Origin of the sequence: Coprobacillus sp. AF33-1AC, assembly GCF_003475785.1 — a bacterium.
In the GTDB taxonomy this organism is placed as follows: Bacteria; Bacillota_I; Bacilli_A; order Erysipelotrichales; family Coprobacillaceae; genus Faecalibacillus.
Window position 1 is genome coordinate 173,014 of the sequence record NZ_QRQB01000001.1, and the last position, 57,671, is coordinate 230,684.

Sequence of the window (57,671 nt, forward strand, 5' to 3'; positions counted from 1 at the left end):
TACATTTCATGATAATCTTTTTCAGGATACCATCTTTGATCAATTGAATCATCAATAAAATGTTCCGGTTTAAGATAATCACTATACATTTTTTTACATATAAAAACCATTTTACCTTGTTTGAATGTAGGTTGTCCTTCAATTTCTTCTATATCAAAATGTACATCTGAAATTTTATCTCCATCACGTCCAGAACGTGACCCTAAAATACCTAATTCTTTTTTATAACCATCAAATAACGTAACAGTAAAGTAGTCTTGAGCATCTACAAATTTTTTTGTATATCTTTGAGGTCTAATGAATACTGTAGCTACATTTTTACCCCATAAATGTCCAAGTTGACCCCAACTTGCAGTCATTGTATTGACTTGATCATTATTTTTAGCACTAATAAGAACCCAATGATTAGAAATTTCATCAAAGGGGTTAAAAGATAATTCATTTATATCAATTTTTTTATACATACACTCTCTCCTTTTAATAACCTAAATCTTCATTAACAACAATAACTTGTATTCTATTTTTTACAGATTGATAAGATAGTTTAACAAAAGAACTACAAATACGATCAGCAGAATGACAATTTAAACATTTACCAGCCTTGGTACAAGGCGTATTTTTATTTAAACGTAAAGCGTTAGTGGGCGCCGCTACATTTCTAATATGATTAATTGCCGCTTCTTCATTTGTAAAAATTTTATTTCTGCCAACAATAACAAGCACCTTCTTAGGTCCATAAATCATCGCAGCAACTCTATTTCCATTACCATCAATATTATAAAGACAACCATTCATATCAATAGCATTACTACTTGTAATATATAAATCAGCCAATAACGACTGTCTAAAAATATCTTGAATTTGTTCACCGGTTAATCCTTCTTGATAACGATCATAAAATTTAACAGGACTTTTTCTAATTTTATCAATAACACCTGTTTCAAATAATGTCATTGATCCTCCCACACCAACACTCACGTTATCTTTAAGATATTGATTCAAATAATCTAATAGTTCTCCCTTATCATTTAACTGTACCAATTCCATATTATTATCGCGAAAAGCTTTTTCCATTTTTTCACGCTTTAAATTAATTAATGTTTCTAAATTTTTATCCATCTTTACACATCATCACTAAGTGACTTTCCTCCTACCACCATAGTATAACACTCAATCTATCATTTATTAAGCATCAATTTATGAAATAGTAATGACATCTAAATCATTAGGAACATAAACATTTCCCTTAAAATATTGTTTAGCTTCTTGCGTATATAATTCTTTTCTATTTTTTAAGTTTTTCTCTTCAGTATGATATAAGACAAGATTTTTTACATTTTGTTGGTTAGCTAAAATACTTGCATCTTTAGCCGTTGAATGATGCTTTTCATATGGTTTAAATATATCTCTTTGATCATATAAACAAAAAGCTTCACATAAAAGCCAAGTTGAATCTTTTACATAATCTAAACAAGATTCATCACATGGCTCATCGCCTAAACATGTTAATTTTTGATTTCCCTCTAAAATATAAAAACCGAACTGTTTCATTTTAGTTGAATGAATATCAAAAAAAGTAAATGGTAAGTGATTGATTATACATGTTTGTAAGTGTGTGACTTCTTTAATAAAAATACGATTATCTAATAGACCAACCATCTTATTGACTAAAGTCAACTCTAAAATTGTTTTTAACGTAGTCGCTGCTTCATCATGACAGTATATGTAAAAATCACCAGAATATGTCCCTTGTAAAATTTGTGTTGCTATCATACGATAAACCCAAATTGCTCCTAAGATGTGATCCGTATGACAATGTGTAATAATCATATGATGAATTTGATTTAATGATATATTAGCTAAATCTAATTGTTTTAAAATGCCGTTACCCCCTCCGGCATCAACTAAAACATATTCATTTAAGTTTTTTATTGCAAAACAAGTGTTATAACAGTCTTTTACAGTTGCATTTCCAGTACCCAAAAAAATAATTTCTTCCATTGTTTCATCTCCTTATGTAATCTTGATTTATCATATCATAAATCAATTGAATGGCAAGATTATATCTTATAAAATAAACTAGGAGGTTTAATTATGAAAAGATTACTTATTGTTGTTGATTATCAAAATGATTTTGTTAACGGTAGCCTAGGATTTGAAAATGCTAAAAAAATTGATTCCTATATTGCTTCTCTTATAAAACAATTTCATCAAAATCAAGATGATGTTATTTTCACTTATGATAGTCATGAAACAAATTACTTAAACACACAAGAAGGAAAAAATCTACCCATTGCTCACTGTATTAGAAAAACGGATGGTTGGAATCTATATGGAAAAGTTGCTCAAGAAAAAAATAAAAATGACCTATGTATTTATAAAAATACCTTTGGCTCATTAGAATTAGGAAACATCTTAAAAGATACTCGTTATCTTGATATTACAATTGTTGGTATTGTTTCTAATATATGTGTTCTTTCTAATGCTATTATTGTTAAAAGTGCTCTTCCCGAAGTGCCTATTTATATAGATAAAAAAGGGATAGCCAGCAATGATTTAGATTTACAAGAAAAAACAATAGAAATTTTAGAAAATTTACAATTTAAAGTAAAAAATAAATAAAAGTTCATGTTGTTTTCTGTTGACACTCTTCTTAATGAAGCGTAAAATTTGCTTTAAGATAAAACAAGAAAGGAAGTACTTAAAATGTCAAAGAAAGATATTGATTGGTCTAATATCGGTTTTGGATATATACCAACAGAAGCAAGATTTGTTGCAAATTATAAAGATGGAGCATGGGATGAGGGCGTGATTACTGCTGATGACAAAGTTGTAATTAGTGAATGTGCTGGTGTTTTACAATATGCACAAACTTGTTTTGAAGGATTAAAAGCATATACTACAAAAGATGGTAAAGTTGTTTGCTTCCGTCCTGACTTAAATGCAGAACGTATGGCAAATACATGTAAAAGATTGGAAATGCCAGTTTATCCTGAAGATAAATGGGTTGAAGCAATTGAAAAAGTTGTTAAAGCAAATATTGATTATGTACCACCTTATGGTTCAGGAGCAACTTTATATATTCGTCCATATATGTTTGGTAGTGACCCAGTTATTGGAGTTAAACCTGCAAATGAATATCAATTTAGAGTGTTTGTTACTCCAGTAGGACCATATTTTAAAGGAGGAGTTAAACCTATTACAATTAGAGTTTCTGATTTTGACAGAGCAGCTCCACACGGAACAGGACATATTAAAGCTGGTTTAAACTATGCTATGAGTTTACATGCTATCGTTGATGCTCATAATCAAGGATTTGATGAAAATATGTATTTAGATGCAGCTACTAGAACTAAAGTTGAAGAAACTGGTGGAGCAAACTTCATTTTCGTTACTAAAGATAATAAAGTTGTTACTCCTAAATCAAATAGTATTCTTCCTTCAATTACTAGACGTTCATTAATGTACGTAGCTAAAGAATATTTAGGATTAGAAGTTGAAGAAAGAGAAGTTTACTTTGATGAAGTAAAAGATTTCGCTGAATGTGGTCTTTGTGGTACTGCAGCAGTTATTTCTCCAGTCGGAAAAATTAATGATCATGGAAAAGAAATCTGCTTCCCAAGTGGAATGGAAGAAATGGGACCAATCACTAAAAAACTTTATGAAACATTAACAGGTATTCAAATGGGAACAATTGAAGCTCCTAAAGGTTGGATTAAAGTTATTAAAGAATAAATTATTAACGTTACAGAAATAATCTGTAACGTTCTTTTTTTAGATAAAAACAAAGCGTTTAGATAGATAATTCTAAACGCTTTATTACTTATTTACGATCTTCCATTTTTATATAATCTCTTGTTTCACCAACATATTTAGCAGCCGGTCTTACAATACGACCAGAATAAAGTTTATTTTCTATGTTGTGGGCTAACCATCCAACCGAACGCCCAATGACAAACATGAGTGTATAGAGTTCACGAGGAATATTTAACATATCATAGATAAGTCCACTATAAAAATCTATGTTAGCACAAACGTGTATTCCTTTACGTGATTCAATTTCTTGAATAGCTTTTTTTTCAAATCGGTTAAAGAATTCATATTCTTTATACCTGTTTTTTTCTATAGCAAGTTCTTTACATTTAGCACGAAGAATCTCACAACGAGGATCACTAATTGTGTAAACTGCATGCCCTATTCCATAAATCAAACCAGAATTATCATTAAAATCTTTATCTAATATACGTTTAACTAAAGATTCAATTTCCTGATCACTTGCATCTAAGCCAATTTCTTTGATTACTAAATCCATTTGTTTTTTTACTGCAAGATTAGCACCACCATGTCTAGGTCCTTTTAACGATCCAATCGCCCCGGCAAAACTAGAGTAAATGTCAGTCCCTGTTGAACTAATAACGACGTTTGTAAAAGTCGAGTTATTACCTCCACCATGATCAGCATGTAAAACTAAGCACATATCCAAAACTTCAACTTCTTTTTTAGTAAACTTTTGATCATCCCTTAAAAGACATAGTATATTTTCAGCTATTGAATAGTCAGAACGAATTTGGTGAATAAACAAACTCTTTTTATCAAAATAATGAACCTTACTACGATATGCATAACAAACAATAGAAGGTATTTTAGCAATGAGATCTAAACCTTTATCTAAAGTTGCTTCTACTGAAATGTTATCTGGATCATCATCATATGAATAAAGCATTAAAACTTCCTGTTGTAATTTATTCATCATATTTTTGGTTGGAAAACCTAAAATTTTACTTTCTAAAAAGTATTCAGGTAAAGCGTAACGTTTAGATAATTCTTTTTTAAAAGCATCTAATTCATCTTTATTTGGTAGATATCCAAATAAAATTAAAAAACTAACTTCTTCAAAAAGATAACGATCATCAGGATTATGTCCATTAATTAATTCAGAAACACGAATCCCCCTATAATATAATCGTCCTTCTGTATCAACCTTTTTTCCATCAACTCTTTTATAACCTACTACATCGGCAATTTTAGTTAATCCAACTAAAACACCTGTTCCATCTTCATTTCTTAAACCATTTTTAACATTGTATAAGGAATAAAGACTGTTTTCTATATTATTTATTTGTTTCCCCTTTTCAAAAAAACAATCTATAGTATCACTCATCATGTCACCCCCAAAATTATTTACGTATGATTATTATAACACATTATTTAAAGATTGTATACAATCTTTAAATTCAAAATAAAAACAAATGTTTCCATTTGTTTTTATTAGAACTTAAGTTTTTTTACATACGATTGAACATCTTTGATAGTATATTGATCATGATTATAAATTACATGAATCCATTGTGATAATCGATTCATCATATTTTTAGATCCTACTGTTTCCCCTTTATTCATTTGAAATAACTGTGTAAGAAAAAAACAAATATCGTCACAGTCTAAATCCGGAATATCTTTTACAGTAACAATTCCTTTTAAATCAAAGATTTCTTTTGCTTTTACTTTCGTTCTTTTAGATACTTCTAAAATCATAATATAATTTTATAAATATGTAGCGACTTACATATTATACTCTTTTTAAATATAAAAAGAAATATGTATCTGATTAATTGTCAAATATATGCAAATTGATTAAAATATATTTATAGGAGAAGCTTTTATGAAAATAAATAATTTTAATTATCACGGTTTGTCATCTCAAGAAGTTAAACAACGTATTGATTTAAAGCAGACTAATAAAATAAATCAATCAATTACAAAAACATACAAAGAAATTTTTTGTCAAAATATTCTTACTTTCTTTAATCTCATTAATATCATTTTATTTTTATGTGTTTTACTCGTTGGATCTTATAAAAATATTTTATTTATTTTTATTATTATCATCAACACAGCCGCAGGAATTTATCAAGAAATTAAAGCTAAGCGTATACTTGATCAACTATCACTTTTAGAAAAACAGACAATCGAAGTCATTCGAGATAATAAGATTGAACTTATTGATATAGAGAATATTGTTTTAGACGATGATATCATACTTACAACAGGCAAACAGATTCCTGTCGATTGTACAATGATAGACGGACATATTGAAGTCAATGAATCTTTACTAACAGGAGAAGCAGATGCTATTTTTAAGCAAAACGGAGACACTCTTTTATCCGGTAGTTATGTTACTTCAGGTAAGGCAATTTGTCATGTAATTCGTGTAGGAGATGAAAGTTATATTAATAAAATCATTGATGAAGCAAAACAGTACCAACAAAAATCATCTCAACTTTATCAATCATTAGATCATATTTTAAAAATTATTAGTATTATCATCATTCCTATTGGAATCTTATTATTCTTAAAACAATTTTTATTAAGTCGTATTTCTTTGCAAAATGCAATTCTTTCAACCGTAGCTGCTTTACTTGGTATGATTCCCGAAGGTCTTGTCTTACTAACAAGTGTTGCCTTAACCCTTAGCATTCTCCGTCTTGCAAAAAAACAAACTCTTGTTCGTGATTTATATAGTATTGAAACACTTGCGAGAGTAGATACTGTTTGTTTGGATAAAACTGGTACTTTAACAAAAGGACAATTAACTGTAGAAAATATTGAATCTTTTAATAATCAACCTATAAGGGAAATTATTGCTAATATGAATTATTGTTTTGAAGATAAAAACAGTACAGCTGTTGCTTTACAAGAATATTTCAAACAAGAACATAACTACCATCCCGTACACATTGTCCCTTTTTCATCTAAAAGAAAATATAGTGCTGTTTCATTTGAAAACAAAGGAACTTATTATATCGGTGCCTATCAATTTTTATTTCCTAATGGACATGAATATATAGAAAAAAAATACAATGAGTATAGCCATCATGGATTACGAATTATTATTCTTGCCCATCACAACAAAATCATCCAAGATGATCAACTGTTAGAACAACTTGAACCTATTGGAATGATTACACTAACTGATATTGTTCGTCAAAGTGCCCCTACTACATTGCAATATTTCAAAAACCAAGGCACAAATATTAAAATTATTTCTGGCGATGATCCAGTAACAGTGTCAAACATTGCTAGAAAAGCAGGATTAGATGGTTATCAACATTACATTGATGCCTCATCCATAGAAAATGACTGTGATATAATAAATCTAGTAGAAAAATATAATATTTTTGGTCGCGTTAGTCCAGAACAAAAAAAGCAGATTGTTTTAGCTTTACAACATCATGGTCATACTGTAGCAATGACAGGTGATGGCGTTAATGATATTTTAGCTTTTAAAGTTGCTGATTGTGCAATTGCTATGGCTTCAGGAAGTGAAGCAGCAAAAAATTGTGCTAATATTGTTTTATTAGATAATCAATTTGAAGCAATTCCTGATATTGTCAATGAAGGTCGCCGTGTTATTAATAATATTACTGCCTCGTCATCTATGTTTTTAATCAAGACAACCTTTTCAGTTATTTTAGCAATTGGTACCATTTTATTTGGTAGCATCTACCCTTTTTTACCTATTCAGTTATCAGTATTAGGTGCTTGCTGTGTAGGTATACCAACATTCTTTTTAACTTATGAAGCTAATTTTAATCGGGTGCAAAGTAGATTTATGTACCACGTTTTTAAAAATGCTTTCCCTTATGGTATTTTAATTGCTATAAGCTCAATTATCATTATGAATATTGGACAAATAATTGGTTTTAATAGTCAAACACTATCAACTATATGTGTTTTAATTACTGGATGGTGTTACTATTGTGGCCTAAAAGATATCTATTCACCTATGACACTTTATCGTAAAGTTGTAATTTATGTACTTCAAATATGTTATTTTATTATTCTTATTATTGGTCAAAAATTTCTTTCTTTAGGGAACATTGATTTTTTTAATGCAATTGTACTTATTTTCATTATTACAACATCACATATGTTTTTTGATTTTAACCGATACATATACGATTTATTATTTATACATTTTAAAAAGAAATATCAAAAAAAGGAGCATAGAGTATGGACAAAAAAATAGAGGAACTTGCAAATATATTAGAGGACGAAACAATAGCTATACGAAGAAGTCTTCACCGTTATGCTGAAAGAGGATGGTTAGAATACCGTACAGCATCATTAATTGCAAGAAGATTAGATAATTTAGGTTATCAAGTTCTTGTTGGAAAAGAGGTTATGAAAGCTGATGCCCGTATGAATTTACCACCAAAATCAATATTAGATTTAAGTTACAAAAGAGCCTTATTACAAGGAGCTGATAAATACTATTTAGAAAAAGTCAAAGATGGTTACACAGCTGTTGTTGGTATTTTAAAAAATGGCAAGGGACCAACTGTAGGAATTCGCTTTGATATGGATGCACTCGGCATTTTAGAATCGAAAAATGAAGAGCACATTCCTACTCAGTTAGGATTTGGATCATGTAATCTTGGCGCAATGCATGCTTGTGGCCATGATGGACATGTTTCAATTGGCTTAACCGTAGCAAAAATTTTAATGCAAATTAAAGAATCAATGCATGGAACAATCAAATTGATATTCCAACCCGCTGAAGAATCAGTAAGGGGTGCTAAATCAGTAGCCTTAAGTGGTATTTTAGATGATATAGACTATTTATATGCTGGTCATATTTGGCCACAAAATCCTGGGGACGATAGTGATTTATACCTTGGTATGGATGAAACATTCGCAACAACAAAACTGGATGTATTTTATCATGGTGTTTCTGCTCATGCATCGGGTATGCCACAGTTTGGTAAAAATGCCCTTTTATCGGCTGCTTCATGTATTTTAAATTTACACGCAATTCCTAGAAACAGTGATGGTTGTACTCGAATAAATGTAGGAACTGTCCAAGCTGGTACAAGTAGAAATGTCGTTCCTGAAATAGCAAAATTAGAAATAGAAGTTCGTGGTGCTACTTCACAACTCAATCAATACATGGAAGTTTATGCTCGTGATGTTATTCAAGGCGCTGCTTTAATGCATGATACTTATGTTGAAATCAAAGAAGTTGGAAAAGCTTTTACCATCGATTGTGATCAACCATTTATGAATAAAATTCGCCAAATTATTTCTACATATCAACCACAAATTAAGATTGCTAAAAAGGATTGTGGTGCGCTTGATGGAAGTGATGATTTTTCATATATGACTAGCAGAGTACAAAGCCATGGCGGTCAAGCAACATACATGCAATTTGCTTGTAAGGTAACAGAGACTCCTCACAATGATGCCTACGATTTTGATGAATCCATCTTAAAAAAAGCAGTTATTATCTTTTCTACTATCACCTATCACTTATTAAAAAATGATTAAGCAAAAAGCTTAATCATTTATTTTTTGAAAAATTGTGAAAATTGATCAATGAATGAATCCATACCTGTTTCAAATTTATCTTTTAAATCTACTAAATCATCTTTACCTTTTTCAATTATATTATCGCGATCATTATCATTAGCTAAGTAGACATTTTTAGCATAATCTTTAGCTTTAATTGCATACTGTGTTACTTCATTATCAATTTTTTGATTACTTTTTTTTGAAACAGCTTCAATATAATATGCTTTTTCATATATCTTTTTAGCAACCTCTTCATCTTTAATATCATCCAAATGATGATGAATATAATTTAATGCATCTTTTAATTCATCACGTGAATAAGTAAAATGATCACCTAATTGATCATCAACATTATTTTGTAAATCTGTTAAATCATCTTCACTTCGGTTATTATTTTGACAACCTGTTAATAATAAAACAAAAGAAAACATACATAAACCATATATTAATAATTTTTTCATTATTTCATCTCCTACTTATATTGTGGATAAAATAACAAAATTTATACTCTAAAGATGATTTAAAACATACTGATTACATTCATTTTTTACAAATTCCATTTGTTTTTTCAACAAAGGATTATAAACAAAACGATCTATATTTTTTCTTATATATTGCGTTTCTTTTAAATACTGAAAACTAGCGTTAAAATTCAAATCAAAAACAAAAGCAAAATAAGAAACCCACATATCAACTTCATTTTTTCTATTGCTTGATAATATTAAGTGATGTTTTTTAATATCGTCAATAATATTATCACTAACCAATTGATTAACAAAGTTTTCTTCAGATATATCAAACAAAGTTTCAATAGATTCAATGTTTTTGACTCTAAAATTATCTAACTTATCGCTATCCCTTATTAGCTTCGCATGCAATAAAATTTTTTGATCTTTAATGACAGGTAATTGATATAAAGAATGATACTGAATAGCCGATTTTATAATTTGATCATATTGGTCAGTGTCAATAAATTCTCTAATCAAATTATCCTCAAATAATATTTTTACACCTAATAAAGCATGATCTACGTTTTGATCACTAAAACTATTAAATTGTTTCAATTGTTCAAAGCGACCGATGTCATGTAACAACGCAATTAATAAAGATAACTGGTAATCTTCGTAAGATAACTGTTCGTGTATTGCAATGTATTTAGAAGTTTCAACTACACAATATGTGTGAATCATTTTTAATCTGATTTTATCATTATTTAAATCATATTGACTCACATACTTTTCAAATCTTTTTTTCGCTTTATCGATATCAATCATACAAACACTCCTTTTTTTATGCTATAGTCATACTGAGGTGATATCATGAATACATTATTATTGAAACAATATCAAGCATTAATTGAAAATATAAATTATGATCTTTCTCTGCTTGCAAACACATCAGCATTTATTAAAGAAAACATTAAAGATGTTTCTTGGGCGGGATTTTACTTATATTATGATGATAAATTAATTTTAGGTCCATTTCAAGGATTGGTTGCCTGTAATGAAATACAATTAAATCGTGGTGTTTGTGGAAAATGTGCAATTACTAAAGAAACCCAAAGAATTGCAAATGTCCATGAATTTGCCGGACATATTGCCTGTGATAGTTTGAGTCAAAGTGAGCTAGTCATTCCTATTATTTTTCAAAATCAACTTTATGGCGTATTAGATTTAGATTCATACAAAGTTAACCGTTTTTCAAAGGAAGATCAACTATTTTTTGAAAATATTGTTTCCATATTAGAAACACAATTAAAAGGAAATAAGTAATTATTTCCTTTTAATTTAAAATAAATGTTTTCCTTCTAAAAGTAGCATGTATTTAAGCAAAGTTAATGATATAGTTCTATTTACACTAGACATATTTTTAAATCCCTTCATCCCCGTTATTAACTTATTCAGTTTATTTTCAGTAATATCACAAACCATTTTAATATTAGATTGGTTAAGCAATTCAAAGAATTCATTAACAAAGGATTCTTTTTGAACATTATCCATACTTTCTAATATTTTATTAATCTCATCATTAATCTTGATACAGCGTTCATCCAATTGATCACATACCTTAAATTTATCAGCCTTTATTTTCCATGTAAACCCACTATGTTGCATCATCGTATGTGAAAAAGAACTCACAATTATCTGTCTACAATCATGATATAAAAGACCACCTATAACACTTCCTTGCGGTCTAAAAGTAATAATCTTATCTTTCATTTCTTGATATTCAGTTGTTTTTAAAAATGACTGATTAAAGCCTGGTCCATCAAAATTATAGATTTTTTTAACATACTTTTTTATTTTTCTATCTAATTTGACTCCTGCATAAATAGCTAAATTGCCACCTTTAGAATGACCAGCTAAATATACATGAGGATATTTAAAAAAGTGCCCTTTTTTATTTAATATTATTTTGTAATCTTTTATGACTTGTTCAGTATACTTAACTGCCTCTTCTTGAGATGGAACTTTTTCTCTATATATCATATTAAAATCTTCTTTCCAGCCCAAGATAGTATCATCCGTTCCTCTAAAAGCAATATATAAACAACATTGTGGTAAAACAAATGTCATAGCTGAAAACTGTTTTTCTTTACAATAATCAATATCATTACAATATCGAATAATAGAAATATCTTTGAAGCGAGAATAATTATTTAATATTTGAACTAAATTTGTTGATTCATATATTAAAGAAAATTCTGATTTTGCATCTTTTAAAGCATTTTGACAGTATAGTGATAACTCACCAATTGTCATATTTTCTTTTATATAATCATCACATGAAATGTATGATAATTCACTCAATATCAAACTATCTACATCATTAAATGGAACTTGTTCAAATGATAAATTTCCCCACCAATTTAAATAATCATATATACATCCCCATTCAATTATTTCTGACATGATATTCAACTCCCTTTTTAGTTAATTTATATAAAAATCAAGAAAGAAAGTCAACTAGGTGACATAAAATGTTAAAACAATTTCATTTAAAATATCTTTTTCTTTCCTTTGTCATTATATTGAGTATTATCTTTTGTTATCAAAAATATCAAAAAGAACTTATTTTTTTTGAGAATCACCCACGTATTGAAATACACCAACAGTACAACTTTTTAGCAAATATTAAATCAGTAAAAAACGGTAAAATTAAAGACGTTTCTTATAATATCAATAATCTTAATATTCATAAGCTAGGAACATATACCATAAACTATCACTATCATCATCGTCAATATCCCCTAAAAGTGGATGTTATTGATTCAAAAAAGCCATCATTTCAGATTCATCCTTATGAAATAGATTTAGGCATGCAAGCATATCCTAAAAATTTTATTAGCCATATTCAAGATCAAACCCAAACAAAAATATATTTTGACAAAAAATATCGATTCAATAAGCCTGGTAAACAAAAAATATCGATTACAGTTGAAGACCAAGCGCATAATAAGACAACCAAAAGCACTTATCTTAAAATATGCAAAGCCGATAAACAAAAACCAATTATCAAAAATCTTCAACCTCTTACATTAAAAATCAACACTCCTTATGATTTAAAAGAAGGCCTTGTTTATCACGATAATCAAGACCCTCACCCACAACTTATTATTAATTCAAACCAATTTGATATATCTAAAGAAGGAACATATTATGTATCATATATTGTAAAAGATCGTTCAGGAAATCAAACAAAAAGAATAAGAAAAATAACGGTTGTCAAAAATATCAAAATAGGAGTTGAACAGGAAAGTCATGAAAAAATAGTATATTTAACTTTTGATGATGGTCCATCATCAAATACAATTAAAATATTAAGAATATTAGATCAGTATAAAATCAAAGCTACTTTTTTTGTAACAGGTAATGGTCAAAATTATAATAAATATATAAAATTAGCCCAAGAAAAAGGACATACTATAGGAATGCACTCATACAGCCATGATTATGATAAAATATACAAATCAGTCAATGACTACATGGCTGACTTAGAACGTTTAAGCCAGATGTTAAATAATCTCATTGGCTATACACCCCATTATATACGCTTTCCAGGAGGAAGTAGTAATCAAATATCTAAACAATATAATATAGGAATTATGTCGGCGCTGACTAAACGCGTTATCGATGAAGGATACCAGTATTATGATTGGAACTGTGGTACAGGTGATGCCACTGCTCACCTTGTTTCTGTAAACAAGATCATTCAATCAGCCACGCATTCATCACATAACAATATCATTATATTAGCTCATGATACAAACACTAAAACAACAACAGTAGAAGCTTTACCAACAATTATTCAATACTATTTGAATAAAGGTTACAAATTTAAAGCTATTGATGATCATTCTTTTACTTGTCATCATCATGTTAAGAATTAAAGGAGACTACTTGTCTCCTTTAAAATCATCTAATAAATAGTTCTTCATAACCTTATTTTTACGTTTAAATTCATCGTAATTCTCTTTATGTGTATGACTTACAATCATCTCAAATTCTCGAGAAGACATTCTCGTTGCACCTCTACCACTGACAATGAGTTGTTCTAAAGCATCTGATGTCACAACGACAACTCTAAAATTTTTAGCTAAATCATGAGTTACCCTTTCAATATACATATCTGCCGTTTGAGCTTCTTTTGTATAAACCAGAAAAATATTATCGTATTTTTCAATAAGTCCATCATTCTTTTTTACTTTATAAGCATCAAAAACAAGTATTAAAACATTATTTTTGTATCCTTGGTAATTACACATCATATCAATAAGTTTCATTCTTGCAGCATCTAAATTATCTTTAGCTAAATCTTTCAACTCATCCCATGAAAATATAACATTATAACCATCAACTAATAAACACTCTGGCAAAATTGTTACTTTTTCATTATTTATTATTTCGATTTTTCTATTCATATCTTTAGATAGGCGATGTTTAATTGGACCATAAGTACGAATAAATATCTCTTCCAATTCTTTTTCATCTATAACTTGTTGACGGTGATTATTTTTTGGGGGCTGATATGTTTTTTTTAAAGGTAAATGCATATATTGTTCTACTTGATTCCATGGTACATAAAACCCACTACCATTCTTACAAAAAATAGAACCTGTAGGATAATATGGATCCTCTTCACTATTGTAATGTATTTGATTTATGACTTCTTCTTGATTATTGACTTCATAATATCCATCAAGCTGATATGATAAATGACCACTTCCTTTGGTAGAATCTTTAAATCTTAAAGGATAATCAAGCATTTTAGAAACAGGACCTGTTCCTTTGATTACAATCATTTCATCTTGTGTAATTTCAAATTTACAGTCCATTAATTCCAAATCAAATATAACTTTACTCATATATTCTTGATTTAAAGTCATTTTAAAAGCATAATATGGCTCTAAAATAATTGATTTTGCCTTCTTAAGACCTTGTCTTAGCGCCCGTAATGTTGCTTCTTTAAAGTCACCACCTTCGGTGTGCTTTTGATGTGCCTTTCCATTAATGACTGTAATCTTCATATCAGTAACAGCTCCACCGATTAAAACTCCTTTTAAATATGACTCTTTTAAATAATGAAGACAAGCATTTTGATAAGATAATGATAATTGACTAGGACTACAATCTAAACAAAACTGTAAACCGCTTCCCCTTGGTAAAGGTTCTAACAAAAGATGGACTTCACTATAATGTTTAAGTGGTTCAAAATGACCAACCCCTTCGACACTTTGACTTATTGTTTCATAGTATGAAATTTGTCCCATATCAAATGTTACTGGTAACTGATACCGATCAAAAATAATTTGTTTAAGAATTTCTAATTGAATTTCTCCCATCACTTGAATTCTTAGTTCATTTATTTCAGATTCATAATGGAAATGTAAATTAGGATCTTCATAAGACAAGTTTCTTAATTTTCTAATAGCATCACTTTGATTACAATCATCTGGCAAAACAATCCGATAAGAAAGAAACGGTACAATCTGTGGCTTTTCCAAAATATATTGACCATTTAAATCCATGCCTATCTCCAATGAATGTAAACCAGTAACAGCAATAATATCACCCTCATGTGCTGTTTGAACTAGATCAAATTTACTTCCATGATAAATACGAATTTGATGAATTTTTTCTTTTTGATACACTTCATCTTTAACATTCAAAGAACCGCCTCTTAATAAAATATGAGTAAGGCGTGTATTTTTATCATAAGTAATCTTATAGACAATTCCTTCCAATTTCTCTTTTTGATGATATGCTACACAGTATTGATCCATAAAATCTAATAAAAATGAAATATGATCATTTTTTAATGCCGATCCAAAAACACATGGAAAAAACAATCTATTCTTGAATGCATTTTCCATATTATATTGTCCGATGTCCCCATTTTCTAAAAAAGCATCTAAATAAGAATCATCTAATAAAGAAATATTTTCTTGAAAATCAGCCTCACTAGCATCAAAACAAAAAGAAGATAATTCATTTTGAATTTGTTTAAGAAGTTCTTTAGAACTTTGATAAGCCATATCCATTTTATTAACAAATATAATAGTAGGTACATTAAAATGCTCTAATAACTTAAAAATAGTTCGTGTATGTGACTGTATTCCCTCTCTTGCATTAATAACTAAAATAGCATAATCAAGTATTTGTAGCGATCTTTCCATCTCGCTTGTAAAATCAACATGACCGGGAGTATCGATAAGATTAAATGAAGTATTTTTCCATTTAAATACACCTTCTTTAGAAAATACAGTTATACCTCTTTCTCGTTCCATCTGTTCATAATCTAATAAACTATCTTTTTTATCAACACGACCCATTTTTTTAATAAGCCCACTTTGATAAAAAAAGCTTTCACTTAATGTCGTTTTCCCTGCATCTACATGCGCTAAAATTCCAATCGTTATTTTTTTCATAATTCTCCTTTATAAAAAATAAATCACTTTAGTGATTTATTTTTCTTAATATACGATCAACATAAGGAATATTTGATAAATATTCTGGATGATCTTTGTATAAATATAAAACAACAATAAAATAAACAACAATTCCAATAATAATTGATATAAATAATGGGATAAAAACCATTCTCGTTAAATTAAATAAACCATGATAAACTAAATAGACCACGACTCCCATAAAAATCGAAGCTAATAAAGGTAATAAAACAGTTCTTCGTAAATGTATCTTAAAATTTAAAATACGAGATAATGCCCGTTGATTTAAAAAACAAACAATGGCTGCATAACCAATATTGCAAGCAGCAAGAATGTATAATGCCCATTCTTTTGGTAATAAAAATAAACATATTGATAGCATCATTGCATAAATAATCAATGCTTTGCTTGCATTTTTTAACGGTTCTTTAACATGGCCTATCGCTTGTAAAATTCCATTTGTAAAAGTCGATAATCCATAAAAACCAATTGCTGGTGAACCAACAGTAAGTACTGTGGCTGCAATTTGTAAAGTTTGTTTTTGTGGAAAAAGTGTGCCCATAATAGGATAAGAAAGAACCGCCATTCCGATAAATGATGGAATAAGCACTAACATTGTTGCATTGATACCATTATTAATTAATTTTCTTGTTTCTTTAAAATTTTGTGTGATATAGCTTCCGGATACAGCTGGAATTGAAGCTGTAGACATGGCACTTGCTAGAGCAATAGGTACGTTAATTAAAACCATGAATTTTCCAGAATAAACGCCATATAACTGACTCATTAATACAGAATCCATTCCTTTGTAATTCATAAAGAAATAATAAATATACATATCTACAGTAGTAACGATATTAAAAATACATGTTGATATAATAATTGGTGTTACAATTGACAGAATTGATTTAAATATAGCTTTAGAAGTATCTATATACTCTATACCATCACTTTCATCAATCATTTTATTCTTTTTTCTTAAGAACATAAAAGTCATATAGACTAATGCAATTAAAACACCGGCACCTGTTCCTAAGGCACTTCCTCCTGCCCCATAACTGGCCATCAATGAATGATTACCATTAATAAAAGGTTGAATAAAGAGCCACGCTGCACCTATTGAAACAACAGCATTAAAAATTTGTTCAATAATTTGTGAAACAGATGTATAAAGCGTTGTTGAATGTGCTTGAAAGTAACCCCTTAAAACCCCAACTAAACCAGAAAGAAAAATAGTTGGACATAAAATACGTAATGCAAAAACTGCATATTTAGGTACTATATACGGAGCAATAAAAAATGCTATTAATGCCGCTGATCCACCAATTACACAAATATAAATAAAAGAACATTGTAATATTTTTTTAGCATTTTTATATTGTTTAATTGCTATTTGTTCACTTATTAATTTAGATATAGCTGTAGGAATACTATACGAAGATATCAATAAGATCATAGCATATATATTATAAGCAGTTGAATAATATCCAATTCCTTCATCACCAATTAAAGCTGTTAAAGGACTTCGATATAAAACACCAATAATTCTTACAAATATTCCAGCCACAGCAAGAATTGATGCCTGTTTTACTATTGATTTTGAATTATCCATAAATAACTCCTTCCCAAAAAACAAATATAAAACAACAAGTTAATTTTACCTTTTCATTTAAGTTTCGTCAATGAAACCTGGATAATTTATAGTCAAATTAAGCAAATCATGATATGATAATGCCAACAGGAGGATATATGTTAGCAAGATTACACGTTATTATTTCAAGTGAAAAAGACAATGATATAAATAAAGTAAAAGAAGCATTAATAAAAATAAATCCTTTATTTTCAATTTCACCAGCTCGTCCTTATGCCATGATAAAAGATCATAGTGAATTGTTTATTACATTCAATATCGAACAAAATCAAATCCAACCATTATTAGATCAATTAAACAATGATTGGACCGGTGAAATTGATAGTTGCCAATGTTATGGATTCAATACAAAAATGTTTGATTCACTTGTATATTGTTTAGAATTCGATATTTTTAATTAAAACGATAGTTAACTATCGTTTTAAAAATGCCTTTAACTCATTTAACTTTTTATACGCATCATTTCTTCCAAGATAATATGCCTCATTTAATTTAATAGGATCATTTTCTAATCGCTTAATAGATAAAGAATGCGATGGTCGAATAACAAATGTCTCTCCTTTTTTCTTAGAATCCTCTATATATTCTAATGTTTTATTATATACTTGATGTCTTTCTTTCATTGCATTATAAATTGCAGGATATTTCTTTAATCCTTTTTTCATTATAGAAGAGAATTTCATTGGTTTTTTTCGATATGATTGAGTTTGTGTCAAAACAACAATATTTTTTTCATAACCAATACTTTGAAAATATTTTAATGGAATCGGATCACTAATACCTCCATCTAAATAAAGATGCTGGTCAATGCTTACAGGATTGGACACAAGTGGCATGGAAGCTGAGGCTTGCATCCAAAGTAAATCTTCACCTGTTCCTGTTTTGCATAAATGATATGCTGGTTTCCCTGTTTCTACCTCAGTTATTCCAACATAAAAATCAACAGGATCGGAAATAAAAGTCTCATTATCAAATGGATCTAGTTCTTCTGGTATTTTATGATAACAAAAATCAACACCATACAAATCCCCAGTTTTTAATAAAGATTTCAAGCCAAAATAACGTGGGTCTTGTCCGTATTTCAAATTATAATGTAATACCCTTTCGATTTGTTTCGATTTATAATTACATCCAAATACAGCGCCTGCAGATACGCCAATATAACCATCTACTTCAATGTTATTTTCTAATAAAACATCTAAAACTCCAGCAGTATACAATCCCCTCATAGCACCGCCTTCTAAAATCATTCCTGTTTTCATATAATCACCCCTTATAAATAAACATATTATAAAAAAAGAAATCTCGTTTATCAAGATTTCTTTTTCATTATTTCCTGTTTGAAACTTCGTTTACTTAAAAAATAACCAATAATTAAAATTAAGAATATAGCATCAAATGGGCTCTTTAATGTAATCAAAACAATAACAAAAGAAATTATAATTGTTATAATTTGAATCAATAACGCTTTATTAGAAAGTTGGTATTTTTTTAATAACTTATAATCATTTTTTAATTGAAATAATGCAATATAAAATGCAAACACCGCAACTAATAAATCAATTGAAAAATTAATTAAATAATGTTTTGTCAAAAATTCTTTAACAAATAACAACACTAAATAACTTGACATAGTAACCCATAAACTAGACATTGTATAGTTTTCAATATCAGTTGTCATTTCTTCTTTTTTCATTATTTAGATACCTTTAAAACATCATGTGAAATTTCACTAATATGAGAATTATAGAATTCTTCAACAGCCTTAATCATATAGTAAGTATCTTTGACACCAGCAGTTTCGTATGTCGAATGCATTCCAAGTTGAGGTAAACCAATATCTACACTATTCATTGATACTTGTGCCATAGCTATATTTCCTAAAGTACTTCCTCCTGCTTCATCAGAACGATTAGCAAAGAATTGTACTGGAACACCAGCGCGTTTACAAATATCTTTAAAAATAGCAATACTGATAGCGTCACTTGTATATTTTTGACCTGCATGTGATTTTACAACGATACCTTCATTCATATACACACAGTTAGCTACATCTGTTTTACCTGGATGATTTGGATGAACTGCATGAGCATTATCAGCGCTAAGCATGAAACTTGAAGCCAATGCACAGTAATAATCTTCCTCAGTTTTTCCTAAAGCATTATTTACTCGACGTAACACATCATATAAGAATGTTGATCCAGCGCCTTGTTTTGTACCTGAACCAACTTCTTCGTTATCAAAACATGCTAGTACATTAATTGATTCGTCGTTATATCCTTTTAAGAATCCTTTTAATGATGTAAATCCACATTGTAAATCATCTAAATGTTGACTAGAAATAAATTCTTCATTTGCACCCCAAATTGAAGGAGCAGTACGATTATATAGATATAAATCACTTCCATAAATATCATCAACAGAAACATTCATTTCTTTAGCAATTAATTTATTAAAATCACCTGGTTTACAATCTTGACCACCAAATAAAGGTAACATATCAATTTGTTTATTATATGCATAACCTTCATTAACAGCACGATTCATATGAATCGCCATATTTGGAATTAAAACTAAATCACGATCAATATTAATTAATTTTGTTACAAATTGATTTCCTTCTTTTACAATAACTCTACCAGCAATTGATAAAGGTCTATCAAACCAAGTTGCACACAACATACCACCATAACCTTCTGTGTTAAGTTGAGTATATTTTCCTTTTACTTCAATTTCTGCATTTTCTTTAATTTTAAATGTAGGGTAATCAGTATGGGATGCCACAACATTAAATCCATAATGATCAAGTTTTTTACCTAAATTTAAAGCAATAATACTAGAATTATTACGAGTAACAAAATATTTACCACCTGGTTTAATATTCCAATTTTGACCTTCTAATAATTCTTCGTAGTTTTCTTTTTTTAATTCATTTTTAATGTTATCCACTGCATGAAAAGCACTAGGACTTTTTTGTAAAAAAGATAACATTTCATTTGAAATTTCTTTATACATATTTACGCCTCCATATGTAAGCAATTATAACATATCCTTTTGGCTTACCAAAAGGATATGTTTAAGTTATTTTATTGTTTTGCTTTTTCTCTTTTAGCAATATTTGGTAAAACAATTCCTAAAGCTGTTAAAACAATAGGAGCAATGATATTTAATAACATTGTAAAGATGTCAGTTGAATAAACACCTAAGATACAACAAACAGCTGTAACTAAGAAACACCAAACACCAAAGAATAAAGCAACCTTATTATTTTTAACAAATTTATATTCTGGGTTAAAACGATCATGTGCTTTACGTAAAGCAATATAAGCAACAAATACCCATAAGTAACGCATTGGCATACATACAGAATTTAACTTATTCAATTGAGCAAGTACACCTGCAGCTCCAGCTCCACCAATAATTTGAATTAAAATAATACTTCCTGATAAAACAACAACCATTTTGATACCGTTGATATAAGCACCATATTTGTTTTGTTTTAATAATTTACTAGGAATAAATTGACGTGAATCTTCGTTTTCTAATAACATTCTAAGTGGCGCATCAATACTGATAACTAATGTTGAGAATTGACCAATCATATTACATAATGCATAGATAACTAATAAAGTATCTCCCAATCCATAATATTCACCAAGTTTTTCAAATGACCAATAAGCACCATTAGATACATATGAGTTAAATGACTCAGCACTACCATTAATTACAGATGGATCAAACATCATACCCATTGCAACTGTTCCTAAAATAGCACAAACCATAACCATAATAGCTAATGCAATCATTCCTTTAGGGAAACCTTTACTTGGGTTTTCAACTTTATTTACATATGGTGAAATTTTTTCACATCCACCTACAGCAAACACAAGAATTGAAAGTGAAGTAAAGTAATTAACATTAAATTGTGGAACAATCTTATCTAAGCTAAAATCAAGTGATAAATAACCACCATTAGGATTGATTGCTGGTGCAGCAAACATCATAATGATATATAAAATTGACATAACAAACATACTTGTTCCTGCCAAAGTAGCTAATTTCTTTAAAGGATTTAATCCTCTACTTGCAACCCAACAGAAAAATAAAAATACGACTAAAGTTACTAACTGTACTGCAATTGTAGGAAAAGAATCATAAGTTTCAGCATTTCTAAATACTGCCCAACTTAATGCTTTCAATCCTCCTGAGCTTTTACTAGCAATATATGTAACGTGACAAGCCCAGTATGTCCATCCAGCATAATAAGCTAATTTTGGTCCCATTGTTTCATGAATCCATGAACTGACACCACCACCTGATTCTTTAAAAGCAGAACCAAGTTCTCCAACCATTAAGGCATATGGTACAAAATATAATGCAAACATAAGTACCCAACTAAAGATTACTTGAATACCATTAAAGTAAACAAATCCATTTAATACATTTCCAAAACCCCAAACGGTAGAAAATGCCATGAATGCAAGATTATACCAAACAATCTTTTTTGACTTTTCCATCTTTTTTCCTCCTTCTTTTTTATAAATTGTATCAATGTATAAACATTAGTACAATTTGACTGCCTACCCATTGTATCAAAAATAGTACATTTAATCTAGATAATGTAGTAAATTTATTAGTTTAATAAAATTTAACACAAAATAAAAAAAGGTTTTGATTTTCAAAACCTTATTTAAAAACGATTTCACCTGTTTTTTCATCCATACTTTCAACAATTGCAAGTGACTCTAAATGAACTCCACGGTCTCTTATAAATTTTCCACCAGGTTGGAATCCCTTTTCAATAACAATTCCAGCACCTGCGACTTTAGCACCCGCACCTTGGACAAGATCAATTAAACCTTCTAATGCTTTTCCATTTGCTAAAAAGTCATCAATAATTAAAACTTTATCGTCTTTTCCTAAATACTCTTTAGAAACAATAATATCATAAACACGTCCATGCGTATAAGATTCAACCTTTGTTGTATAAACATCACCAGCAATATTTTTAGTTTGCGATTTTTTAGCAAAAACAACAGGTACATCAAATACTTCTGCAACAATACAAGCAATTCCAATCCCAGAAGCTTCAATCGTCAATATTTTATTAATTTCTTCATTTGCAAAACGTTTTTTAAATTCTAAGCCCATCTCATGAAATAATTTGACATCCATTTGGTGATTTAAAAAACTATCAACTTTTAGTACATTTCCTTCCTTTATTTTTCCATCTTTACGAATACGTTCTTTTAAAAGTTCCATTGCACTACTCCACTTTCCTATTTTTATGATTTTTTATACTGTATATAATAGCATTATAAAATTTACTATTCAAGAACTAATGATTGATTATCCATAAAAAAAGAAAGTTGTTTATCAACTTTCTTTTTTTATTTTATTTTTGCACTATTTAAAACAAATTGGCTTGCTTTAACACGAGAAAAGTCATGTTTTAAATCTTCCATATTAACTTTTTCTAATACTTGTTCTTTAGTCATTTGATTTTGTGCTGCAATCATATCTAATTGTTGATCAATTTCTTCTTGAGTTGCTTCAATTGCTTCTGCTTCAACAATAGCGTCAATAACAGCTTCAAAAATTGCTTGTTGTTTAGCATTTGGTTCAATTTGTTGACGGAATGCTTCTTCATTAGTCCCCATCATTTGTAAATATTGTTCAAACGCTAATCCTTGACGTGCTAATTCCATTTGCATATGTTGAATTTGTAAATTCAATGCACGATCAATATCTTCTTTTTCCACTTCTACTTCACAAGCTTCAATAAGTTGTTGGAAAATTGAATTTTCTACTTGTGCTTGGTATTGTTGATCATGTTGTCCTTGAATTTGATTTTTCATTTGTTCTCTTAATTGATCAACAGTTGATAAGTTAGGTATATTTAATGAAGCTACAAATTCGTCATCTAATTGTGAATCTTTCTTATTTTCAATTTTATGTACAGTAACTTTGAAAACAACATCAGCACCAGCTAAGTCAGCAGCACCATAGTTTTCTGGGAAAGTTAAATTTAATTCTCTTGTTTCACCTTTAGACATCCCAATCATTTGTTCTTCAAATCCTGGTATAAATTGTCCAGATCCAATTTCTAATTGATGATTTTCAGCTTTTCCACCTTCAAAAGCAACACCATCTTTAAATCCTTCAAAATCAATTGTTGTCACATCACCATTTTCAACAGGTCCATCTTTTTCAACAAATGTTGGATTTTGTGCCACGAACGCAGCTAATTGTTGTTCTAATTCTTCTTCAGTGACATTGTGTTTTTCAACGTTTACTTCAATATCCTTATACTGACCTAATTTATTTACTTTACTCATATCTATTTCCTTTCAAATTGAGATAGCCTTATTGTAACATAAAACACAAAATTAACAATAAAAAACACATCATATGATGTGTCTTTATTAAGGTCTTAATCCTAGTCCACCTTCTAAAGTAATGGTTTCCCCTGTCATATATTTAAAATCAGGATTAGCAAGCTGTACACATACACGACCAATTTCTAATTCATTATTACCAAAATGTCCCATTGGTGGTGTAGCAACGTTAGCTTTAAATGCTTCAGGATAATCGTTAGCAAATTTTTCTAATTGGGCAGTCCATGCTAATGGGCATACAACATTGACATTAATACCATCTTTTGCCCATTCATTTGCAGCAACACGTGATAATCCACGAATTCCTTCCTTAGCTGCAGCATAAGAACATTGACCATAATTTCCAAATAATCCTGCACCTGATGCAAAGTTTACAACAGAACCTTGAGTTTCCTTTAAATAAGGATAACATGCTTTCATATAATAAAATGCTGCATATAATCCTGAATACATAGCTAAATTAAATTGATCTGTTGTATGTTGTGCTAAAGGTACACCTGAAGCTGAAGCTTGAGCATTGTTAATTAACACATCAATACGACCAAATTCATCCATAGCTTTTTTAACAACATTACCTACAACAGTTTCATTATCAGCACCTGCATTAACATCTGCTTGAACTATTAGAACTTTTACATTATATAATCTTTCTAGTTCCTCTTTAGCAGCTTCCAATTTAGCTACATTACGCCCTGTAATGACAAGGTTAGCTCCTTCTTTAGCATAAGCAGTTGCAATACCATAACCAATTGATCCACAACTACCATCTTGCAAAACAGCACGACCAGCACCAGTAATAATAGCTGTCTTTCCAGTTAAAAATCCCATCTCAAAATTCTCCTTTCAATTCATTTCTTATTTTAAGCGCTATAATAATATTATCATAATTCATAATAAATTACTACTAATGTGATAATATCGAAAGCTATTTTAAATATCTTTCTATTTTCTCTTTATTTAACTTTTCGCCTATAACAATAATAATTTGTTGTCCAAGATCTATTGGCTTTGTAATGATATCATCATCTGTAGCATTAATTTCTAACCACTGACCCTCTCTTTCTATAAAGCCTTTTATTCTTAATACTTGTCCACAACCAGGATCATTAAAAATTTGTTTAATCCGTTCTTTTAAAATATGAATATCTAAATTGACATGTAAAAAATAAGTTGATTCAAAGCCACTTTGAATAGATGTAATATCCTTAACATAAGGTTCAATCTTATATCCACGTTTTTCTATAATTTGATAATCATCATCTGTAAAATTTTCAAATTTTTTTATTAAAACATCTTCTTTATTTATACATTTTCGACATTGTATTTGTTTTAAAAACTCATTGATACCCTGCAATGTATGTTCGATATCACTTTGACTTGCTTCATCGACTCTGCTTAAAATGATTGTTCCTGCGTTTGCAATTTGACTTGCTAACATTTTTTTTGCATGTAAAGAAAGGTGATTAGATAATTTAGCATTAACAATGGTAATAACACTGCCAATTTCATACCAACTAGACAGTGGATCTTCATGAAGCACATCGAAAAACTCATCGACATCATAAATCCCCGATGGCTCCACTATAATATGATCAAACCCTTGCATCTTCATCGCAATTAATTTTGTTTTAAAACGACGTCTATGACAATCTTCATCACACCCACCGGCTATCATTTCTATTTCTAGCTGACCTTGAAATGTTTGGTCTAATAGCATCATATCAACATTGACAGCGCCATAATCATTTTCAATAATCCCCACTTTATTTCCCTGATCAATCAAATACAGAGCATATTCTTTTATAAAAGTTGTTTTTCCAGAACCCAAAAAGCCAGTCACTAAATCTATTTTTATCATTGTATCCTCCTGATCTATTATGTCTGTTTATGCAAATAATTATAATACAAAATAAAAAAGAAACAAATGATGTGATTACAAAGTCATTCACATCACATGTTTCTTATTATTTATTACTAGCCATCACTCCAACTAATGCATGAGGAACATAAAGTTCTTCTAAATAATTCATTTCATCATCACTTAATATCAAGTTTGTTGCCTTAACAGCTCCATCGATATGAGATGTTTTTGTTGCTCCAACAATAGGTGAACATACTTTATTCATAAGCCACGCAAGTGAGATTTCAGTCATGGACACATTTTTCTTTTGTGATAATTCTTCAACACGTTTTATTATTTTTAAATCTGCATCAGCAGTTGCATCGTACTTCCCTTTAGCATAAGTATCTTCTTGCATACGTTTAGATGATTCACCAGGATGTTTAGCAAGTCTACCTGAAGCAAGTGAGCTATATGGTGTCAAAGCAACGTTATGTAAATCACAATATGGTTTCATTTCTCTTTCTTCTTCTCTAAAAATTAAATTGTAATGACCTTGGACAGATACAAAAGGTGCCCAACCATTTCGTTTAGCTATTTCATTTGCTTTTGCTATTTGCCATGCATAACAGTTTGATACACCAATATATCTTACTTTACCTTGACGAACCACCTCATTTAAAGCCTCTAGAGTCTCTTCAATAGGTGTCAAATTATCCCAAGCATGAAGAATATATAAATCCACATAATCCATTTGCAATCTTTTTAAACTATTATTTAAACATGTTTCTATATGTTCTTTAGCAGTAATCCCCTGTTGAATTTGTTCTTTAGTTCTACCATGAAATTTTGTAGCAATCACTACATCCGCTCTATTTGCATATTCCTTTATAGCTTTACCAAGATAAATCTCACTCGTTCCACCTTGATATGCCATAGCAGTATCAAAGAAATTAATTCCTTGATCTAAAGCATACTTAATCATCTTTTTAGATTCATCGTATGGTAATGTCCAAGAATGCATTCCTTTACTAGCATCACCAAATCCCATACACCCCAAACACACTTTAGATACTTTTAAATCAGTATTACCTAATTGCACATATTTCATTCTACTTACCTCCTTGTCTAATCACTTCTTTTAATGAAAATTGATGTTGATTGTATGTATAAACAAAAATACAACAATTACCAAATCCTTTTTTTAATTCTTCCATTGGATCTTGAATTGCACGTAAAAAATTAAAACATGCAACGCCATGAGAAACAGCCAAAACTGTTTGATGATCCTCCTTTTCCATGATGTCAGTGAGTGTTTTTACCATTCTATCACGCACATCATTAGGTGACTCTCCACCAAATTGAAGATAGAATGTTTCACAATCTTGAGGAGTTAAATGGGAATTCAATCTTTCACTTTCTGCTTCAAGTTGTCCATAATACATCTCTTTTAAGCCTTTTAAACGTTGATAAGGCATATTTACCACATTTTCTAAAGTATCACTACTACGTTCGCTTGTTGAACAATAAGCATGATCAAATTGAATATGATTTTGTCTAAAATATTCTCCCGCACGCTTTGCTTGTTGTATTCCTTTTTGAGTAAGTGGTGAATCACACCATCCTTGAATACGATGTTGTAAATTAAATTGTGTTTCTCCATGTCTCATTAAATATAAAGTTTTCATTGATTTTCTCCAAGTACATAACATTCACCAGGTGCTAATACTTTAATACGTTCAGGATTAATAATCTTATCAAATAATACTTCCGGATTTCCATTAAATGGTGTCATATCGGGTGCATCAACACATCCCCAATGAATACAAATTAAATCAGCATCAGGATATGTATTAGCAAGTTTTATAGCTCCGTTTAATGTGATATGCCATTCATTATCAGCAAAATCAAACAAAATAACATTGGGTTGTTTCATATGTAAATGACTTTCCAATAATTGAGAATCTCCTAGTAACCAAATTGTCCCATCTGGAGTATCCAACCAATAACCACAATAATCTTTTTCTAGCCAAAAACGATATTGCCATTTTTTTGAACCATTTTGCCAATTATGCTTTGCTGGTGTTAACTTCACATCCAATGATCCCACTTTAAAACCATCGCCGATATCACATTTTTGAACAGGATACCCTTCTTCAAGCATCACATCACCTACATAATTTGGTGCATAATATTTGTTACATACAGTTTTTAAATCAGTACACGTCATTCTTGAAAAATGATCATTATCTATATGAGTAATTAAAATTGCATCCAAAGAAGGTACTTGTGATGGTAATATTGGCATATCAATTAATAATGGCATGTCAAAACCTTCTAAAAGCGGATCTATCATAATATTTGTGCCATGACTATTAATCATAATACTTGCATTACCTAACCATCTAATTTCTGTTTGATGGTGATTATCAAAAGCTTCTTTTTTTACATATTGTGTCTTTCCTGCCATTGCTTGACCATGACTACTTTTTGCTAACATTTTTATTCCTCGCTTTCTCTATTTATATTATAGATTAAAATGTGTAATGAATACACGGATGATTGATTATATTTGTCAAAATGTAGACAAATAGTGTATTTTGTCAAGAAAACTCATTTAATTAAAAAGGTCTAGATATATCTAGACCTTAATCATCATCTACAGATAAGATTGCCATGAAAGCCTCTTGAGGAATTTCAACACTACCTACTGCTTTCATACGTTTTTTACCTTCTTTTTGTTTTTCTAATAATTTCTTTTTACGAGAAATATCTCCACCATAACATTTAGCTAAAACATTTTTTCTCATCGCTTTAATAGTTGTTCTTGCAATCACTTTACCCTGTAATGCCGCTTGAACCGGCACCTCAAACATCTGTTTTGGAATAATTTCTTTTAATTTCTCACAAATAACTTTACCTCTGCTATAAGCAAAATCTTTATGTACAATAGTTGATAAAGCATCTACAACATCACCATTTAATAAAATATCCATCTTTTGTAATTTATTAGTACGATAACCAATAAGTTCATAGTCAAAAGACGCATACCCTTTTGTACTGGATTTTAATTTATCAAAAAAATCATATACAATTTCAGATAATGGGATTGCATAAACAACACATCGTCTTGTATCATCAATATATTGAATATCTTCATAATCCCCGCGTTTAGCCTGACATAATTCCATAATAGTACCTACGTACTCATTTGGTGTCATAATAGAGGCACGAACATAAGGCTCTTCAATATGTTCAATGACTTGAGGACTTGGCAACATCGCAGGGTTATCTACTTCAACCATTGTTTTATCCGTTAAATAACAATGATAGATAACTGATGGTGCCGTCGCTATTAAATCAAGATCAAATTCTCTTTCTAATCTTTCTTGAATAACATCCATATGTAATAATCCTAAAAATCCACATCTAAAACCAAAACCTAATGCTTGAGACGTTTCAGGTTCAAACACTAAAGAAGAATCACTTAATTGAATTTTATCTAATGCTTCTCTTAAGTTTTTATATTTAGCATTATCAATAGGATATAATCCACAATAAACCATCGGATTTAATTTACGATAACCTGGTAACTGTTCATGAGATGGATTTTCTAAAGTCGTAATTGTATCTCCCACATGAACATCTTGAATGGATTTAATTGCTGCTGCAATCCAGCCAACTTCACCACAAACTAATCGGTCTTTTTTTACCTCAGAAGGTGTACGTACCCCTAATTCTGTTACTTCATATTCAGCACCTGTAGCCATAAATTTAATCTTATCACCAACTTTAATGGATCCTTCTTTAATACGCACAAAGACAACAACACCACGATAACTATCATAAAATGAATCAAAAATTAAAGCTTGAGTTGGATTATCAATGCTTCCAGAAGGTGCTGGAAATTCCTGAACTATTTTTTCTAATACTTCCTCAACATTAAGTCCACTTTTAGCGGATATTAATGGTGCATGATCTGCTGGTAATCCAATAACATCCTCTATTTCATGTATAACACGTTGAGGATCAGCACTTGGTAAATCTACTTTATTAATAACAGGTAGAATTTCTAAATTATTATCAATAGCCAAATATACATTAGCAAGTGTTTGTGCTTCAACACCTTGAGCTGCATCTACAACCAGAATTGCTCCCTCACAAGCCGCAAGTGAACGTGACACCTCATATGTAAAATCGACGTGACCTGGTGTATCAATTAAATGAAACAAATATGTATTACCATCTTTAGCTGTATAATGTAATTGAACAGCATTTAATTTAATTGTAATACCCCTTTCCCTTTCCAGTTCCATGCTATCTAATAATTGTGCTTTCATATCACGGTTAGCTACCGCTCCAGTTAATTCTAGAATACGATCAGCTAATGTACTTTTACCATGATCTATATGAGCAATAATTGAAAAATTGCGAATTTTATCTTGTTCAATATTCGTATTATCTTTCACCAAATTTCTACCTCACTTCTAATATTAATTTACATTCTACTTATAAAATGTTTATCTAATAACTCTACAACCTCAGCCATTACAACAATAGTTGGATACTCTTCATCACCAACTTGAATATATTCTTTATATAAACGTCCTCTAATTGCCATTATTGCTCCTTTTGGAGCACAATCATTTAACATTTCGGCAGCACCTCTCCAAGCAGTGATCGGAAAAGTATCAAAAAATTCATGACCCAATTCACTACGAAATGGATTTTTAACTTGAAGTGTAAAATGCCCTTCTTTTTGTCCTTTCTTATTTTTCTTAAATTCAATGTCAGAAACTAGTCTTCCAACAACTGATACTGAGTTTAACATGCTCAATTCCTCCTTTTCTCTATTTTTATATTAACAAGCGTTTGATATATTTATAGGAATCTTGCACAAAAGGACATATGTTGACTTATATAACTTTAAAAATCCCAAAAAGTTAGAATTCTACAATAACAAAAGCAATGGCATAATCATGTTCATGTGACAATGATACATGACATTTATCATAATTTAAATAAGGTTTTCCCTCTTGATCATTTAAACAGCAAATATCTTGAAAAGGAATTTTTCCATAAGCTTTAATAAATGCTTCTTTAACAGCAAAACGTCCTCCCAAATACTCTCTTTTTAAATGATCAGTTTTTTTTGTTTGATACACTTCTAATTCTTCTTTACATAATATTCTTTTAACAAAAGACTCATTTAAAGATAATCGATTTAAATCACAAATATCCGTTCCAATACCACGTATCATTAGTCTTTAAATTTCTTTTCATATAAATTCATTAATTCATCTAAAGACATATTATCATCAATTTCATCAATTAATGAATTATCTTGATTATCTTTTTTATCATTAAAATCTAATTTAAATTCACCTGTACGTTCTTCAATAATCTTTAATTGATCTTTTTCTTCTTCTACAATTTTAGCTATATTTCTTAAATTATCTTCAACAGTTGGAAGTTTTTCTTCTTTATTTTCTAATACTTTATTTTCTTCAACAATTTCTACTTCAGGTTCATCTTCAGTAGGAGTTAGTAATGCTTCAGATTCAATATCAGTTTTTTCTTCAAAATTTCCATAATAAGGGCTAATAACTTGCACTAAAGAATCTGATTGATATTTTGACTTTTTCTTAGGTTTAGTAACCGTTGGTTTTTTTACTTTTTTTTCTTCCTTATCACTTTTTCCAAACATAGGAGAAATAATATCCATCATTTCATAAACATTACTCTTTTTTGTTTCAGTTTTTTCAACTGGTTTAACAAACTTTTGTTTAGGTGTAGTTTTTGTTTGAACTTGTTTTTTTTCTTCAGGTTCTTTTTTTACTTCATCAAATTCATCATCATAAATTAATGGTTTAGAAAATTTTTCATTTCTTCTTTTTTCAACAATTGGATCAACTGTTTCAAAAACATCATCTTCATCATATTTCTTGAAAAAATTTTTAAACATAATCATCCTCCTCTACTCAATGCAAAAAATCTTTAACATTTATTTTACTGACTCAATGAACTTTTCAATTTCTTCTCTTGTTTTGCGTAATTTACTCACAAAGCGACCAATTTCAAGTCCATGATCATAGGCTACAAATGAAGGAATGCCCATAATATCCAATTCTTTACATAAATCAATCATCAAATCACGATTGATCATGTAATATTTAAATTCAGGATTATTTTTTGCTACATCACCAATAAAAGGTTTAATAAACATACAATCTGGACACCAATTAGCTGTAAATAGAATAATACAACGTGTTTGAATAACTGTTTTATATTCTTCAATATTATGTATTTCTTCAAAGTTATCCATTATTTTTCTCCTTTTCAAAACAAATAACCATCTTATAAATAGGTCCATTTACTGAAAATTTTCTTTCATATTCTGTCATAATATTATTTTCATTTTGATCACTATGATGTAAATCTAAACAAATATCATCAATAAACATTTTATTATCATTTACAGACATAATTGAATATTCAAACAATCCACGATTATCTGTTTTAAACTCAATTTTCCCATACTGTTTTAAAATATTTTGATAGACATCTAAAAAAGCCTTTGAAGTCAATCTTCTTTTAGCATGGCGTGTTTTAGGCCATGGATCACTAAAATTAAGATAAATCTTATCTACTTCATTTTTATCAAACACTTTTTCTAACTCAATTGCATCATAGTGCATTAAACGTAAATTGCTTGGTATATCTTTTTTCTTCATTTTATTAATAGCCGCTGCTAACACACTAGGATATTTTTCAATACCTATATAATTATTTTCCGGATATCTCTTAGCATTTTCATATATAAAATCACCTTTACCCATACCAATCTCAATAAATAAAGGTTGTTCTTTTTCAAATTGTTTATGTAATTGACCTTTCAATGATTCTGGTTCTAATATAACTAAATCACTGTTTTCCGCCATAATATCATATGCTTTAGGGTTATTTCTTAAACGCACATTATTCCCTCCTTAAACTGTTCCTATTTTATCATAAATCATGCATTAAGTCGACTAATTCATTTTGACTTAATTCTCTATAATCTCCTAATTTTAATTGAGGATCCAATTGTAAATTTCTTATTTTGATTCGCTTTAAATAGACTACTTCTTTACCGACTTTTTGAACCATTTTTTTTACTTGATGAAATTTACCTTCAAATATTTCAATTTCTACTTCACTATAACCATCTTGAACTTTTAAAATCTTCAAATGAGCAGGTAAGCATCGATAATGATCAATTGTTATACCAGACAAAAATGATTGAACATCTTCTTCAGTCATAATCCCCTTAACACGCGCATAATATAATTTTGAATGATGACGGCTTGGAGCTAATAAACGGTGTGCAAAATCACCATCGTTACTAATGATAAGCAATCCTTCTGTATCCAAATCTAATCTTCCCACAGGAAACAATTCATATTGTCCATAATCATCAATAAGATCGATTACTGTTTTATGTACATTATCTTCAGTTGCACATACAAAACCTGCAGGTTTATTCATCATAATGTAAACATAAGGTTGATAGTGAATGATCTGTTCATCAAATTCAATGATATCATTTTCATAATCAACCTTAAAATCATCTTTTTTTATTATTTCGTTATTAACCGTAACAAATCCCTTTCGAATATAACTTTTTACTTCTTTTCTCGTCCCTATTCCATAATGAGCTAAAAGTTTATCTAATCGCATTTTCATCTATTTTAAAATACCTTTCTACTTTCTGATCATTTTCATAATAAATATATATTTTTAACGTGATTTTTTTATTTTTTGTTAATCCTGATAAATGAATCCCTTTGTATATATTTTTCTTTTCATCATATTGATGAGGTATAAGAGAATATTGGTTTTGATCAATAATTCCCAAACTAGGAAAATCATTATCTTTTTGTCCATCAATCATTGTTAAAACTTTAATATTTTTCATCACAATTGCTGGTTCGTCAATAATCAAGTCATAACGTACTTGTTTATTTTTTAATTGATTAAGAACAACTTTTATCCTAAAATCATTCGTTTTAGTTTCAAACTGCTGATTAGTTTTTAATTTTTCCAAGTATTTTTGATAAATTTGTTTTTCATTTGTCGTAGACTTGCTTTGACATCCTATTAAAGTCATGCAAATCATGAAACAAAGTAATATTTTCTTCATAAAAAATCACCATCTCTATTATATCACATATCATAGAGATGGTGGTAAATGAATGAAACAATGTTATTTCATTTTAAAAGTATGACATTCCGTTTCTTTATTAGAATGAGCATCTTGACAATGACATGTACAAACTTTAATTTCGTTAGCTTCACATTTTTTATTTGCATTATAAACACATGAATGTACATCACAGCAAACATCTTTAGCCATAATTCCACCTCCATCTTTATAGTGGACTTATTAGCTTTAATTTATACATTTTCATCATACAAGATGAGACAACTAAAAGAATATTCCAACTCGTTTGAAAAACACATTGCTACTTGATACTTCATATCATAAATATGATAATTATTTTTTAAGAATTCATTAATATCGTCTTGTAAATCCAATTCATGTGTTGTTTCAATAATTTTAACTTTCATGAAAAAATTATATATGATTTAAAACTAAAATCTTGTCATTATTGGTTGATTTCAATAACAAATTCACATTCGAATTGTTCATTTGGCTTTAAGCAAACTGCACTTTCTTTATCTTTAAGTTCTCCGTCAAAATCAACGTAATCTGCATGTCCCACCCATGGTTCAATAGCAAGCAAATCACCAACATGTTTTGCAGTCCATAAACCTACATGATCAAAACCATGCATATGAAAAACAATTGATTTATCATGATTCAATGATTTTAAAGAAATACTTTCTGATTTAAAATTTTTAAAAACAATAGCATCTCGATCAAATAATTGTTGACGCACAAAGAAACGTTGTTCTTGATCATAGAATGGTTCTTCAATATGTGACATTCCTCTTTTAGCTACATCAATAATTTTTCTATTTAATGTCTCAGGTTCACTCATTTCAACATAGTAATCATTGCTTGATTCTCCATCCATAAAAGGGCATGCAAAAGCAGGATGTCCTCCTACTTGAAAATAAATATCTTGTTGATCAGTATTTTTTACATTAATATGACATGATAGATTATTCTTACTAAGTGTATAAGTTACTTCTAATAAAAAAGCATAAGGATATTGTTTTTTTATTTCTTCATTAGGTTCTAGTGTAAAAATAACTTTTGTATCATCTACTTGATTGGTATTAAATTCATTATGACGTGCAAAACCATGTTGTGTTAAATGGTATTTCTTATCACCAATACGGTATTCATCATTTCTCACAGCACCAACTATTGGAAATAAAATAGGAGCACTGCTTGCCCATTGACGAGGATCTCTTTTCCACATGTAATTAATATGATCTTGATTTCCTTCAATACGATGGATTTCAGCTCCTTTAGGATGTAATCCAACAGTTAAAAATTCATTTTTTAATTCAATCATTATTATACCTCCATCTATATAGACTATTATAGCATAAATCAACTCGCTAAATAAAAAATCCAGAAAAATATACTGAACCGACTTTGTTGGACAAAAAAATAATTAACTTAATGATAAGGCTTGATTCCTAATTTGTAAAGGAGTTAAGCCTTTTCCTTTTACTGTAATTCTATAATTATTATGATAATGAATATAATCTATCATCGCTTGTTTTAAATTTTCTAATGATTCAAATGTATTTTCAAATCCATAAAACATTTCATTTTTCCAAAGAAATTTTCCATTGGGGAATTATCTAAACTGTTTCCTTTACGAGACATAGATTGGAAAATTCCTTTTTCTTCTAATCTTTTATGATATGAAAAATGTTGGTATTTCCATCCCTGATCAGAATGAAAAATCAAGCCTTCGAGACTGTCAAATTTTTCAAAAGCCATATCCAACATTCTATATATTTGGAATAGATTAGGTGTGTCTGAGATATCAAATCCAACTATCTCGCGATTGTATATATCCATAATTGGAGATAAATATAATTTTCCTGCTGCTATCTTGAATTCGGATACATCGGTAGTCCATTTCTGTTTTACAGAAGTAGTTTCAAAATTTCTTTTTTCATTAATTTTTCCTGTGTGTTTATTTTTCTTTCTTTCTAGAAGAAGATTCTTACAAACACCATTCATATCCCCTTTATAAGAGTTGTATCTTTGTTTAGGTGCAGGATTAAGTGTATATAGGCCCATACGCGACATGAGACACTTTATATCCCTTATTCAACAATTCTAGATGAATTCTTCGATACCCATAACGTTCTTTGTGGGTGTAAAAGATATTGATTATTTCCACCATTATTTCATCATTCTTATCATCTTTGTCAATTTTACTAAGAGTGTAATAATAAACGGATTTGGCAATATGTGGAAGATCCTCATTAGAATTAATAGTATCCAGAATAAATGCTAAGCTCAGATTTAATTCCTGCCTTAGTTCTGTTATAGCCTTTACTATTTCTTTAGTTCTTTCTTCTTTCGTTCCATAACTAAGGCATCCAATTTTTTTAAGTATTCGTTCTCGACACGTAAGCGAAGGTTCTGAAGTTACAGTTCTTCGATCCTTTTCTGCATTTCTGACTGTGTCATTTCTTTCTTTTTGTTTGTCATGTTGTCCTCTTTTCTTTTCAACAATATTATACCCGTTTTCAACATAAGATTTAACCCAATTGGCCAATATTCCTCTACTTGATAAGCCAATATCAATAGCTACCGCTGTAATTGATTCTCCATCGATAAGCACTCTTCTCAATGCTTTTTCTTTAAATTTGGGAGAATAATATCTGTTTCTATCTTTTCTAAGAACATCGAATCCATTTTTATCTATCAATCGTACAAGATATTCAATACCGTGCACATTGATATTATATTCAGTCGAAAGCATGTTTAATGTGTATCCCATTTTTCTTTTATTGTAAATTTCAAATTTTTGTTCGTTTGTAAGTTTAGCCATAATAAAAAGTGAACCTCCTAAGTTGTCCAACTTTTTCGGTTCACTTCAAAAATCTGGATTATTTATTATTTAAATCATTTAAAATACTTTCAATTTTATTTCCATATTCTAAAGAAGTATCTAAAACAAAATGAAGTTCAGGACATTTTCTTATTTTCAATTTTTTTGCTAATTGTGATCGAATGAAGCCTTTTGATTTATCAAGAGCTTCCATCCCTTTTCTTTGATTATAATCCTTTCCTAAAAAAGTAACATATACTTTAGAAATTGATAAATCAGTTGTTGTTTCAACAGCTGTAATTGTACATAAATTTAATTCCTTATTACGTACTTCATTTTGAAGAATTAAAGATAATTCTCGTAAAATATTGGCATTAATTCTTTCTGTTTTCAAAGACATATCATACACCTCTTTTAATCACGAGCAACTTCTTCCATAATGTATCCTTCAACAATATCTCCTTCTTTAATATCGTTAAAGTTTTCAATACTTAATCCGCATTCAAATCCAGCATTAACTTCTTTTACATCATCTTTAAAACGACGTAATGATCCTAATTTACCTTCATAAACGACAATACCATCTCTAATTAAACGGATACCACTATTTCTTTTAATTGAACCATCAGTAACATAACATCCTGCAATATTACCAACTTTACTTGCTTTGATAACTTGTCTAATTTCTGCTTGTCCTGTAACAACTTCTTTTAATTCAGGAGCTAGCATACCCTTCATAGCAGTTTCAATTTCTTCTACCATTTTATAAATAACATTGTGTAAACGAATTTCTACGCCTTCTTCGTCTGCTTTATTTCTAACTTTAGCATCAGGTCGTACATTGAATCCATAAATAATAGCTTGAGATGCACTTGCTAAAATAACATCTGATTCAGAAATGGCACCTACTGTTGAACGGATAACATTAACTCTGACACCTTCAACTTCAATTTTTTCTAAAGATGCTTTTACTGCTTCGGCAGTACCTTGAACATCAGCTTTAACTATAATATTTAAATCTTGAATTTGACCTTCTTTAATTTGTGAATATAAATCATCTAAAGACATAGCTGCGCCAGAGTTACGATCTTTTTCAATTTTAGCCTTCATACGTGTTTCACCAACACTACGCGCTTGTTTTTCTGATTCAAAAACCATAAACTTATCACCTGCAACTGGTACTTCATTTAAACCAGTAATTTCAACAGGAGTTCCAGGTAATGCTTCTTTGATAACACGTCCTCGATCATCAACCATTTGTCTAACACGACCAAATGCAGTACCTACAACAATTGGATCACTTGCTCTTAGTGTCCCATTTTCAACTAATAAAGTTGCCACAGGACCACGTCCCTTATCTAATTTACCCTCAACAACTGTACCATATGCATAACGATTAGGATTTGCTTTTAAATCAGATAATTCAGCAACAATAGTAAGTGTTTCTAATAATGAGTCGATACCAATTCCTTTTTTAGCAGAGATTTCGCAATATACTGTATCTCCACCCCATTCTTCTGGTAATAATCCTTCTTCAGACATTTCACTTTTAATTCTTTCAGGATCAGCACCTTCTTTATCAATCTTATTGATAGCTACAACAATAGGAACACCTGCAGCTTTAGCATGGTCAATTGCTTCTTTAGTTTGAGGCATAACACCATCATCAGCAGCAACAACAATAATAACAATATCAGTAACCTGAGCTCCACGAGCACGCATTGCTGTAAAGGCTTCATGCCCAGGTGTATCTAAAAATGTAACTTTACTTCCATTTACATCAACTTGGTATGCACCAATATGTTGTGTAATACCTCCAAATTCACCTTCAACAACTGCTGATTTACGAATTGTATCAAGTAGTGTTGTTTTACCATGGTCAACATGTCCCATAATTGTAACAACTGGACATCGAGGTTGTAAATCTTCCTCTTTGTCAACAATTTCAACATTTTCAAAATTAACTTCATCTACAGGAACATGTTTTTCACACTCTAAATTATATTCTAGACATATTAATTCTACTTGTTCATCTGTTAAAGTAGAATTAATTGTAACCATAATTCCTAATAAAAATAGTACTTTAATGACATTAGCAGGAGTTTGACCAATTTTTTCAGCCAATTCACCAACAGTGATCCCTTCTTCGTAAGAAACCACACCATCTTTTACAACTTTTTCTTCTTTCTTATGAGAAAAATTAGATTGTAATTGTTTCTTCTTAGGTGCACCTTTTTTCTTTTTGTTTTGTTTTGCCATAAAATCACCCTCCTATCTCATCTTTAATTTTCTTTGCAAAGCCTGCATTCGTAATTCCAACTGCTACTCGATTATATTTTCCAATAGCCCTTGATATACTTACTGTATCACCAATTAATACATAATCAACACCATAATATTGACATTTATCTGTAATCTTCTTTTTTGCATTTTCACTAGCATCTAAAGCAATAACTACAAAACATACATTTTTTGATTGGATACCTTTAATAAGAGTTTCTCCACTTACAGTTGAACGAGCACGTGTTGCTAATCCTAGTAAATTCAAATAATTATTCATCTTTACAATATCCTTTCAATTCTTCAAATATTTCATTTGGAATTTCCACTTGTAAAGATCTTTCCAATAGCTTTTTCTTTTTAGCAAGATCAAGTGCTTCTTGACTACGTTTTAAATATGCACCACGACCATTCATTTTACCTGTAGGATCAACAAATACTTCTCCTTCTTTATTACGAACAATACGAATTAGATCTTTTTTTGGTAATTGTTCTTGCGTTGCAAGACATTTTCTCAAAGGAATTTTGCGCATATTTTTACTCCTTAATCCTCATCATAATATTTGTCGTATTCATCATAATCAATGTCTTCATCATATTTACTATAATCATCATCTTCATAATCATAGTCATCTTCGTCATCGTAATCATCTTGATGTACATTTTCTTGTAATGATTCTGCTTCTTCAGTTTCCTCAACAGCTTCATTTGCACCGTTAGCTTCTTGAGATGTTTCCATCATTTCTTGGGCAAATTCTTCTTGGAAATCATCATCAACTGGAGCTTCTTCTTGTTTTTCTACAACTAAACCTAATTCGTTAGCTTCACTAAATGATTTGATATCAATTTTCCATCCAGTTAAACGAACTGCTAAACGTGCATTTTGTCCACGTTTACCAATAGCTAATGATAATTGATCATCAGGTACAATCACTAATGCACTATGTTCTTCTTCGTTAATTGTAACTGACATAACAGTAGAAGGACTTAACGCATGAGAAATAAAGACAACTGGATCACTAGACCATTCAATAATATCAATCATTTCACCATTTAATTCATCAACAACATTTTTTACACGTGATCCCTTAGGACCTACACATGAACCGATTGGATCAATGTTTTCATCTTGTGTATAGACAGCCACTTTGCTTCTTTCTCCAGGTTCACGAGAAACAGATTTAATCTCAACTGTTCCTTCATAAACTTCTGGAACTTCTAATTCAAATAGACGTTTTACAAAATGAGGATCCGTACGACTTACAACGATATGTGTTCCTTTTGTACCACGATCAACATCACTTACATATACTTTTACATGTTGTCCTTCAGTTAATCTTTCTCCTGGAATTTGTTGGTTTGATCCTAAAAATGCTCCAGTTTTTCCAATATTAATAATAGCAAATTTAGGTTCAACGCGTTCTACTACACCAGTGATAATATCATCCTTTTTATCAGCAAATTCATTATATAATGTTTCTTTTTCAGTTTCTCGTATTTTTTGTCTAAACAATTGTTTTGTTTGAATTGCTGCTAAACGTCCAATATGATCAACATCTGCTTCAGTTTCGATGATATCTCCTACTTTATAATTACTATTAATTTCATGAGCTTCATCTAAAGAAACTTCTAAATCTTCATCTTGTAAATCATCTACAACAGTTCTAATTTCAAAAAGTCTGAATTTACCTGTCTTTTCATTAATTTCAACTCTTACATTTGCTTCAGAATTCATATAATTTTTCTTATATGCTTTAGCAATTGATTCTTTAAGCATTTCTAAAAAGACATCTTTTTCAATTCCTTTTTCTTCAATCAATAAATTTAATGCATCCATGAATTTTTTACTAGCCACTTTATAATCCTCCTAAAATTTCACAGCTAATCTAATAAATTGAATATTACTATAATCTACGTTTACTCGTTTTTTAATATTTTTAACCAAATATTCAAATTCTAAATTTGTTCCATCAATTGTTTTCAAATATCCTTCAACTTCATCTAATCCAGCAATGGGGTTTTTAAATTTAGCGTAAACATAACTTCCTACTGATTTTTCAACTTGTTCAAAAGTTTTTAAAGGTTTTTCAATTCCAGGTGATGAAACTTCTAAATAATACTCATCCTTAATTGGATCCGTTTCATCTAACTTCTCACTAATTGCTTCACTAACAGCCACACAAGTATCCATATCTAGATACCCTTCATTTTTTTCAATATAAATACGTAAATACATTTCATTTTGTTCTTTAACATATTCCATATCATCTAAATAACAATCATGTTGTTCAACTAACGGTAAAATCATTTCTTTAATTTTCTCTAGTAGTTCCACTTTTTCACCTCTATTCAATAATAAAGAGTGGGTCTCCCCACTCGTTTCTCTGAAACTAAAATTAGTTTATCATATCTATTTAATTTTAGCAAGTTTATCTAAAATAAAGATAATTGATTTTCTTCTTGCATTCCCTCAAAAACACCCATTTTAGTGAGTAATTTTATATGAGAGTTATTAAGTTTCGTTCTTTTAATAACATCCTCTTTAGAGATAAAATGATTAACTTTTCTTGCTTCAATGACTGTTTTTGCTACAGACTCACCTAATGAATCAACTGAAGAAAATGGTGGAATCAAACCCTTATCATCATAAGGGTCTAAAATAAAGTTTGTTGCATCCGATAATTCTAAATTAATTGGATTAAAATGGTATCCTCTTTCTATCATTTCTAGAGCAATTTCAAAAACATCCCATAACCCTTCTTCTTTATTTGAAGCTTGATGATTAGCCTTAAGTTCTTCTATCTCTTTTCTTCTCGCCATGATAGCTTCTTTACCAGCAACTAAAGTTTCTATTTCGTAAAAATCACAACGAGTTGTAAAATATACAGCATAATACTCAAGTGGATAATAAAGTTTCCACCAAGCTACACGAATAGCTGATAATACATAAGCAACAGCGTGTGCCTTAGGGAACATGTACTTGATCTTTTTACATGAATCAATATACCACTGTGGTACGTTGTATTGTTTCATTAATTCTTCATATTTCTTTTCAGGGAAAACGGCTGGTGATTTTCCTTTACGAACACATTCCATAATATCAAATGCATCTTTATTAGGTAGACCTTTTTCAATTAAGTAAACCATAATATCATCACGACATCCAATAACTTCTTTTAAAGTACAAGTTCCATTTTTAATTAATGTTTCAGCATTACCTAAATATACATCTGTACCATGTGATAACCCTGAAATAATGACCAAGTCATTAAACGTTTGTGGTTTTGTTTGATCTAACATTCCTCTTACGAAAGTTGTACCAAATTCAGGAAGACCTAAAGCACCATTTTTACAGTTAATAAAACTTAAATCACAACCTAGCGCCTCACTGCTTGTAAATAAACTCATGACCTTCTTATCATTAGTTGGTATCGTTTTAGGATCAACACCTGTTAAATCTTGTAACATACGAATAACTGTAGGATCAACATGCCCTAAAATATCAAACTTTAATACATTATCATGTATCGCATGGAAGTCAAAATGGGTTGTTCGCCACTCTGCTGATAGATCATCAGCAGGATACTGATAAGGTGTAAAATCGAAAACATCATAATCACGAGGTATAACAATAATTCCACCTGGATGTTGTCCAGTCGTTCTTTTTACACCGCCACATCCTTCAGCAATTCTTTCGAGTTCTGCACTTCTAATTTGATTATCAATACCTAATGTTTCAGCATATCCTTTTGCATATCCATAGGCTGTTTTTTCAGCAACGGTGGAAATCGTTCCGGCTCTAAAAACGTGGTCTTCACCAAAAATAGTTTTAGTAAAAGCATGTGCCTTTGCCTGATATGCACCAGAGAAATTTAAATCTATATCGGGTACCTTATCTGCATTAAACCCCAAGAAAGTTTCAAAAGGAATATTATGACCTTCTCCTTTCATCATTTGATGACAATGTGGACATTCTTTATCTTCTAAGTCATAGCCATCAGCAATAACCCCTTCATCTAAAAACTCACTATAACCACAATGTAAACAAACATAATGTGGTGGTAAAGGATTAACCTCAGTAATGCCCGCCATAGTAGCAACAAATGAAGAACCTACTGAACCCCTTGATCCTACCAGATAACCATCGTCATTAGATTTCTTTACTAGTAAATGGGATATGTAATAAATAACCCCAAATCCATGTTTAATAATGTTACTTAATTCTTTTTCTAATCTTTTTTCAACAATAGTAGGTAATTTTTCACCATATAGTTTATGCGCTGTTTCATAACATATTTTCGTCAAATTCTCATCAGCATTATCAATCTTAGGAGTAAACAAATGATCATGTACAGGTCTAATTTCTTCAACCATATCTGCTATCTTATTTGTATTTTCAACCACATATTGATATGCATCTTGTGGAGATAAATATGGATAACATGTTAGCATTTCATCTGTAGTGCGTAAATATTGATAAGGTGTAAAAGCGCGTGGATTTCTACGATTACACAATGGATGCGCGCGATGCCCTATTCCAATTTTTGGCTGCGAAATGAAAACATCTCGATAAATCTTATCCTTCTTTTCTAAAAAGTGAACATCACCCGTAGCTACAACGATTTTATTCAGTTTTTTTGCCGTTTCAATAAGACGAAGAATAGAATCTATCAAATCATCTTGATTTTCAATTTGTCCTCTGTCTATCAAATGATAATAGTCATCTAATGGTTGGATTTCAACATAGTCATAGAACTGTAATAATGATTCTAAACGTTCTTGCGATTGATTCATTGCAGCTTCAAAGACGTCTGAGCGATAACAACTTGTTCCATAAAGCAAGCCTTCTCGATAAAATTCCAAACGTTCTTTAGGAATTCTAGAACCGTCATGGAAATAAGTTGTATTAGCCTCAGATACAATCTTAAACATATTTTTTAAACCAACTTTATTTAAAGCAATAGCTGTCATATGATATGGGAAAACAATTTTATATGCATCATCTTTTTGTAATTTATTTAAATCTAGTAAATTATATTTATTATCTTGCATAATTTGATGAAGCATCATTGTTAAAACACTTCCTAATACTTCTGCGTCATAATCAGCTCTATGTGCTACCTCATCATCATAAGCAACACGATAAACACGACATACAGCACCTAATCGATACGATTTCATTGGTTTCATAATTGCTCTAGCCAGAGCTAAAGAATCAATAATAGGATTATTGATAGTAGGCATTTGATTACGTTTTAAATTTTCATTTAAAAAACCAATGTCAAATTTTGCATTATGAGCAACTAAAATACAATCACTAAAAAAATCTAAAATTTGAGGTAAAAATTCTTTAATTGTCGGTGCATTTGAGACCATCTCATTAGTAATATTAGTTAAGTTGCTAATACGAGTAGAGATTTCTTTACCTGGATTGATAAAACTCTGTAAACGATCAATAACTTCTCCATTTTTAATTTTAACTGCACCAAATTCTGTAATTCCATCATGAACAACAGAAAAACCTGTTGTTTCCAAATCGAAAGATACATAGGTTGCATCTTCTATCGACATATCACGCTCGTTAAAAACAATATCAAAATAAGGTTCAATCATATTTAATTCAACCCCATAGATCATTTTAATCCCAGCCTTTGAACTTGCAATTTGAGCTTCTGGAAAAGATTGAACATTACCATGATCAGTAACCGCAATTGCCTTATGTCCCCAAGAGGCAACGGCATTAATATAGTCAGTAATCGTACCAATTCCATCCATCGCTGACATTTTAGAATGTGTATGCAATTCTACTCTCTTCTTTTCAGCAGAGTCCTTACGATGTTGCGGTGATTTTATAATTTCAACTTCATTTGCCATTATGACCATCTCACGAGCAAAACTATCCAGTCTTGTTTCACCTCTTACTTTAACCCATACTTTACCTTTACCAATTGACTTAAGATCTTCAATTGTATTAGAAGAATTGTTTTCAAAACGTTTTACCATAATAGAGTTTGTATAATCTGTTACCCACAACGTCTGAATATGTTTTCCAGCTCTTGTTTTAATCATATCCACTTTAAAAACATATCCCCGTATAACACAATTTTTTTCCATCGTATTATTATCAATTTCTTCAATTTTCATTTCTCTCGCTTCACCACGTTTATAACGACGCTTATAATCAAATTGTGGTGTTGGTTTGGGTTCTTCTTTTTTTAACGTCTGTAAATCAACTTTTACAGGCTCATAAACTTCCATTTCCTCTTTTAAATCATTAAATTCAGTATTATCTTGATTGATATAGAATTTAATTTTTTTATCAATCCCAATTTTTGCTAATTCATTGCTAAAAACAGCATACATCTTTTGATATTGCTCAAGTTGTATTTCATTTAATACTGCCACAGTGACAATATCATCAATTTTAAAATTTTCTATGCTAAGAGTTGAGCAAATAGGATAATTTAGTTTTAAATTTTCAATCATATACCCTAAATACAACGACCAATCACACTGTGTTACATCTACATCTTGATAATGCAAATAAAACTCTGCAGGATAAGGAAAATGTTTTAGTCCTTGATAAAGAAGCTGAAATTCATCAAAAGGAATAAAAGACTTACTTTCAATATAAAAAGAGTAATGACTATTTTTATGAACAATAACCTTATCTAAAGAAGCATGTAACAATTCCGTTACTTGCTCAGTTATATTTAAATTTTCTAATAATATAATTAACTTATTCATGTCTTCACCTCAAGTCTAAAAATGATTATAACATAAAAAAGGGATCATTTAATCCCTTAGTGCAACATTTTTCCAATATCATTTATCGTCACAAAAATCATCAACCCAAAAACCAAAGCCAATCCAGCTAACTGTAAAACATATTTAACTTTAATTGGAATTTCTCGATGAATTGCTTTTTCAATAAGTGCAATTAAAACTTGGCTTCCATCTAATCCTGGTATTGGCAATAAATTAAACATTCCAATATTCGTAGATAATAAAGCAGTCAAAGAAAGCAATGAACTTATAGAACCAGATTCAGTCACTTGAGCAGTGACACTGTAAATTCCAGCAGGTCCTGATAATTGACCAACAGTATGAACAGAATCTATAATTAATTTACCCAACGTTGTAAAGATGATAAAAGCATACGTAACAAATTGATTAAAACCGTACTTAATTGCTTCAAAAAATGATAATTGTCTTGTTTTAGCAGTAATCCCTATTTTATAGCATTGATTTGTTTGATCAAAACGAGCCGTTACTTTTTTATTCAAAGTTTGATGATTTCTTTCAATAACAACTGTCATATCTAAAGTCTTTGCCTTTAAATTAAGATTATCATTATCTAAAACTTCTTGAATATCACTAAACGAAGCAATGAGTGATTCATGATCGTTGATAATGATTTTTTTAATTGTATCTCCTACTTTTAAGTGAGCTTCATTAGCCCCACTATTTTCAACAACTGTACCAATAATGGGCTGGTTAGTTTGAACATCAATAACCGAATAAACACCGATTAATAAAACAAGAGCTAAAACAAAATTCATGAAAACACCAGCTAACATGATAATACATTTTTTCCATGTTTTAATTCCTTTTAAAGTTCGCTCATAAGGGACATCTTTCATCAATTCATTATCTTCTTGATCAGCTTCACCAGCCATAGCAACATAGCCACCAATCGGTAAAGCGCGAATTTGATAGTCTGTCTCACCTTTTTTTCTTGAATAAATTTTAGGTCCCATTCCTAATGAAAACTCAGCACAATACACGCCAAATAACTTAGCTGTTAAAAAATGTCCTAGTTCATGAATAAAAATAATACCACCTAAAATGAGAAAAAATACAAGTAGATTAATTATTGTCTGCATGACTCTCTCCTATCTTCTTTATTACATAATCACGAGCCCATCTATCAATATCTAATAACTGTTGAACAGATGGATTTTCAATCCAATCATGGGCATTCATGGCTTCTTCAACTAATCTTTCAATATCTAAAAATTCAATTTGACCATTTCTAAAAGCAAGATTAGCTTCTTCATTTGCTCCATTTAATACACATGGCATACTACCACCCTTTATACCTGCATCATAAGCTAATTTTAATGCTCTAAAACGTTTGAAATCAGGCTTTTTAAAAGTAAGTTGACCCATCTTTGTTAAATCTAAACTTTCTCCTTTAATAAGAGGTTTCCTCAAAGGATAAGTTAAAGCATATTGAATAGGCAAACGCATGTCTGGCATTCCCATTTGACCAATAATTGAAGTATCTTCAAACTCAACAGCTGAATGTAAAATACTTTCCGGATGAATTAATACTTCGATTTTATCATAATCAACATCAAACAACCATTTTGCTTCCATAACTTCTAATCCTTTATTAAATAATGTAGCACTATCAATCGTAATTTTAGCACCCATTGACCAATTAGGATGATTTAAAGCTTCTTTAACGGAAACACCTACAAGTTCTTCTCTAGTTTTATCACGAAAACTTCCGCCACTTGCTGTAAGTAAAATTCTTTTAATTTTATTATTTTGATTTCCTTGTAATGATTGGAAAATAGCAGAATGTTCACTATCAACCGGTAATAGACGAACTTGATATTCTTTAACCAATTTCGTAATAATATGCCCTGCAACAACCAAAGTTTCCTTATTAGCTAAGGCAATATCCTTGTGATGACGAATTGCTTCAATAGTTGGAATAAGTCCAGCAAATCCTACAATAGCATTTAAAACAATTTCAACATCCGACAATGTAGCAATTTCAATTAAACCGGCTTGTCCATAAACAAAACGAATATACGGATATTTCTTTGCAAGTATTTCTGCGTCATTTTTTTCAATAACACAAACAACTTGTACCGGTATTTTTTCAATAATTTCTTCTAACTTAGAAATATTATGTCCTGCTGACATACCAACAATCATATAATCATTTGGATTATGATAGACTACATCGACAGTTTGAACCCCGATGGATCCTGTCACCCCTAATACAGTTATCTTTTTCATTTTATAACCCCGCAATCATCAAAAAAATACTAAACACAATACTATTAAAAACAGCACTATCAATTCTATCTAAAATACCACCATGCCCTGGCAATAAATTTGAATAATCTTTGACCCCAAAGTTTCTTTTAACCGCACTAAAAACAAGGTCACCAATTTGACTTGTCATAGTAAGAACAATACATGCAACTATAAGCATCATATTTCCCTTAATAACACCAAAATAAACACCAAAGACAATTGAAATCAAGCTTCCTAGCAAAATACCACCAATTGATCCTTCAACAGTTTTTTTAGGTGATAATCTAGGAATAAGCTTATGTTTCCCTAGTGTCATCCCAGCAAAATATGCACCTGTATCACTTCCATAAGTTGCAAAGGCAAGTAATAATAAATATTCAAATCCATAATCATTACGAATAACTAACAAAGCATGAAGACCACAGCACAATAGTGTTCCCATTGTAAAAATATATCCTACTCTTTCAATATTAAGCGTTTCATCAAAAATCATTGTACTTAATAAAACAGCCAAAAATCCCAAAATGCATACACTTGGAATAAATAAAACTGAATCTTTTTGAAAAAAGCCTAAAGCAAAAAAGAGCAAAACAACGATATACATATAAATCTTGATTTTAGGACGGGTACAAATGTGCAACATCTCATAAACAGATAAAACAGTCACAATTGCAATAACGGCTTTAAAAAATGTTCCCCCTATTACAATTGCTGGAACAACAACTGCAATTAAACATAGCGCAGTAATAATTCTTTGTTTCATTATTTCAATCCTCCAAAACGTCGGTCTCTATTTTGATACATCCAAATAGCTTTATGCAATTCTTCAGCGTTAAAATCCGGCCAATATACAGGTGTAAAAATAAATTCAGCATACGCAAGTTGCCACAATAAAAAATTAGACAAACGCTGTTCACCACTTGTTCTCACCATCAAATCAACTGGTGGCAAAGAAGCAGTCATAAGATGCTGTTCAAAATAGTCTTCTGTAATATCATTTTCAGTAATCTTTCCTTCTTTTAAAGATGTAGCTATCTTTTTCGTTGCTTCAACAATTTCATCACGTCCGCCATAAATAAATGCAAAGCACAACTGTAAACCAGTATTATTTTTTGTTTGGTCAATAGCTGCTTGAATAATTTCTTGTGTTGCTTGTGGTGCACGGTTTAAATGCCCTATATAACAAATACGCACATTGTTATCCATTAATTCCTTCAAATAAAGATCAAAAAAAGTCTTAGGTAATCTAAAAATAAATTGAACTTCATCATCTGGACGAGAAAAATTTTCTGTAGAAAAAGCATAAACTGTCATTGCTTTTACACCTAACTTATTGGCTTCTAAAGCAATATTTCTAATCGTTTTTGTTCCTTCATTATGCCCATATGTCCTCGGCATTTTTCTCTTTTTTGCCCATCTACCATTACCATCCATAATAAAAGCTATATGAGCCGGTATATTATTCATATCAAGTTGATAATTGTCTTTATTTTTCTTTCTTTTAAACATAATATATCTCCTTATAACGAGATATATTATAACATATATAAAATAAAAACAAAACAAAAGGATGAAACCATCCTTTTGTTATACTGTCATGATATCTTTTTCTTTTTCTTTAGCAATCTCATCAATTTCTTTTACAAATTTATCAGTTAATTTTTGTACTCGATCTTGACCAAATTTAATTTCATCTTCGCTTCCATCACACTTTTTGATTTCATCGTTGGCATCACGACGAATATTACGAATTGCAACTTTGGCATTTTCAGCAAACTTCCAAACATTTTTTGCAAATTCTTTACGACGTTCTTCTGTAAGTGCTGGTACCATAATACGAATAAGTTCACCATCATTTTGTGGAGTTAAACCTAAATCACTTTCATAAATAGCATGTTCTAAATCTTTTAAAACAGTACGATCATAAGGTTTAATTACTAATTGACGCCCTTCAACAACTGAGATACCTGCAATTTGATTAATTGGTGTTGGTGTATCGTAATAGTTAACCATTACACGATCAAGCATAGCAGGATTAGCTCTTCCAGTTCTTACAGTTTGCAATTCACGTCTAAATGCATCAATAGCTTTTGTCATTCTTTCTTGAGTATCATCTAAAATCATATTAATCATTTGAGTTTCCTCCAGAGATTGTTGTTCCTATTTTATTTCCATTACAAGCTTTAGCAATATTTCCTTCTTCTTGCATATTGAATACACATAAGTCAATATTATTATCTTTACATAAAGTTATAGCAGTTTGATCCATGATTTTTAAATCTTTAGCTAAAACATCACTATAAGTAATTTCATCAAATTTAACTGCTTGAGCATCAACTTTAGGGTCAGCAGAATAAACACCATCTACTCCATTTTTAGCCATCAAAATAACATCTGCTTGAATTTCAGCAGCACGAAGTGCAGCTGTTGTATCAGTAGTAAAGAATGGACTACCCGTACCTGCACCAAAAATAACAACTCTTCCTTTTTCTAAATGACGAACAGCACGTCTTCTAATATATGGTTCAGCAACTTGTCTCATTTCGATTGCTGATAATAATCGTGTTGGTACATCAAGCGCTTCTAAAGCATTTTGAACAGCTAAACCATTCATAACTGTAGCAAGCATTCCCATGTAATCTGCAGTAGAACGATCCATACCCATATCCGCACCAACTTTACCACGCCAGATATTTCCGCCACCACACACAATAGCAATTTCGATACCTAAATCTTTAGCATCTTTAATTTGTCTTGCAATATTAGCAACTGTCTTAGCATTAATTCCAGTTTTGTCATCACCAGCTAATGCTTCACCACTTAGTTTTAATAATACGCGTTTATATTTCATAATCATGCTCCTTATTTACAATAAAAGGACACACTTAAAGTGTCCTTAAATATTATTTACCCATTTGTGCAGCTACTTCTTCAGCAAAGTTTTCAACTTTCTTTTCCATTCCTTCACCAACTTGGAAACGAGCCATTTCTAAAACTTTACCTTTTCCTAAGTATTTTGCAACTGTTTCTTTTGGAGTTTTAATAAATTCTTGATCCATTAAGCACATAGCAGAGAATACTTTATTAAGTTTTCCTCTTTTAATTCCTTCAAGAACTTTTTCAGGTTTGCTTTTAAGACTTTCGTCTTGTGCCATAATTTCAGTTTGTACAGCATCTTCTCTATCTTTAACTTCTTGAGGGATAGCATTTTGGTCAATATATTCTGGATTACATGCAGCAACGTGCATAGCAATATCTCTTGCTTTTTCTTCATCAGCATCTGCTAATTTAACGATCGCAGTCATTTTACCACCCATGTGAGAGTAAGCACCAAATACTTCATTATCTTCTTTAGTCATCACAACAAATCTTCTGAAAGATAATTTTTCACCAATTTTACCACTTGCTTCAGCAATAACTGTAGCTAAGTCTTTTCCATCTACATCTAATTTTAATGCAGCATCTAAATCAGCAGGTTTATTTGTAGCAACTGTACTACAAACTGTTTTTACTAATTCTTGGAATTCTGCGTTTTTAGCAACGAAGTCAGTTTCTGAGTTAACTTCAACCATAGCAGCAGTATTACCATCTAATACAAATGATGTTAACCCTTCAGCAGCAATACGATCTGCTTTTTTTGCAGCTTTTGCAATTCCTTTTTCTCTTAACCAGTCAAATGATGCTTCAATATCACCATCACAAGCTTCTAGAGCTTTTTTACAGTCCATCATTCCGGCACCAGTTTTTTCACGTAATTCTTTAACTAATTTTGCACTAATAGCCATTTTTCATTTCCTCCATTTATTTATTTAAAAAGGGAAAAGCTACGCTTTCCCCATTATAACTAGTTTTTATATCAGTTCCAGCTTATTTATTTTCAGTTGGTTTTGCTTCTCTTCTAGGTGCTGGTCTTCCACCTTTATTTCTAGGTCCTCTTCTGTTGTTGTTTTCAACTGAAGTAACAGCATCATTCATAGTTACTTCTTTTTCATCTTCATCTTTAACAAATGCAACTGTTAAAGGTTCATTTTTAGCTTGGCAAATTGAATCAGCCATTGAAGCAACAATTAATTTTACAGCTCTAATAGCGTCATCATTTGCTGGGATAACATAATCTACTTCATCAGGATCACAGTTAGTATCAACGATACCAAATACTGGAATACCTAAGATTCTAGCTTCTGCTACAGCGTTGTGTTCTGCTTTTGGATCAACAACAAATAAAGCATTTGGAAGTCTTCTCATTTCTTTAATTCCACCTAAGTTCTTTTCTAACTTAGCAGCTTCTTTTTTAAGTAAGATTACTTCTTTTTTAGGTAAAACATCGAAAGTTCCATCTTCTTCCATTTTTTCTAATTCTTTTAATCTTCTAATTCTTTTTTGAATTGTTTTGAAGTTTGTTAATGTTCCACCTAACCAACGAGAGTTAACATAGAAACTTCCAGAACGAATTGCTTCTTCTTTAACAGCTTCTTGAGCTTGTTTTTTTGTTCCTACAAATAATACTTTTCCACCTTTTTCAGCGATTTCATTCATTGCTTTATAAGCTTCATCAATTTTCTTTGATGATTTTTGTAAATCAATAATATAAATCCCATTTCTTGATGTAAAGATGTATGGAGCCATTTTTGGATTCCATCTTTTTGTTTGGTGACCGAAATGTACACCAACTTCTAATAATTTTTTCATTGAAATTACTGACATGTGTAATTTCCTCCTTTTCGTTTTTTCCTCCATTATTTCGAACAATTGACACTTCATAAGAAGCACTAGTCAACTGAATCCATAATGTGTGTATTTTCATACCTAATGTATATTAGCATATCCTAAAATAAAAGACAAGATTTTTTTACCGATTTCTTGGATGGTTTTTAATATAAACCTCTTTTAAATGTTCGTTTGAAACATGAGTATAAATTTGTGTCGTTGATAAATTCTCATGGCCTAATAATTCTTGTACTGATCTTAAATCAGCACCCGCATTTAATAAATGAGTTGCAAAAGAATGTCTAAACATATGCGGATGTATTTTTCTGGTTGGATCAAATTGATAAACAACACGGTTGACAACATCTTCTAACCCTCTATTGGTCATCTGATTGCCACGATTATTAACAAAAACATATTGATGACTACCATCACAAAAATTATTTCTTACCTCATTAATATACTTCAAGAGCCATTTTTTAGCGCAATCATGAAAAGGCACATACCTATCTTTATCACCTTTTCCATGAATTAATAAAACTTGTTGGTTCCAATCTATTTGTTTGAGTGTTAAGCCAACCACTTCCGAACATCTCAATCCAGAAGCATACATCAACTCTAGCATTGCACGATTACGAATCCCTAAATCAGTAGAAACATCTATGCTATCAAGTAATTGTTGCATTTCCTCATAATACAAAAAATCCGGATTTCTTTTAGGTGTTTTTAATGTTTCAATTAAAACCATAGGATTATCTTCAATGTATTCTTGTTTGCACAAATAGCGATAAAATGAGCGTAACGAACTGATTCGTCGATTAATTGTTGTTCGGGCTAACTTTTTTTGATAAAGCCATGTTAAATATCCTCTAACAACCTGGTAAGTAACTTGATTAAAACGTTCTATTTTTTTCGTCTTTAAAAACCCTATAAATTCATCTATATCTCGTTGATATGAGTTGACCGTTAGTTTTGAATATTTCTTTTGATTTAAAAGATAATCTAGAAACTCTTTTTTATAGTAATTCATTTTCATCTATAAATTGATCCATCACTTCTTGTGCTCTTTTAGCGTAAGCTTCTTTTCTTTCTTTTTTCTTTACTCTTTCTTTTAAATCAGGAAGAATTCCAAAATTAGCTTTCATTGGTTGAAAATCAGTTGGATCCCCATGAGTAATATAATGTGCTAAAGCACCCATAATTGTTTCTTGCGGAAAAATAAGACTTTCTTTACCTTGTAAGTAACGTACCATATTGATTCCAGCAATCATACCACTTTGAGCTGATTCAACATATCCTTCTACCCCTGTCATTTGTCCTGCCATAAACAATCCTTTTGTCCCTTTAACACTATAATCAGCATTCAAATGCACAGGCGAACAAATAAATGAATTACGATGCATGACACCATAGCGTACAAAACGAGCATTTTCTAATCCTGGTATCATTTGAATGATTCTTTTTTGTTCAGGCCAAGTTAAATGAGTTTGAAAACCTACAATATTATATAAACTTGCCTGGACATTATCTTGTCTTAATTGTACAACTGCATAAGGTTTTGTCCCATCAGGCTTGGTAAGACCTACCGGCTTCATTGGTCCAAATAATAGTGTTTGTTTCCCACGTCTTGCCATTTCTTCAAAAGGCATACATCCTTCAAAAAACTTTTCTTCAAAGTCTTTAGGCTTAACAACCTCTGCATTCATCAATTCATCATAAAAATGATTAAATTCTTCCTCGGTCATTGGACAATTAATATACTCATTATCCCCCTTATCATAGCGAGATCTATAGTATGCCTTATCCATGTTAATACTTTCTTTTTCGATAATTGGTGCAGCAGCATCAAAAAAATAAAAATAATCTTCGCCCAATTTACTAGCAATATCTTTACTTAACGTATCACTCGTTAATGGTCCTGATGCAATAATAACCGGTCCTTCAGGTATCGTTTTCACTTCATCATGAATCACTTCAATCAACGGATGACTACTAATAAATTCCGTAATATCTTTTGAAAAACCTTCACGATCAACTGCCAGAGCGCCTCCTGCTGGAACCTGATTTTTTCTTGCAAAGCGAATAATCACACTATCTAATTTTTCCATTTCATTCTTTAAAACACCCACAGCATTACCTAACCCATCTGCTCTTAAAGAATTGGAACAAACCAATTCTGCAAAATAGGATGTATGATGTGCTGGAGTCATTTTATGAGGTCGCATCTCATGTAAGTAAACTTGTATTCCTTGTTTGGCTAATTGATAGCTTGCTTCCACTCCAGCCAGCCCTGCGCCAATAACATGAACATTTAATTTTTCCATATCTTTCACCCTTATCTATTTTAACAAATTTAATTTAAAAAAAGTAGAACCAATGTTCTACTTTATAATGGTTTTACATTTTGGATAATTCGAACAAGCTTTAAATTCGCCCCATCTTCCCTTCTTGATGACAACTGGCGAACCACAATTAGGACACACTTCATCTGTCATAACTGGTTCTTGCTTTTTACGATTATTTTTAATGTATTTACATTCGGGATAGTTTGAACATGCTTCAAATTTTCCAAAACGGCCTGTTTTGTATACCATTTTACTACCACATTTAGGACATACTTCACCCGTGTATTCTGGTTCAACCTTTTCTTTCTTTACGTATTTACATTCAGGATAGTTTTCACAAGCTATAAACGTACCATAACGTCCATGTCGTTCTACTAAATCATGACCACACTCAGGACATTTTTCACCAGTTTTTTTAGGAGCAATAACTTCCATTTTTTCATTTGCTACATCTAATAATGGTTGGAACTTATGAATGAAGTTATCTATAGCATCAAAATAATCATCATCACCTTCAGCTATATCATCGAGTTCTTTTTCCATTGATGCTGTATATTCAACATTAATAATATCATTAAAAAACTGTGTCAATCTATCACTTGTAAGCGTTCCTGTTTCTGTTGGTTTAAAAGCACGATCAACCAATTCTACATATCCTCGTGTTTGAATAGTATCAATAATTGAAGCATAGGTACTTGGTCTTCCAATACCTAATTCTTCCATTTCACGAATAAGTTTAGCCTCAGTATATCTTGCTGGTGGTTTTGTAAAATGTTGTGTCTTTTCAATTTTTGTACTATCAATTGTTTCTTCTATTTTCATTTCTGGCAATAGTTCATTACTTTGTTTTTCATATGGACTATATATGCGTAAATATCCATCAAACTTTAATACAGAACCATTGGCTTTGAACTGATAACCTTGATTATCCAAAGACAATGCAGTTGAATCAAATTGCGCCGGTGCCATCAATGAAGCCATAGCACGTGCATAAATCAGACTATATAATTTATATTCATCAGGCTTTAAGTATTCTTTTACACTTTCAGGTGTACGAAGAGCACTTGTTGGTCTAATCCCTTCATGAGCATCTTGAACATTCTCTGTCTTTTTTGCTTTCTTTACTTTACCAACATATTCTTTTCCATATTTTTCTTGAATATATTGTTCAGCACTCTCAACAAAAACATCGGATAAACGAATTGAATCTGTTCTCATGTAAGTAATTAACCCTACAGTTTCATCACCCAAATCAATACCTTCATATAATTTTTGAGCAATCATCATTGTTTTTCTTGCTTTAAAATTTAACTTGGACGATGCTTCTTGTTGTAATGTTGATGTAATAAACGGAGGTTTAGATTCTCTTTTCTTTTTTGTTTTCTTAACATCACTTACAGTAAATGTCTTATTTAATTTTTCATAAATCACATTAGCTTCTTCGGCATTTTTAATTTCTATTTTCTTACCTTGATATTTAGCTAATTCTGCTTGAAAATCAATCTCATCTTTATTAAATTCCGCTTTAACCTTCCAATATTCTTCGGGAATAAATGCTTCTATTTCACGTTCTTTTTCAACAATTAAACGTAAAGCCACGGACTGAACACGTCCAGCTGATTTAGATTTTATCTTCTTTTGTAATAATTTAGATAATTTAAAGCCTATAATACGATCCAATACTCTTCTTGTTTCTTGCGACTTAACTAAATTTTGATCTATTTTACGTGGATGATTTAAAGCATCAATGACAGCATCCTTGGTTACTTCATTAAAAACAACACGATTATCTTGATCCATATCTAATTTTAAAACCTCTGCTAAATGCCAAGAAATAGCTTCTCCTTCTCGATCAGGGTCGGTTGCAAGATATACTTCAGATGCATCTTTAACTTCAGCTTTTAATTCCTTAACAACATCTTTTTTATCCTTAGAAATAACATATTTTGGTTTATAACTATTATCTTGATCAATACCTAGCCCATCTTTTCCAGATGTGGCCAAATCTCTGATATGTCCTTTAGACGATGTTACATGATAATCACTTCCTAAATACTTTTCAA

56 protein-coding genes and 2 pseudogenes (2 of these 58 only partly in view) are annotated in these 57,671 nt (G+C 30.4%); 7 read left to right on the forward strand and 51 right to left on the reverse strand.

The features are described from left to right. From DWZ53_RS00900 to DWZ53_RS00910, 3 genes are all read right to left on the reverse strand, one after another. On the reverse strand, window positions 1–464 hold the 5' portion of the coding sequence (locus tag DWZ53_RS00900; protein WP_118431073.1) for a flavin reductase family protein. The gene continues 37 nt to the left of window position 1, outside the view; only the first 464 of its 501 coding nucleotides appear in the window; the start codon lies at window positions 462–464; its stop codon lies off the left edge, out of view. A 13-nt stretch (window positions 465–477) separates the two neighbouring features. Next, a complete protein-coding gene (locus tag DWZ53_RS00905) occupies window positions 478–1,119 on the reverse strand; it encodes a lactate utilization protein (RefSeq protein ID WP_118431075.1) in 642 nt (213 codons plus the stop codon). A 78-nt stretch (window positions 1,120–1,197) separates the two neighbouring features. Continuing rightward, complete coding sequence (locus tag DWZ53_RS00910; protein WP_118431077.1) at window positions 1,198–2,001, reverse strand: MBL fold metallo-hydrolase; 804 nt, start codon at window positions 1,999–2,001, stop codon at window positions 1,198–1,200. Window positions 2,002–2,094: 93 nt separating this feature from the next. Here DWZ53_RS00910 and DWZ53_RS00915 point away from each other — a divergent pair, with 93 nt between their 5' ends. Both DWZ53_RS00915 and DWZ53_RS00920 read left to right on the forward strand, forming a co-directional pair. Beyond that, window positions 2,095–2,622 (forward strand): cysteine hydrolase family protein, encoded by a 528-nt coding sequence (locus DWZ53_RS00915; protein ID WP_118431079.1) that lies wholly within the window; start codon window positions 2,095–2,097, stop codon window positions 2,620–2,622. Window positions 2,623–2,700: 78 nt separating this feature from the next. Next, window positions 2,701–3,735 (forward strand): annotated as a pseudogene (locus tag DWZ53_RS00920) (branched-chain amino acid aminotransferase); the annotation flags it as partial. An 88-nt stretch (window positions 3,736–3,823) separates the two neighbouring features. On the opposite strand, the gene DWZ53_RS00925 reads toward DWZ53_RS00920, so the two are convergent. Next, complete coding sequence (locus DWZ53_RS00925) at window positions 3,824–5,161, reverse strand: citrate synthase (protein ID WP_118431083.1); 1,338 nt, start codon at window positions 5,159–5,161, stop codon at window positions 3,824–3,826. A gap of 107 nt (window positions 5,162–5,268) precedes the next feature. Next, window positions 5,269–5,535, reverse strand: coding sequence for a hypothetical protein (locus tag DWZ53_RS00930; RefSeq protein ID WP_118431085.1), 267 nt, complete (start codon window positions 5,533–5,535; stop codon window positions 5,269–5,271). Window positions 5,536–5,662: 127 nt separating this feature from the next. Here DWZ53_RS00930 and DWZ53_RS00935 point away from each other — a divergent pair, with 127 nt between their 5' ends. Both DWZ53_RS00935 and DWZ53_RS00940 read left to right on the forward strand, forming a co-directional pair. Beyond that, entirely contained in the window at window positions 5,663–8,029 is a 2,367-nt protein-coding gene (locus DWZ53_RS00935; protein WP_118431087.1) for an HAD-IC family P-type ATPase, read from the forward strand. Continuing rightward, complete coding sequence (locus DWZ53_RS00940; protein WP_118431089.1) at window positions 8,014–9,327, forward strand: amidohydrolase; 1,314 nt, start codon at window positions 8,014–8,016, stop codon at window positions 9,325–9,327. Before DWZ53_RS00935 ends, DWZ53_RS00940 begins: the two co-directional genes overlap by 16 nt. A gap of 17 nt (window positions 9,328–9,344) precedes the next feature. Here the strand turns inward: DWZ53_RS00940 and DWZ53_RS00945 are convergent, their stop codons facing one another. Both DWZ53_RS00945 and DWZ53_RS00950 read right to left on the reverse strand, forming a co-directional pair. Further along, a complete protein-coding gene (locus tag DWZ53_RS00945; protein ID WP_118431091.1) occupies window positions 9,345–9,812 on the reverse strand; it encodes a hypothetical protein in 468 nt (155 codons plus the stop codon). 48 nt (window positions 9,813–9,860) lie between these two features. After that, window positions 9,861–10,625 carry an HD domain-containing protein gene (locus tag DWZ53_RS00950; protein ID WP_118431093.1) on the reverse strand — a complete coding sequence of 255 codons (765 nt, stop codon included), beginning with the start codon at window positions 10,623–10,625 and terminating at the stop codon, window positions 9,861–9,863. 45 nt (window positions 10,626–10,670) lie between these two features. On the opposite strand from DWZ53_RS00950, the gene DWZ53_RS00955 reads away from it, so the two are divergent. After that, window positions 10,671–11,123 (forward strand): GAF domain-containing protein, encoded by a 453-nt coding sequence (locus tag DWZ53_RS00955; RefSeq protein WP_118431095.1) that lies wholly within the window; start codon window positions 10,671–10,673, stop codon window positions 11,121–11,123. A 15-nt stretch (window positions 11,124–11,138) separates the two neighbouring features. Here DWZ53_RS00955 and DWZ53_RS00960 read toward each other — a convergent pair whose 3' ends face one another. Continuing rightward, complete coding sequence (locus tag DWZ53_RS00960; protein ID WP_118431097.1) at window positions 11,139–12,263, reverse strand: Mbeg1-like protein; 1,125 nt, start codon at window positions 12,261–12,263, stop codon at window positions 11,139–11,141. A 68-nt stretch (window positions 12,264–12,331) separates the two neighbouring features. On the opposite strand from DWZ53_RS00960, the gene DWZ53_RS00965 reads away from it, so the two are divergent. Then, a complete protein-coding gene (locus DWZ53_RS00965; RefSeq protein ID WP_118431099.1) occupies window positions 12,332–13,741 on the forward strand; it encodes a polysaccharide deacetylase in 1,410 nt (469 codons plus the stop codon). Window positions 13,742–13,747: 6 nt separating this feature from the next. Here the strand turns inward: DWZ53_RS00965 and DWZ53_RS00970 are convergent, their stop codons facing one another. Continuing rightward, window positions 13,748–16,279: a translation factor GTPase family protein gene (locus DWZ53_RS00970; RefSeq protein WP_118431101.1), complete on the reverse strand. Its 2,532-nt coding sequence runs from the start codon at window positions 16,277–16,279 to the stop codon at window positions 13,748–13,750. Between the two features lie 28 nt (window positions 16,280–16,307). Next, the gene (locus DWZ53_RS00975) at window positions 16,308–17,912 is read right to left on the reverse strand and encodes a polysaccharide biosynthesis protein (RefSeq protein WP_118431103.1); all 1,605 of its coding nucleotides are present in this window, start codon (window positions 17,910–17,912) and stop codon (window positions 16,308–16,310) included. Window positions 17,913–18,049: 137 nt separating this feature from the next. Here DWZ53_RS00975 and DWZ53_RS00980 point away from each other — a divergent pair, with 137 nt between their 5' ends. Further along, the gene (locus DWZ53_RS00980; RefSeq protein ID WP_118431105.1) at window positions 18,050–18,352 is read left to right on the forward strand and encodes a hypothetical protein; all 303 of its coding nucleotides are present in this window, start codon (window positions 18,050–18,052) and stop codon (window positions 18,350–18,352) included. A 12-nt stretch (window positions 18,353–18,364) separates the two neighbouring features. Here DWZ53_RS00980 and DWZ53_RS00985 read toward each other — a convergent pair whose 3' ends face one another. From DWZ53_RS00985 to topA, 41 genes and pseudogenes are all read right to left on the reverse strand, one after another. Next, on the reverse strand, window positions 18,365–19,213 hold the full coding sequence (locus DWZ53_RS00985) for a patatin family protein (RefSeq protein WP_118431107.1): 849 nt from the start codon (window positions 19,211–19,213) through the stop codon (window positions 18,365–18,367). Between the two features lie 50 nt (window positions 19,214–19,263). Next, window positions 19,264–19,647 carry a hypothetical protein gene (locus DWZ53_RS00990; protein ID WP_118431109.1) on the reverse strand — a complete coding sequence of 128 codons (384 nt, stop codon included), beginning with the start codon at window positions 19,645–19,647 and terminating at the stop codon, window positions 19,264–19,266. Further along, window positions 19,647–20,966 (reverse strand): M18 family aminopeptidase, encoded by a 1,320-nt coding sequence (locus tag DWZ53_RS00995; RefSeq protein ID WP_118431111.1) that lies wholly within the window; start codon window positions 20,964–20,966, stop codon window positions 19,647–19,649. Before DWZ53_RS00995 ends, DWZ53_RS00990 begins: the two co-directional genes overlap by 1 nt. A gap of 71 nt (window positions 20,967–21,037) precedes the next feature. Then, window positions 21,038–22,468: an APC family permease gene (locus tag DWZ53_RS01000; RefSeq protein ID WP_118431113.1), complete on the reverse strand. Its 1,431-nt coding sequence runs from the start codon at window positions 22,466–22,468 to the stop codon at window positions 21,038–21,040. 169 nt (window positions 22,469–22,637) lie between these two features. After that, a complete protein-coding gene (locus tag DWZ53_RS01005; protein ID WP_118431115.1) occupies window positions 22,638–23,213 on the reverse strand; it encodes a xanthine phosphoribosyltransferase in 576 nt (191 codons plus the stop codon). 128 nt (window positions 23,214–23,341) lie between these two features. Next, window positions 23,342–24,289, reverse strand: coding sequence for a trigger factor (gene tig, locus DWZ53_RS01010; RefSeq protein WP_118431117.1), 948 nt, complete (start codon window positions 24,287–24,289; stop codon window positions 23,342–23,344). 87 nt (window positions 24,290–24,376) lie between these two features. Continuing rightward, window positions 24,377–25,177 (reverse strand): SDR family NAD(P)-dependent oxidoreductase, encoded by an 801-nt coding sequence (locus DWZ53_RS01015; RefSeq protein WP_118431119.1) that lies wholly within the window; start codon window positions 25,175–25,177, stop codon window positions 24,377–24,379. Window positions 25,178–25,274: 97 nt separating this feature from the next. Then, complete coding sequence (locus tag DWZ53_RS01020; protein ID WP_118431121.1) at window positions 25,275–26,207, reverse strand: GTP-binding protein; 933 nt, start codon at window positions 26,205–26,207, stop codon at window positions 25,275–25,277. 106 nt (window positions 26,208–26,313) lie between these two features. Continuing rightward, the gene (locus DWZ53_RS01025) at window positions 26,314–27,300 is read right to left on the reverse strand and encodes an aldo/keto reductase (RefSeq protein ID WP_118431123.1); all 987 of its coding nucleotides are present in this window, start codon (window positions 27,298–27,300) and stop codon (window positions 26,314–26,316) included. 1 nt (window position 27,301) lies between these two features. Then, window positions 27,302–27,877: a histidine phosphatase family protein gene (locus DWZ53_RS01030; RefSeq protein ID WP_118431125.1), complete on the reverse strand. Its 576-nt coding sequence runs from the start codon at window positions 27,875–27,877 to the stop codon at window positions 27,302–27,304. Further along, window positions 27,874–28,689, reverse strand: coding sequence for an MBL fold metallo-hydrolase (locus DWZ53_RS01035; protein WP_118431127.1), 816 nt, complete (start codon window positions 28,687–28,689; stop codon window positions 27,874–27,876). Before DWZ53_RS01035 ends, DWZ53_RS01030 begins: the two co-directional genes overlap by 4 nt. 148 nt (window positions 28,690–28,837) lie before the next feature. After that, window positions 28,838–30,640, reverse strand: coding sequence for a translation elongation factor 4 (gene lepA / locus DWZ53_RS01040; protein ID WP_118431190.1), 1,803 nt, complete (start codon window positions 30,638–30,640; stop codon window positions 28,838–28,840). A gap of 47 nt (window positions 30,641–30,687) precedes the next feature. Beyond that, on the reverse strand, window positions 30,688–31,020 hold the full coding sequence (locus DWZ53_RS01045) for a single-stranded DNA-binding protein (RefSeq protein ID WP_118431129.1): 333 nt from the start codon (window positions 31,018–31,020) through the stop codon (window positions 30,688–30,690). A 112-nt stretch (window positions 31,021–31,132) separates the two neighbouring features. Further along, a complete protein-coding gene (gene acpS / locus DWZ53_RS01050) occupies window positions 31,133–31,450 on the reverse strand; it encodes a holo-ACP synthase (protein ID WP_118431131.1) in 318 nt (105 codons plus the stop codon). Further along, window positions 31,450–32,154, reverse strand: coding sequence for a hypothetical protein (locus tag DWZ53_RS01055; RefSeq protein ID WP_118431133.1), 705 nt, complete (start codon window positions 32,152–32,154; stop codon window positions 31,450–31,452). The genes acpS and DWZ53_RS01055 overlap by 1 nt, the downstream gene beginning before the upstream one ends. A gap of 39 nt (window positions 32,155–32,193) precedes the next feature. Next, complete coding sequence (locus DWZ53_RS01060; RefSeq protein WP_118431135.1) at window positions 32,194–32,514, reverse strand: thioredoxin family protein; 321 nt, start codon at window positions 32,512–32,514, stop codon at window positions 32,194–32,196. Beyond that, window positions 32,507–33,166, reverse strand: coding sequence for a tRNA (guanosine(46)-N7)-methyltransferase TrmB (gene trmB / locus DWZ53_RS01065; protein ID WP_118431137.1), 660 nt, complete (start codon window positions 33,164–33,166; stop codon window positions 32,507–32,509). The genes DWZ53_RS01060 and trmB overlap by 8 nt, the downstream gene beginning before the upstream one ends. A 31-nt stretch (window positions 33,167–33,197) precedes the next feature. Beyond that, window positions 33,198–33,914: a pseudouridine synthase gene (locus DWZ53_RS01070; protein ID WP_118431139.1), complete on the reverse strand. Its 717-nt coding sequence runs from the start codon at window positions 33,912–33,914 to the stop codon at window positions 33,198–33,200. Next, the gene (locus DWZ53_RS01075) at window positions 33,895–34,371 is read right to left on the reverse strand and encodes a hypothetical protein (protein WP_118431141.1); all 477 of its coding nucleotides are present in this window, start codon (window positions 34,369–34,371) and stop codon (window positions 33,895–33,897) included. Before DWZ53_RS01075 ends, DWZ53_RS01070 begins: the two co-directional genes overlap by 20 nt. A gap of 63 nt (window positions 34,372–34,434) precedes the next feature. Next, window positions 34,435–34,584 (reverse strand): DUF1540 domain-containing protein, encoded by a 150-nt coding sequence (locus DWZ53_RS01080; RefSeq protein WP_118431143.1) that lies wholly within the window; start codon window positions 34,582–34,584, stop codon window positions 34,435–34,437. A gap of 41 nt (window positions 34,585–34,625) precedes the next feature. Further along, window positions 34,626–34,799 carry a sporulation protein Cse60 gene (locus DWZ53_RS01085; RefSeq protein ID WP_118431145.1) on the reverse strand — a complete coding sequence of 58 codons (174 nt, stop codon included), beginning with the start codon at window positions 34,797–34,799 and terminating at the stop codon, window positions 34,626–34,628. Between the two features lie 38 nt (window positions 34,800–34,837). After that, the gene (locus DWZ53_RS01090) at window positions 34,838–35,716 is read right to left on the reverse strand and encodes an aldose 1-epimerase family protein (RefSeq protein WP_118431147.1); all 879 of its coding nucleotides are present in this window, start codon (window positions 35,714–35,716) and stop codon (window positions 34,838–34,840) included. Window positions 35,717–35,818: 102 nt separating this feature from the next. Continuing rightward, a pseudogene (locus DWZ53_RS01095) lies at window positions 35,819–37,219 on the reverse strand (IS3 family transposase). Window positions 37,220–37,277: 58 nt separating this feature from the next. After that, window positions 37,278–37,619, reverse strand: coding sequence for a 30S ribosome-binding factor RbfA (rbfA, locus tag DWZ53_RS01100; RefSeq protein WP_118431149.1), 342 nt, complete (start codon window positions 37,617–37,619; stop codon window positions 37,278–37,280). A gap of 14 nt (window positions 37,620–37,633) precedes the next feature. Then, on the reverse strand, window positions 37,634–39,478 hold the full coding sequence (gene infB / locus DWZ53_RS01105; RefSeq protein WP_118431151.1) for a translation initiation factor IF-2: 1,845 nt from the start codon (window positions 39,476–39,478) through the stop codon (window positions 37,634–37,636). A 4-nt stretch (window positions 39,479–39,482) separates the two neighbouring features. Next, the gene (locus DWZ53_RS01110) at window positions 39,483–39,779 is read right to left on the reverse strand and encodes a ribosomal L7Ae/L30e/S12e/Gadd45 family protein (RefSeq protein WP_118431153.1); all 297 of its coding nucleotides are present in this window, start codon (window positions 39,777–39,779) and stop codon (window positions 39,483–39,485) included. After that, on the reverse strand, window positions 39,772–40,032 hold the full coding sequence (gene rnpM, locus DWZ53_RS01115; protein WP_118431155.1) for an RNase P modulator RnpM: 261 nt from the start codon (window positions 40,030–40,032) through the stop codon (window positions 39,772–39,774). The genes DWZ53_RS01110 and rnpM overlap by 8 nt, the downstream gene beginning before the upstream one ends. A gap of 11 nt (window positions 40,033–40,043) precedes the next feature. Next, the gene (nusA, locus tag DWZ53_RS01120) at window positions 40,044–41,354 is read right to left on the reverse strand and encodes a transcription termination factor NusA (protein ID WP_118431157.1); all 1,311 of its coding nucleotides are present in this window, start codon (window positions 41,352–41,354) and stop codon (window positions 40,044–40,046) included. A 12-nt stretch (window positions 41,355–41,366) separates the two neighbouring features. Beyond that, window positions 41,367–41,834, reverse strand: a complete 468-nt coding sequence (rimP, locus tag DWZ53_RS01125; protein WP_118431158.1) for a ribosome maturation factor RimP — start codon at window positions 41,832–41,834, stop codon at window positions 41,367–41,369. Window positions 41,835–41,932: 98 nt separating this feature from the next. Beyond that, window positions 41,933–46,246: a PolC-type DNA polymerase III gene (locus DWZ53_RS01130; protein WP_118431160.1), complete on the reverse strand. Its 4,314-nt coding sequence runs from the start codon at window positions 46,244–46,246 to the stop codon at window positions 41,933–41,935. Window positions 46,247–46,302: 56 nt separating this feature from the next. Further along, entirely contained in the window at window positions 46,303–47,385 is a 1,083-nt protein-coding gene (locus tag DWZ53_RS01135; RefSeq protein ID WP_118431162.1) for an RIP metalloprotease, read from the reverse strand. Beyond that, entirely contained in the window at window positions 47,369–48,535 is a 1,167-nt protein-coding gene (locus DWZ53_RS01140; RefSeq protein WP_118431164.1) for a 1-deoxy-D-xylulose-5-phosphate reductoisomerase, read from the reverse strand. Before DWZ53_RS01140 ends, DWZ53_RS01135 begins: the two co-directional genes overlap by 17 nt. A gap of 1 nt (window position 48,536) precedes the next feature. Continuing rightward, window positions 48,537–49,319 (reverse strand): phosphatidate cytidylyltransferase, encoded by a 783-nt coding sequence (locus DWZ53_RS01145; RefSeq protein WP_118431166.1) that lies wholly within the window; start codon window positions 49,317–49,319, stop codon window positions 48,537–48,539. Continuing rightward, window positions 49,319–50,065: an isoprenyl transferase gene (locus DWZ53_RS01150; RefSeq protein WP_118431168.1), complete on the reverse strand. Its 747-nt coding sequence runs from the start codon at window positions 50,063–50,065 to the stop codon at window positions 49,319–49,321. The genes DWZ53_RS01145 and DWZ53_RS01150 overlap by 1 nt, the downstream gene beginning before the upstream one ends. A gap of 78 nt (window positions 50,066–50,143) precedes the next feature. Then, complete coding sequence (gene frr / locus DWZ53_RS01155) at window positions 50,144–50,689, reverse strand: ribosome recycling factor (RefSeq protein ID WP_118431170.1); 546 nt, start codon at window positions 50,687–50,689, stop codon at window positions 50,144–50,146. Continuing rightward, a complete protein-coding gene (gene pyrH / locus DWZ53_RS01160) occupies window positions 50,682–51,407 on the reverse strand; it encodes a UMP kinase (RefSeq protein ID WP_118431172.1) in 726 nt (241 codons plus the stop codon). Before pyrH ends, frr begins: the two co-directional genes overlap by 8 nt. A 52-nt stretch (window positions 51,408–51,459) precedes the next feature. Continuing rightward, a complete protein-coding gene (gene tsf / locus DWZ53_RS01165; protein WP_118431174.1) occupies window positions 51,460–52,341 on the reverse strand; it encodes a translation elongation factor Ts in 882 nt (293 codons plus the stop codon). Window positions 52,342–52,423: 82 nt separating this feature from the next. Beyond that, complete coding sequence (gene rpsB, locus DWZ53_RS01170) at window positions 52,424–53,260, reverse strand: 30S ribosomal protein S2 (protein WP_118431176.1); 837 nt, start codon at window positions 53,258–53,260, stop codon at window positions 52,424–52,426. A gap of 145 nt (window positions 53,261–53,405) precedes the next feature. Continuing rightward, entirely contained in the window at window positions 53,406–54,293 is an 888-nt protein-coding gene (gene xerC / locus DWZ53_RS01175) for a tyrosine recombinase XerC (protein WP_118431192.1), read from the reverse strand. Continuing rightward, window positions 54,280–55,587 (reverse strand): methylenetetrahydrofolate--tRNA-(uracil(54)-C(5))-methyltransferase (FADH(2)-oxidizing) TrmFO, encoded by a 1,308-nt coding sequence (gene trmFO / locus DWZ53_RS01180; protein ID WP_118431178.1) that lies wholly within the window; start codon window positions 55,585–55,587, stop codon window positions 54,280–54,282. The genes xerC and trmFO overlap by 14 nt, the downstream gene beginning before the upstream one ends. Window positions 55,588–55,644: 57 nt before the next feature. Further along, window positions 55,645–57,671, reverse strand: the 3' portion of a protein-coding gene (gene topA / locus DWZ53_RS01185; RefSeq protein WP_118431180.1) for a type I DNA topoisomerase. It continues 49 nt past the right edge of the window; only the last 2,027 of its 2,076 coding nucleotides appear in the window; its start codon lies off the right edge, out of view — the gene reads right to left on this strand; its stop codon occupies window positions 55,645–55,647.

Coding starts and splice junctions, on each gene's coding strand:
- DWZ53_RS00905 (WP_118431075.1), bottom strand. CDS start 1,119: ATGGATAAAAATTTAGAAACATTAATTAATTTAAAGCGTGAAAAAATG.
- DWZ53_RS00910 (WP_118431077.1), bottom strand. CDS start 2,001: ATGGAAGAAATTATTTTTTTGGGTACTGGAAATGCAACTGTAAAAGAC.
- DWZ53_RS00915 (WP_118431079.1), top strand. CDS start 2,095: ATGAAAAGATTACTTATTGTTGTTGATTATCAAAATGATTTTGTTAAC.
- DWZ53_RS00925 (WP_118431083.1), bottom strand. CDS start 5,161: ATGAGTGATACTATAGATTGTTTTTTTGAAAAGGGGAAACAAATAAAT.
- DWZ53_RS00930 (WP_118431085.1), bottom strand. CDS start 5,535: ATGATTTTAGAAGTATCTAAAAGAACGAAAGTAAAAGCAAAAGAAATC.
- DWZ53_RS00935 (WP_118431087.1), top strand. CDS start 5,663: ATGAAAATAAATAATTTTAATTATCACGGTTTGTCATCTCAAGAAGTT.
- DWZ53_RS00940 (WP_118431089.1), top strand. CDS start 8,014: ATGGACAAAAAAATAGAGGAACTTGCAAATATATTAGAGGACGAAACA.
- DWZ53_RS00945 (WP_118431091.1), bottom strand. CDS start 9,812: ATGAAAAAATTATTAATATATGGTTTATGTATGTTTTCTTTTGTTTTA.
- DWZ53_RS00950 (WP_118431093.1), bottom strand. CDS start 10,625: ATGATTGATATCGATAAAGCGAAAAAAAGATTTGAAAAGTATGTGAGT.
- DWZ53_RS00955 (WP_118431095.1), top strand. CDS start 10,671: ATGAATACATTATTATTGAAACAATATCAAGCATTAATTGAAAATATA.
- DWZ53_RS00960 (WP_118431097.1), bottom strand. CDS start 12,263: ATGTCAGAAATAATTGAATGGGGATGTATATATGATTATTTAAATTGG.
- DWZ53_RS00965 (WP_118431099.1), top strand. CDS start 12,332: ATGTTAAAACAATTTCATTTAAAATATCTTTTTCTTTCCTTTGTCATT.
- DWZ53_RS00970 (WP_118431101.1), bottom strand. CDS start 16,279: ATGAAAAAAATAACGATTGGAATTTTAGCGCATGTAGATGCAGGGAAA.
- DWZ53_RS00975 (WP_118431103.1), bottom strand. CDS start 17,912: ATGGATAATTCAAAATCAATAGTAAAACAGGCATCAATTCTTGCTGTG.
- DWZ53_RS00980 (WP_118431105.1), top strand. CDS start 18,050: ATGTTAGCAAGATTACACGTTATTATTTCAAGTGAAAAAGACAATGAT.
- DWZ53_RS00985 (WP_118431107.1), bottom strand. CDS start 19,213: ATGAAAACAGGAATGATTTTAGAAGGCGGTGCTATGAGGGGATTGTAT.
- DWZ53_RS00990 (WP_118431109.1), bottom strand. CDS start 19,647: ATGAAAAAAGAAGAAATGACAACTGATATTGAAAACTATACAATGTCT.
- DWZ53_RS00995 (WP_118431111.1), bottom strand. CDS start 20,966: ATGTATAAAGAAATTTCAAATGAAATGTTATCTTTTTTACAAAAAAGT.
- DWZ53_RS01000 (WP_118431113.1), bottom strand. CDS start 22,468: ATGGAAAAGTCAAAAAAGATTGTTTGGTATAATCTTGCATTCATGGCA.
- DWZ53_RS01005 (WP_118431115.1), bottom strand. CDS start 23,213: ATGGAACTTTTAAAAGAACGTATTCGTAAAGATGGAAAAATAAAGGAA.
- tig (WP_118431117.1), bottom strand. CDS start 24,289: ATGAGTAAAGTAAATAAATTAGGTCAGTATAAGGATATTGAAGTAAAC.
- DWZ53_RS01015 (WP_118431119.1), bottom strand. CDS start 25,177: ATGGGATTTTTAACTGGAAAGACAGCTATTATTACTGGTGCTGGTCGT.
- DWZ53_RS01020 (WP_118431121.1), bottom strand. CDS start 26,207: ATGATAAAAATAGATTTAGTGACTGGCTTTTTGGGTTCTGGAAAAACA.
- DWZ53_RS01025 (WP_118431123.1), bottom strand. CDS start 27,300: ATGAAATATGTGCAATTAGGTAATACTGATTTAAAAGTATCTAAAGTG.
- DWZ53_RS01030 (WP_118431125.1), bottom strand. CDS start 27,877: ATGAAAACTTTATATTTAATGAGACATGGAGAAACACAATTTAATTTA.
- DWZ53_RS01035 (WP_118431127.1), bottom strand. CDS start 28,689: ATGTTAGCAAAAAGTAGTCATGGTCAAGCAATGGCAGGAAAGACACAA.
- DWZ53_RS01045 (WP_118431129.1), bottom strand. CDS start 31,020: ATGTTAAACTCAGTATCAGTTGTTGGAAGACTAGTTTCTGACATTGAA.
- acpS (WP_118431131.1), bottom strand. CDS start 31,450: ATGATACGTGGTATTGGAACGGATATTTGTGATTTAAATCGATTATCT.
- DWZ53_RS01055 (WP_118431133.1), bottom strand. CDS start 32,154: ATGTTTAAAAATTTTTTCAAGAAATATGATGAAGATGATGTTTTTGAA.
- DWZ53_RS01060 (WP_118431135.1), bottom strand. CDS start 32,514: ATGGATAACTTTGAAGAAATACATAATATTGAAGAATATAAAACAGTT.
- DWZ53_RS01070 (WP_118431139.1), bottom strand. CDS start 33,914: ATGAAAATGCGATTAGATAAACTTTTAGCTCATTATGGAATAGGGACG.
- DWZ53_RS01075 (WP_118431141.1), bottom strand. CDS start 34,371: ATGAAGAAAATATTACTTTGTTTCATGATTTGCATGACTTTAATAGGA.
- DWZ53_RS01080 (WP_118431143.1), bottom strand. CDS start 34,584: ATGGCTAAAGATGTTTGCTGTGATGTACATTCATGTGTTTATAATGCA.
- DWZ53_RS01085 (WP_118431145.1), bottom strand. CDS start 34,799: ATGAAAGTTAAAATTATTGAAACAACACATGAATTGGATTTACAAGAC.
- DWZ53_RS01090 (WP_118431147.1), bottom strand. CDS start 35,716: ATGATTGAATTAAAAAATGAATTTTTAACTGTTGGATTACATCCTAAA.
- rbfA (WP_118431149.1), bottom strand. CDS start 37,619: ATGTCTTTGAAAACAGAAAGAATTAATGCCAATATTTTACGAGAATTA.
- infB (WP_118431151.1), bottom strand. CDS start 39,478: ATGGCAAAACAAAACAAAAAGAAAAAAGGTGCACCTAAGAAGAAACAA.
- DWZ53_RS01110 (WP_118431153.1), bottom strand. CDS start 39,779: ATGAATAATTATTTGAATTTACTAGGATTAGCAACACGTGCTCGTTCA.
- rnpM (WP_118431155.1), bottom strand. CDS start 40,032: ATGCGCAAAATTCCTTTGAGAAAATGTCTTGCAACGCAAGAACAATTA.
- DWZ53_RS01130 (WP_118431160.1), bottom strand. CDS start 46,246: ATGAATAAGTTAATTATATTATTAGAAAATTTAAATATAACTGAGCAA.
- DWZ53_RS01135 (WP_118431162.1), bottom strand. CDS start 47,385: ATGCAGACAATAATTAATCTACTTGTATTTTTTCTCATTTTAGGTGGT.
- DWZ53_RS01140 (WP_118431164.1), bottom strand. CDS start 48,535: ATGAAAAAGATAACTGTATTAGGGGTGACAGGATCCATCGGGGTTCAA.
- DWZ53_RS01145 (WP_118431166.1), bottom strand. CDS start 49,319: ATGAAACAAAGAATTATTACTGCGCTATGTTTAATTGCAGTTGTTGTT.
- DWZ53_RS01150 (WP_118431168.1), bottom strand. CDS start 50,065: ATGTTTAAAAGAAAGAAAAATAAAGACAATTATCAACTTGATATGAAT.
- frr (WP_118431170.1), bottom strand. CDS start 50,689: ATGATTAATATGATTTTAGATGATACTCAAGAAAGAATGACAAAAGCT.
- pyrH (WP_118431172.1), bottom strand. CDS start 51,407: ATGAAATATAAACGCGTATTATTAAAACTAAGTGGTGAAGCATTAGCT.
- tsf (WP_118431174.1), bottom strand. CDS start 52,341: ATGGCTATTAGTGCAAAATTAGTTAAAGAATTACGTGAAAAAACTGGT.
- rpsB (WP_118431176.1), bottom strand. CDS start 53,260: ATGTCAGTAATTTCAATGAAAAAATTATTAGAAGTTGGTGTACATTTC.
- xerC (WP_118431192.1), bottom strand. CDS start 54,293: ATGAATTACTATAAAAAAGAGTTTCTAGATTATCTTTTAAATCAAAAG.
- trmFO (WP_118431178.1), bottom strand. CDS start 55,587: ATGGAAAAATTAAATGTTCATGTTATTGGCGCAGGGCTGGCTGGAGTG.